The 56,732-nt window shown below is 60.9% G+C and carries 53 protein-coding genes and 1 pseudogene (2 of these 54 only partly in view); 26 read left to right on the forward strand and 28 right to left on the reverse strand.

The genetic code is table 11. The annotated features are described in order from the left end of the window. Positions 1-1,807: the 3' portion of a monovalent cation:proton antiporter-2 (CPA2) family protein gene (locus QMX89_RS04770; protein WP_134722355.1), read on the forward strand. It extends 17 nt beyond the left edge of the window; 1,807 of the gene's 1,824 nt are visible here — the last part of the coding sequence; its start codon lies beyond the left edge, outside the window; it ends in the stop codon at positions 1,805-1,807. A 30-nt stretch (positions 1,808-1,837) separates the two neighbouring features. Here QMX89_RS04770 and QMX89_RS04775 read toward each other — a convergent pair whose 3' ends face one another. Further along, positions 1,838-2,962 (reverse strand): mechanosensitive ion channel family protein, encoded by a 1,125-nt coding sequence (locus QMX89_RS04775; RefSeq protein ID WP_056842675.1) that lies wholly within the window; start codon positions 2,960-2,962, stop codon positions 1,838-1,840. Between the two features lie 77 nt (positions 2,963-3,039). Next, positions 3,040-4,062 carry a GlxA family transcriptional regulator gene (locus QMX89_RS04780; RefSeq protein ID WP_282347219.1) on the reverse strand — a complete coding sequence of 341 codons (1,023 nt, stop codon included), beginning with the start codon at positions 4,060-4,062 and terminating at the stop codon, positions 3,040-3,042. 105 nt (positions 4,063-4,167) lie between these two features. On the opposite strand from QMX89_RS04780, the gene QMX89_RS04785 reads away from it, so the two are divergent. Together QMX89_RS04785 and QMX89_RS04790 are read left to right on the forward strand one after the other, a co-directional pair. Next, the gene (locus QMX89_RS04785) at positions 4,168-4,710 is read left to right on the forward strand and encodes a DUF4946 domain-containing protein (RefSeq protein ID WP_049859631.1); all 543 of its coding nucleotides are present in this window, start codon (positions 4,168-4,170) and stop codon (positions 4,708-4,710) included. A 160-nt stretch (positions 4,711-4,870) separates the two neighbouring features. After that, positions 4,871-5,086, forward strand: a complete 216-nt coding sequence (locus tag QMX89_RS04790; RefSeq protein ID WP_043189662.1) for a molybdopterin-binding protein — start codon at positions 4,871-4,873, stop codon at positions 5,084-5,086. 164 nt (positions 5,087-5,250) lie between these two features. Here QMX89_RS04790 and copD read toward each other — a convergent pair whose 3' ends face one another. Both copD and copC read right to left on the reverse strand, forming a co-directional pair. Further along, positions 5,251-6,102, reverse strand: coding sequence for a copper homeostasis membrane protein CopD (gene copD, locus QMX89_RS04795; RefSeq protein WP_282347221.1), 852 nt, complete (start codon positions 6,100-6,102; stop codon positions 5,251-5,253). 2 nt (positions 6,103-6,104) lie between these two features. Next, positions 6,105-6,464 (reverse strand): copper homeostasis periplasmic binding protein CopC, encoded by a 360-nt coding sequence (gene copC / locus QMX89_RS04800; protein ID WP_056843409.1) that lies wholly within the window; start codon positions 6,462-6,464, stop codon positions 6,105-6,107. A gap of 167 nt (positions 6,465-6,631) precedes the next feature. Between copC and QMX89_RS04805 the strand changes: the two genes are divergently transcribed. Next, entirely contained in the window at positions 6,632-8,350 is a 1,719-nt protein-coding gene (locus tag QMX89_RS04805; protein WP_282347222.1) for a thiamine pyrophosphate-dependent enzyme, read from the forward strand. Positions 8,351-8,604: 254 nt separating this feature from the next. On the opposite strand, the gene aroQ is transcribed toward QMX89_RS04805, so the two are convergent. Beyond that, positions 8,605-9,057 (reverse strand): type II 3-dehydroquinate dehydratase, encoded by a 453-nt coding sequence (gene aroQ / locus QMX89_RS04810; RefSeq protein ID WP_056842671.1) that lies wholly within the window; start codon positions 9,055-9,057, stop codon positions 8,605-8,607. A 213-nt stretch (positions 9,058-9,270) separates the two neighbouring features. Beyond that, positions 9,271-9,612 carry a hypothetical protein gene (locus QMX89_RS04815; RefSeq protein WP_049859635.1) on the reverse strand — a complete coding sequence of 114 codons (342 nt, stop codon included), beginning with the start codon at positions 9,610-9,612 and terminating at the stop codon, positions 9,271-9,273. Positions 9,613-10,183: 571 nt separating this feature from the next. Between QMX89_RS04815 and chrA the strand changes: the two genes are divergently transcribed. From chrA to QMX89_RS04835, 4 genes are all read left to right on the forward strand, one after another. Beyond that, the gene (gene chrA, locus QMX89_RS04820) at positions 10,184-11,389 is read left to right on the forward strand and encodes a chromate efflux transporter (protein WP_017735062.1); all 1,206 of its coding nucleotides are present in this window, start codon (positions 10,184-10,186) and stop codon (positions 11,387-11,389) included. A 10-nt stretch (positions 11,390-11,399) separates the two neighbouring features. Continuing rightward, positions 11,400-11,705 carry a PadR family transcriptional regulator gene (locus QMX89_RS04825; RefSeq protein ID WP_017335982.1) on the forward strand — a complete coding sequence of 102 codons (306 nt, stop codon included), beginning with the start codon at positions 11,400-11,402 and terminating at the stop codon, positions 11,703-11,705. Positions 11,706-12,287: 582 nt separating this feature from the next. Beyond that, positions 12,288-13,775, forward strand: a complete 1,488-nt coding sequence (locus tag QMX89_RS04830) for a SulP family inorganic anion transporter (RefSeq protein ID WP_017335983.1) — start codon at positions 12,288-12,290, stop codon at positions 13,773-13,775. Positions 13,776-13,786: 11 nt separating this feature from the next. Then, positions 13,787-14,638: a universal stress protein gene (locus QMX89_RS04835; protein WP_122227551.1), complete on the forward strand. Its 852-nt coding sequence runs from the start codon at positions 13,787-13,789 to the stop codon at positions 14,636-14,638. A 102-nt stretch (positions 14,639-14,740) separates the two neighbouring features. On the opposite strand, the pseudogene QMX89_RS04840 reads toward QMX89_RS04835, so the two are convergent. From QMX89_RS04840 to QMX89_RS04850, 3 genes and pseudogenes are all read right to left on the reverse strand, one after another. Further along, a pseudogene (locus QMX89_RS04840) lies at positions 14,741-17,737 on the reverse strand (Tn3 family transposase). Between the two features lie 3 nt (positions 17,738-17,740). Further along, entirely contained in the window at positions 17,741-18,151 is a 411-nt protein-coding gene (locus tag QMX89_RS04845) for a putative toxin-antitoxin system toxin component, PIN family (protein WP_017335986.1), read from the reverse strand. Beyond that, a complete protein-coding gene (locus QMX89_RS04850; protein ID WP_017335987.1) occupies positions 18,151-18,390 on the reverse strand; it encodes a ribbon-helix-helix domain-containing protein in 240 nt (79 codons plus the stop codon). The genes QMX89_RS04845 and QMX89_RS04850 overlap by 1 nt, the downstream gene beginning before the upstream one ends. 24 nt (positions 18,391-18,414) lie before the next feature. On the opposite strand from QMX89_RS04850, the gene QMX89_RS04855 reads away from it, so the two are divergent. Together QMX89_RS04855 and QMX89_RS04860 are read left to right on the forward strand one after the other, a co-directional pair. Next, positions 18,415-19,122: a hypothetical protein gene (locus tag QMX89_RS04855; RefSeq protein WP_196740189.1), complete on the forward strand. Its 708-nt coding sequence runs from the start codon at positions 18,415-18,417 to the stop codon at positions 19,120-19,122. Positions 19,123-19,133: 11 nt separating this feature from the next. Then, positions 19,134-19,892, forward strand: a complete 759-nt coding sequence (locus tag QMX89_RS04860; protein ID WP_006473465.1) for a DUF6118 family protein — start codon at positions 19,134-19,136, stop codon at positions 19,890-19,892. 19 nt (positions 19,893-19,911) lie between these two features. Here the strand turns inward: QMX89_RS04860 and QMX89_RS04865 are convergent, their stop codons facing one another. The 5 genes from QMX89_RS04865 to QMX89_RS04885 form a co-directional block, all read right to left on the reverse strand. Continuing rightward, positions 19,912-20,478: a TetR/AcrR family transcriptional regulator gene (locus QMX89_RS04865; protein WP_008786762.1), complete on the reverse strand. Its 567-nt coding sequence runs from the start codon at positions 20,476-20,478 to the stop codon at positions 19,912-19,914. A gap of 10 nt (positions 20,479-20,488) precedes the next feature. Continuing rightward, positions 20,489-22,000: an MFS transporter gene (locus QMX89_RS04870; RefSeq protein ID WP_003830786.1), complete on the reverse strand. Its 1,512-nt coding sequence runs from the start codon at positions 21,998-22,000 to the stop codon at positions 20,489-20,491. 337 nt (positions 22,001-22,337) lie between these two features. Continuing rightward, a complete protein-coding gene (locus tag QMX89_RS04875; RefSeq protein WP_003159187.1) occupies positions 22,338-22,874 on the reverse strand; it encodes a hypothetical protein in 537 nt (178 codons plus the stop codon). Positions 22,875-22,885: 11 nt separating this feature from the next. After that, complete coding sequence (locus QMX89_RS04880) at positions 22,886-23,281, reverse strand: type II toxin-antitoxin system VapC family toxin (RefSeq protein WP_003159186.1); 396 nt, start codon at positions 23,279-23,281, stop codon at positions 22,886-22,888. Continuing rightward, positions 23,278-23,529, reverse strand: a complete 252-nt coding sequence (locus QMX89_RS04885) for an AbrB/MazE/SpoVT family DNA-binding domain-containing protein (protein WP_019334760.1) — start codon at positions 23,527-23,529, stop codon at positions 23,278-23,280. Before QMX89_RS04885 ends, QMX89_RS04880 begins: the two co-directional genes overlap by 4 nt. A 181-nt stretch (positions 23,530-23,710) precedes the next feature. Between QMX89_RS04885 and QMX89_RS04890 the strand changes: the two genes are divergently transcribed. Then, positions 23,711-24,277: a recombinase family protein gene (locus tag QMX89_RS04890; protein WP_003159185.1), complete on the forward strand. Its 567-nt coding sequence runs from the start codon at positions 23,711-23,713 to the stop codon at positions 24,275-24,277. A 129-nt stretch (positions 24,278-24,406) separates the two neighbouring features. Beyond that, positions 24,407-25,324 (forward strand): recombinase family protein, encoded by a 918-nt coding sequence (locus QMX89_RS04895; RefSeq protein WP_017335988.1) that lies wholly within the window; start codon positions 24,407-24,409, stop codon positions 25,322-25,324. 339 nt (positions 25,325-25,663) lie between these two features. Here QMX89_RS04895 and QMX89_RS04900 read toward each other — a convergent pair whose 3' ends face one another. Continuing rightward, the gene (locus QMX89_RS04900) at positions 25,664-26,806 is read right to left on the reverse strand and encodes an aminotransferase class V-fold PLP-dependent enzyme (RefSeq protein WP_282347225.1); all 1,143 of its coding nucleotides are present in this window, start codon (positions 26,804-26,806) and stop codon (positions 25,664-25,666) included. A 184-nt stretch (positions 26,807-26,990) separates the two neighbouring features. On the opposite strand from QMX89_RS04900, the gene QMX89_RS04905 reads away from it, so the two are divergent. Beyond that, complete coding sequence (locus QMX89_RS04905) at positions 26,991-27,458, forward strand: Lrp/AsnC family transcriptional regulator (protein WP_049859637.1); 468 nt, start codon at positions 26,991-26,993, stop codon at positions 27,456-27,458. Between the two features lie 76 nt (positions 27,459-27,534). On the opposite strand, the gene QMX89_RS04910 is transcribed toward QMX89_RS04905, so the two are convergent. Next, entirely contained in the window at positions 27,535-27,858 is a 324-nt protein-coding gene (locus QMX89_RS04910) for an RcnB family protein (protein WP_056842668.1), read from the reverse strand. 120 nt (positions 27,859-27,978) lie between these two features. Continuing rightward, positions 27,979-29,073 (reverse strand): site-specific integrase, encoded by a 1,095-nt coding sequence (locus QMX89_RS04915; RefSeq protein ID WP_282347226.1) that lies wholly within the window; start codon positions 29,071-29,073, stop codon positions 27,979-27,981. Between the two features lie 78 nt (positions 29,074-29,151). Here QMX89_RS04915 and QMX89_RS04920 point away from each other — a divergent pair, with 78 nt between their 5' ends. The 10 genes from QMX89_RS04920 to QMX89_RS04965 all read left to right on the forward strand — a co-directional run bounded on the left by QMX89_RS04920 (position 29,152) and on the right by QMX89_RS04965 (position 39,869). After that, a complete protein-coding gene (locus QMX89_RS04920) occupies positions 29,152-30,114 on the forward strand; it encodes a DNA-binding protein (protein ID WP_282347227.1) in 963 nt (320 codons plus the stop codon). Positions 30,115-30,305: 191 nt separating this feature from the next. Then, entirely contained in the window at positions 30,306-31,946 is a 1,641-nt protein-coding gene (locus QMX89_RS04925; RefSeq protein WP_282347229.1) for an AMP-binding protein, read from the forward strand. A gap of 15 nt (positions 31,947-31,961) precedes the next feature. After that, a complete protein-coding gene (locus tag QMX89_RS04930) occupies positions 31,962-32,723 on the forward strand; it encodes an SDR family NAD(P)-dependent oxidoreductase (RefSeq protein WP_282347230.1) in 762 nt (253 codons plus the stop codon). 15 nt (positions 32,724-32,738) lie between these two features. After that, positions 32,739-33,926 carry an acetyl-CoA C-acyltransferase gene (locus QMX89_RS04935; RefSeq protein WP_282347231.1) on the forward strand — a complete coding sequence of 396 codons (1,188 nt, stop codon included), beginning with the start codon at positions 32,739-32,741 and terminating at the stop codon, positions 33,924-33,926. 165 nt (positions 33,927-34,091) lie between these two features. After that, entirely contained in the window at positions 34,092-35,138 is a 1,047-nt protein-coding gene (locus tag QMX89_RS04940) for an AraC family transcriptional regulator (protein ID WP_282347298.1), read from the forward strand. A 146-nt stretch (positions 35,139-35,284) separates the two neighbouring features. Further along, positions 35,285-36,250: an amino acid ABC transporter permease gene (locus QMX89_RS04945; RefSeq protein ID WP_282347232.1), complete on the forward strand. Its 966-nt coding sequence runs from the start codon at positions 35,285-35,287 to the stop codon at positions 36,248-36,250. A gap of 54 nt (positions 36,251-36,304) precedes the next feature. Next, positions 36,305-37,075: an amino acid ABC transporter ATP-binding protein gene (locus tag QMX89_RS04950; RefSeq protein ID WP_282347233.1), complete on the forward strand. Its 771-nt coding sequence runs from the start codon at positions 36,305-36,307 to the stop codon at positions 37,073-37,075. 87 nt (positions 37,076-37,162) lie between these two features. After that, a complete protein-coding gene (locus tag QMX89_RS04955) occupies positions 37,163-38,002 on the forward strand; it encodes a transporter substrate-binding domain-containing protein (RefSeq protein WP_056842660.1) in 840 nt (279 codons plus the stop codon). Positions 38,003-38,072: 70 nt separating this feature from the next. Then, positions 38,073-39,371, forward strand: coding sequence for an FAD-binding oxidoreductase (locus tag QMX89_RS04960; protein ID WP_282347234.1), 1,299 nt, complete (start codon positions 38,073-38,075; stop codon positions 39,369-39,371). Between the two features lie 27 nt (positions 39,372-39,398). Continuing rightward, on the forward strand, positions 39,399-39,869 hold the full coding sequence (locus QMX89_RS04965) for an Lrp/AsnC family transcriptional regulator (RefSeq protein ID WP_049859649.1): 471 nt from the start codon (positions 39,399-39,401) through the stop codon (positions 39,867-39,869). A gap of 54 nt (positions 39,870-39,923) precedes the next feature. Here QMX89_RS04965 and QMX89_RS04970 read toward each other — a convergent pair whose 3' ends face one another. The 7 genes from QMX89_RS04970 to QMX89_RS05000 form a co-directional block, all read right to left on the reverse strand. Then, positions 39,924-41,171, reverse strand: coding sequence for an OprD family porin (locus QMX89_RS04970; protein ID WP_282347235.1), 1,248 nt, complete (start codon positions 41,169-41,171; stop codon positions 39,924-39,926). A 90-nt stretch (positions 41,172-41,261) separates the two neighbouring features. Then, positions 41,262-42,488: a M20/M25/M40 family metallo-hydrolase gene (locus QMX89_RS04975; protein WP_282347236.1), complete on the reverse strand. Its 1,227-nt coding sequence runs from the start codon at positions 42,486-42,488 to the stop codon at positions 41,262-41,264. Further along, positions 42,478-44,112, reverse strand: a complete 1,635-nt coding sequence (locus QMX89_RS04980) for an ABC transporter ATP-binding protein (RefSeq protein ID WP_282347237.1) — start codon at positions 44,110-44,112, stop codon at positions 42,478-42,480. Before QMX89_RS04980 ends, QMX89_RS04975 begins: the two co-directional genes overlap by 11 nt. Next, on the reverse strand, positions 44,109-44,942 hold the full coding sequence (locus QMX89_RS04985; RefSeq protein WP_282347239.1) for an ABC transporter permease: 834 nt from the start codon (positions 44,940-44,942) through the stop codon (positions 44,109-44,111). The genes QMX89_RS04980 and QMX89_RS04985 overlap by 4 nt, the downstream gene beginning before the upstream one ends. Further along, positions 44,935-45,882, reverse strand: coding sequence for an ABC transporter permease (locus QMX89_RS04990; RefSeq protein ID WP_282347241.1), 948 nt, complete (start codon positions 45,880-45,882; stop codon positions 44,935-44,937). The genes QMX89_RS04985 and QMX89_RS04990 overlap by 8 nt, the downstream gene beginning before the upstream one ends. Before the next feature lie 15 nt (positions 45,883-45,897). Then, on the reverse strand, positions 45,898-47,469 hold the full coding sequence (locus QMX89_RS04995) for an ABC transporter substrate-binding protein (RefSeq protein WP_282347243.1): 1,572 nt from the start codon (positions 47,467-47,469) through the stop codon (positions 45,898-45,900). A gap of 92 nt (positions 47,470-47,561) precedes the next feature. Beyond that, positions 47,562-48,845, reverse strand: coding sequence for a M20/M25/M40 family metallo-hydrolase (locus QMX89_RS05000; RefSeq protein ID WP_282347245.1), 1,284 nt, complete (start codon positions 48,843-48,845; stop codon positions 47,562-47,564). A gap of 48 nt (positions 48,846-48,893) precedes the next feature. Here QMX89_RS05000 and QMX89_RS05005 point away from each other — a divergent pair, with 48 nt between their 5' ends. After that, a complete protein-coding gene (locus QMX89_RS05005; RefSeq protein ID WP_282347246.1) occupies positions 48,894-49,685 on the forward strand; it encodes a GntR family transcriptional regulator in 792 nt (263 codons plus the stop codon). 453 nt (positions 49,686-50,138) lie between these two features. After that, on the forward strand, positions 50,139-50,297 hold the full coding sequence (locus QMX89_RS05010) for a DUF6429 family protein (RefSeq protein ID WP_282347299.1): 159 nt from the start codon (positions 50,139-50,141) through the stop codon (positions 50,295-50,297). Positions 50,298-50,992: 695 nt separating this feature from the next. On the opposite strand, the gene QMX89_RS05015 is transcribed toward QMX89_RS05010, so the two are convergent. From QMX89_RS05015 to QMX89_RS05025, 3 genes are all read right to left on the reverse strand, one after another. Continuing rightward, a complete protein-coding gene (locus QMX89_RS05015) occupies positions 50,993-52,564 on the reverse strand; it encodes a DUF4041 domain-containing protein (protein ID WP_282347248.1) in 1,572 nt (523 codons plus the stop codon). A gap of 736 nt (positions 52,565-53,300) precedes the next feature. Beyond that, positions 53,301-54,626 (reverse strand): LLM class flavin-dependent oxidoreductase, encoded by a 1,326-nt coding sequence (locus QMX89_RS05020; RefSeq protein WP_282347249.1) that lies wholly within the window; start codon positions 54,624-54,626, stop codon positions 53,301-53,303. Positions 54,627-54,678: 52 nt separating this feature from the next. Then, a complete protein-coding gene (locus tag QMX89_RS05025) occupies positions 54,679-55,635 on the reverse strand; it encodes an ABC transporter substrate-binding protein (RefSeq protein WP_282347250.1) in 957 nt (318 codons plus the stop codon). Between the two features lie 339 nt (positions 55,636-55,974). Between QMX89_RS05025 and QMX89_RS05030 the strand changes: the two genes are divergently transcribed. Further along, positions 55,975-56,613 (forward strand): hypothetical protein, encoded by a 639-nt coding sequence (locus tag QMX89_RS05030; RefSeq protein ID WP_282347251.1) that lies wholly within the window; start codon positions 55,975-55,977, stop codon positions 56,611-56,613. An 86-nt stretch (positions 56,614-56,699) separates the two neighbouring features. Here the strand turns inward: QMX89_RS05030 and QMX89_RS05035 are convergent, their stop codons facing one another. Continuing rightward, positions 56,700-56,732, reverse strand: the 3' portion of a protein-coding gene (locus tag QMX89_RS05035; protein WP_282347252.1) for an XdhC family protein. The gene runs 936 nt beyond the window's last position; the window shows 33 of its 969 coding nt (coding positions 937-969); the start codon falls outside the window, past its right edge; its stop codon occupies positions 56,700-56,702.

Genomic DNA, 56,732 nt, shown 5'->3' on the forward strand with positions numbered 1-56,732 from the left:
CATGCTACAAGCTGCCGTGGTGTTCCTGCTGGCTGCGGTGATCGCCGTGCCACTGGCAAAGCGCCTGCAACTGGGCGCGGTGCTCGGCTACCTGTTCGCCGGTGTGGTCATAGGCCCGCAGGTGCTGGGCTGGGTGGGCGATCCACAAAGTGTCAGCCACATCTCCGAACTGGGCGTGGTGCTGTTGCTGTTCATCATTGGCCTGGAACTGTCGCCCAAACGCCTGTGGGTCATGCGCAAGGCGGTGTTCGGCGTCGGTCTGGCCCAGGTGCTGTTGACCGCGGTGGTCATTGGCGCCGTGGCATTGCTGGCCTTCGGGCAGCCGTTGAACAGCGCCGTGGTCCTGGGCCTGGGGCTGGCGCTGTCATCCACGGCGTTCGGGTTGCAGAGCCTGGCCGAACGCAAGGAACTGAACAGTCCCCATGGCCGCCTGGCGTTCGCCATTCTGCTGTTCCAGGACATTGCCGCGATCCCGCTGATCGCCATGGTGCCATTGCTGGCCGGCGGAAGCGGCGATGCCGGCGAGGGCAGTACCCTGGATCACAGCCTGCGGGTACTGGGCAGCATCGCCGTGGTGGTGATCGGCGGACGCTACCTGTTGCGGCCGGTGTTTCGTATCGTCGCCCGCACCGGTTTGCAGGAGGTGTCCACCGCCACCGCCTTGCTGGTGGTGATCGGTACCGCCTGGCTGATGGAGCTGGCCGGTGTTTCCATGGCCCTGGGAGCGTTCCTCGCCGGCTTGCTGCTGGCCGACTCCGAATACCGGCACGAACTGGAATCACAGATCGAACCCTTCAAGGGGTTGCTGCTGGGCCTGTTCTTCATCAGTGTCGGCATGGGCGCCAACCTTGGCCTGTTGCTCGAAAGCCCGGCATTGGTGCTGGGCCTCACAGTCCTGCTGATCGGGATCAAGCTGCCGCTGCTGATGCTGATCGGGCGTCTGGCCGGTGGTCTGGGTCGGCTCAGCGCGGTGCGCCTGGGCATCGTGCTGGCCGCCGGTGGCGAATTCGCCTTCGTGGTGTTCAAGATCGGCCGCGAGCAGGGGCTGTTCGATGCGCGCCTGTACGACACGCTGCTGCTGACCATCACCCTGTCCATGGCGCTCACGCCCTTGCTGTTGCTGCTGTGCGCACGGCTGCTGCGGACCAAGACGCCGCCAGTGGAAGTACCCGAGGAATACCGCGAGATCGACAGCGACGCGCCCCGCGTGGTGATTGCCGGCATGGGCCGGATGGGGCAGATCGTGGCGCGTATCCTGCGTGCACAGAAGATCAGTTTCGTGGCCCTGGATACCTCGGTGGAATCCATCGAGTTCTCGCGCAGCTTTGGCCACCTGCCGGTGTTCTATGGCGACCCGTTGCGCCCCGAGATCCTGCGCGCGGCCAAGGTGGAGCAGGCCGAGTATTTCGTCATCGCCACCGACGATCCGGAAATCAACATCAAGACTGCCGAACTGGTCCACCGCCTGTACCCGCACGTGAAGATCATCGCCCGCGCGCGCAACCGCCAGCATGTGCACCGGCTGGTCGACCACGGCGCGCAGGCGGTTCGCGAAACCTATTACTCAAGCCTGGAGATCACACGGCGCACATTGGTGGGGCTGGGGCTGAGCCAATCCCAAGCCGATGCGCGGATCAACCGCTTCAAACGTCACGATGAACAGGTGCTGCAGGCCCAGCACGCGATCTACGACGATGAGGCCAAGGTCATGCAGACCGCCCAGGAAGCGCGGGCCGAGCTGGCGCGGCTGTTCGAGTCCGATCGCCAGGACGAAAAAGCGGCGGCGAAGGATGTTCCACGCCGCTGACGCTCAGCGTTGAAAAGCCGCCGGTGAACCTTAGACCGGCGGCTGGCGAACCACGTCGCTCGGGCCTTCTTCGTTGGCCGGGTGCAGGGTGCGCGTCGACATCTCGGCGCGCAGCTGCGGCAGGCATTCGGGGTAGCGGTTGTTGACGAAGGTGATCAAGCGCTCGCGTACATAGCAGCGAGCGTCCCAGTTGCGCGACGAATCCACCGAGCTCAACAGAATACGCAGTTGCATCGCCTTGTCGCTGGTGTCCGTGACCTGCAGCACCTCGACGCGGCCGTCCCACAGGTGCGGGATTTCCTCGCACAGGCGCCGGGTTTCGGCGCGCAGTGCTTCCAGCGGCACCGAATAGTCTACCCAGAGAAATACCGAGCCGATGATGCTCGACGTGCTGCGAGTCCAGTTCTGGAAGGGCTTTTCGATGAAGTATTGCAGCGGCACCACCATGCGCCGTTCATCCCAGATTTTCACCACCACATAGGTGCCGGTAATTTCCTCGATGCGCCCCCATTCGCCCTCGACAATGACCACGTCATCGATGCGGATCGGCTGGGAAATGGCGATCTGCAAACCGGCGATCAGGTTGCCCAGCACCGGCTTGGCGGCAAAGCCGGCGGCCAGTCCCGCGAGGCCAGCGGACGCCAAGAGGCTGGTGCCGATCTGCCGCACGGCCGGGAAGGTCATCAGGATCAAGGCAATGCCGAAGATCAGCACCAGCACGTTCAGACACTGCACCAGCACCCGCACCTGGGTCTGGATCCGCCGCGCCGCCAGGTTGTCCTCGATGTCCAGCGGATGCTTGATGGTCATGGTGGTGGCTACGGCCTTGACGCAACGCAGGCCCAGCCAGGTCAGGCAGGCGGTCACCAGCATGCCGTTGAGGTGGCGCACGGTGTTGATCATCAGCAGGTCGTCGGGCGCCGAGGTCCACACCGCCTGCAGGCTCATCAGCGGCATCAGCCACAACGTCGGCTGCTCGGCCCGCAGAATGAGCTGCCGGGCCAGGACGAATGACTTCGATACGCGGCGCAGGATGATCAGGCCGACCCAGCGGATCAGCAGAACGACACATACCGCCAGGATCGCGGCAATCAGCGTGCTCAGCCAGGGCAGCGGCACGCGGGCGAGCAAGGAGTCGGGAAGGGCGTATTCCATGGGTCGAAGGCTCGCGTGTGGCATGAACTGAAGTCGACCGGCAGATGCCGCTACGGTTCCCCGTCACCCGCAGCCGATCAGTCTGCCAAGCGGGTTTCACGCGATGGCGAGTGGCCGAAATAGCCGCTGTAGCACTTGCTGAAATGGCTGACGGAAACGAACCCGCAGGCGATCGCCACCTCCATGATCGACAGCTGTGAATGCTGCAGCAGCCGCCGTGCTTCGGTGACCCGCAGTTCCATGTAGTAGCGATGGGGGGAAGTGCCGAGCTGGTCCTGAAACAATCGGTCAATCTGGCGCCGCGAGCGGCCAACGAACTCGGCCAGCTGGTCGAGCGACAGCGGTTCCTCCAGATTGCTCTCCATCAGGTCGATGATGTTGCGCAGCGGCTGGCTGAGCTTGCCATTGGCCTGCGCGCCGCTGCGGCGAAAGCGCAGTCCTTCGAAGGCGAGGATATGCTCGACCCCGTCGGCCAGCGTGTCGCCGCGCTGGGCGCGGATCAGCGCCATCATCATGCTGAAGCCGCCGTTGGGGCTGGCGGCGGTGAAGCGGTCACGGTCGATGACCTGGCTGGCCGGAGTGACGGTGATCTGCGGGCTGAGTTCGGCCAGCGAGGCGCGGTTCTCCGGGTGCACCGCGCAGCGATAGCCATCGAGCAGGCCCGCCTGACCCAGAAACCAGGCACCGTTCCACAGACCACCCAGGGCGATGCCGCGTCTAGCACAGTCGCCAAGTACGCGATTGAGCAACACGGAGGCGCGCAGCGGGGTGCGAAAACCCCCACAGATGATCAGCATATCCAGTTCGTCATGCACGCCGGGCATCAACGGTGCATCCGGCTGCAGCAGGATACCCAGGTCACTGATGACCTGCCCGGGCGCCAGCCCGTAGGAACGAATGGCATAGGCGCTCGAGCTGATCAGGTTGGCCGTGACCAGGGTGTCGAGGCTGGCGGTGAAGGCCGCGAGGGAGAAATGCTCCAGCAACACGAACCCCACGCGCAGGCTGGCCTGGGTGCCGTCGCGCAGGCGCTCGTTGGCCGAAGCCAGGTACAGCAGGTTCTTGCTTTGCCCGGCGCCGCTGAAGATCCGTTGGGTCATTGACACCTGCTCCCTGAATGGCCATCGATCGCTGCGGATATTACCGTAGTGCTGCGCCCGCGGGTCTGCGAGACTGATGGCCCTTTTGCCGTGGAGGAAACTGCAATGCCTTATCTGCGACACGCCCACTGCCTGCTGTTGTGCTGGCTGATCGGCGCACCGGCCTGGGCCGACGACAGCGTGATCGTCTGGCCGGCCGACTGGGACGTGCAGATCCTGCCTGACGCGTCCGACGCCCAGGGCCAGCCCAGCGGCAGCCGCCAGCGCGCGACCAAGACGGACGCCAATGGCGACCCCTTGATGATTGTGGAAATGACCCGTGGCGCCCTGGCCCAGGACCATGCCGTCAACCTGGAAGCGGTGTTGCTGGAAATGCGCAAGGCGATCCAGATCAATTTTTCTCGCTCCGGCTACCAGAGCGTGTGCACCAAGGTGAAATCGACGACGCTGGGCAACCTGCCGGCGGCGCAGACCACCTGCAAGGTCACCCGCAACGGCACGCTGGCCATCACGCAGACCCTCGTTGCGGCGGTGCAGCCTGGCATGGCCTACGGCTTCAGCTATGCCGGCTCGGCAGTGGGTTATCCGCAGCTGGAAGCCGAAGTGATGGGGATTCGTCAGGGTCTACGCTTTGCCAAGTCCGAATAAGCGTACGAGCTAACGCCTGTATCGCACACGGGCATCCAGGGTGGCATATCTCCAAAAGACATATAAAAAGCATTATTTATTCTTTTTAAATATTCGGCCGAAGGTGCAGTCTCTACCTCACGCACTGCGGTGCGACCGAATGTCTAACGAGGATGACTGCATGACCATCAAAGCGATCAACGTACGCAACCAGTTCAAAGGCACCGTGAAGGAAATCATCGAAGGCCCGGTGGTCTCGGAAATCGACGTGCAGACGCCAGCCGGCATCGTGACGTCGGTCATCACCACCCGCTCGGTGCACGAGCTGGAATTGCAGATCGGCAGCGAAGTCATCGCCTTCGTGAAATCCACCGAAGTGTCCATCGCCAAACTGTAACAATTCCCCCGCATACTGATTCGGTCCCCACGTTTGACCACGTGGTGTCTTGTCACGTTTGAAGCCGAAAGCATCTTGAGGGTCGTGCTCTTGCAGGGGAGCACGGCCCTTTTTTTATTCCCCGCAGGTTTTGTGCGCCGCAGGTCGAATACGCCGCAGGTGACTCACCCCAGCGGCGTCGGCGCCAGAGTGCCGAGCAGGGCGACAGCCGCCACCGCGCCCAGGCCGCAGGCCCATTCAAGGGTGACCGTGCGCTTGAACGATTGCACGTCCAGCGGACCACGAGCCAGTTGCCGGCGGTGCCACACAGCCAGGCCGAGCATGGCCAGCACCAACGCCAGCTTGACGGCCAGGACCGTGGCGAACCCGGACGCACCTGGCACCGGCAGGAAGGAGCCGGTCAACGCACGGGTGTTGATCAGCCCGGTCACCAGCAACCCCGCCACCAGCACACACCCCACGCCACTGAAGCGACCCAGCACCACGCGCAGATCCTGATCGCCGGGGCGTGCAAGCACGAACATCAACAGCATCAGGCCGCCCAGCCACGCGCCGACACATAGCAGGTGGATCAACTGGTTGATCACCAGCCAGGTGCCCGCCGAGCCTTCGAACATCGCTGCATGACCGACCGGTGCTAGCGTGGCCAGGGCCAATGCACTCAGGGGGCGGGCCACCACCTGAAGTTTTGGATGAGGGATTCGCAGGCACACCAGGACCGCCACACAGGCGAACAGGTGCAGGGTCCAGACCTTGCCGAAAAAGGTTTCACTTAGGACCCGGCGCACCAGCGCCATGTCCAGCGAACCGCCCATCTCGAAGGCCACGGCGAACAGCCAGGCGACACCGCTGATCAGCGCGAGCGCTGTCAGCAGGCACACCAGGGGATCGATCAGGTTGCGCAGCCGACCTTTTTGGGCGGGCTGATCGAGCAGCAGCGGGCGGAACATGCAGGCGCCGAACACCAGCATCAGGCTGGTGAAATGCAGGAAGCGCAGAACGATCAACACACTCATGCTCAAGGACTCACGGTGAAGCGGTACTCGCCGGCGCTTTTGTGTGTGTCCACCGACACCACCTGCCAGTGCACCGTGTACTGCCCGGCCGCCAAAGGCGCGGTAGGCTTGACCACCAGGGTCTTGCGATCGTCGACGGCGCTGGCCAAGGGTTGCAAGGCGACCGGTTCACCGCCTGCGGCCGTCAGCGTGACCTTGCTGAAGCCCACTTCGATGGCTTCGGAAAAGCCCAGGCTCACTTGCGCCGGCGCAGCGACGGAAGCATCGGCGGCGGGCACCGGATGGGTCAGATGGGCATGGGCCATGGCCAGGGGGGAAACAAGCACGAGGAGGGCGGCGCTGAGCAACTTGCGGGCAGACATGGCGAGGGCCTTGAACAGTGAAAAAGGCCGCCAATAAAGCATGATCCGCACCGTTGGGCAACGCCGCCCGGTTTCGACGCGCCACGGCATGGCGAGGCGCCAGTCGGGCTGAACTCCCCAGGCCGGCTCCAGCCTAAGCTGCATGACTCACTGACCAGGAGGCCTTCATGGCCAGCAAGAAAGTAGCCGACATCGTGATCCAGACCCTGCAGGAAGCAGGTGTGCGCAACTGCTACGGCATCGTCGGCGACACGCTGAATCACGTGACCGATGCGATTTCGCGCAGCGAGATCGAATGGGTGCACGTCCGCCATGAAGAAGCGGCCGCATTCGCCGCTGGCGCCGAGTCGTTCATCAGCGGTCGCCTGACGGCCTGCGCCGGATCGTGCGGGCCTGGCGGCTTGCACTTCATCAACGGCATCTTCGAAGCCCAGCGCAACCACGCGCCCATGGTGCTGATCGCCAGCCAGATCGTAACCAGCGAACTGGGCATGGACTTTCCCCAGGAAGTAGACTTCAAAGCCATCTACGGCAGTTGCACGGTGTTCTGCGAGCAGGTGTACACCCCGGAGCAGGCACGCCGGGTGACCACGCTGGCTGCGCAGACCGCGCTCAATGAAGGCGGCGTGGCGGTGATCATCCTGCCGTCGGACATCAGCTCCGCCGAGGTCAAGAACGATCGTCCTTTCAGCGTCCATCAGCCGCGTCCGGTGTTGCAACCCAGCCTGGATGAGTTGAACGAAATCGCCGACATGCTAGGCAAGGGCAAGAAGGTCGCCATCTATGCCGGCTTTGGTTGCGAGGGCGCCCACGACGAACTGATCGAACTGGCCCAGCGCCTGAAAGCGCCCATCGCTCACACCTCGCGTGCCAAGGACTTTGTCGAGTACGACAATCCCTACAACATGGGCATGACGGGCGTGTTCGGGGTCGAGTCCGGCTACCACGCCATGATGGAGTGCGACACCTTGCTGTTGCTGGGTGCCGACTTCGCCTGGGGCCAGTTCTATCCGCAGAATGCCAAGATCATTCAGGTGGATCGCAAGGGCGCCCATCTGGGACGTCGTCATCCCATCGATCTGGGCGTGGTCGGTGACGTATTGCCCACCCTGAAGGCGCTGCTGCCCTTGCTGGCCGAGCGTACCGAGCACAGCTTTCTGGAAGACTGCCTCAAGGTGCGTCAGAAGACTCTCAAGACCCTGGCCCACGATCAGCGTCATACCGACGGGCATCTGATCCATCCGCAGTACCTGACCCACCTGCTGGACAAGCATGCCAGCGAAGATGCGCTGTTCACCGCCGACGGCGGTTCGCCCATGGTCTGGGTGCTGCGCCATATCAACACCAACGGCCAACGTCGCACGCTCACCAGCCTGCGCCACGGCACCATGGCCAATGCCATGCCACAGGCGCTGGGCCTGCAGAAGGCCTACCCGCAGCGCCAGGTCATATCATTGTCTGGCGACGGAGGCCTGGCCATGCTGCTGGGCGACCTGCTCACGGCAGTGCAGGAGAAGTTGCCCATCAAGGTCGTGGTGTTCAACAACAGTTCGCTGAACTTCGTCCAGATCGAGCAAAAGGTCGAAGGCTTGCTGGACAACTTCACTGACCTGCACAACCCCGATTTCGCCAAGTTGGCCGAGGTGATGGGCTTCTACGGCGAACAGGTGTCGGACGGCGCAAGTCTGGAGCAGGCCGTGCAGCGCTTTCTGAGTCATCCCGGCCCGGCGTTGCTGGACGTCAAGGTCAACCCGGAAGAACTGGTGATGCCGCCCAAGATCGAGCTTTCGCAAGTCTCGAACATGGCCCTGTATTCAGCCAAGGCCATGCTCAGCGGGCGCGCCGATGACGTGGCGCACATGCTGGTGGACAACTTCATCAAGTAAGCGCGGTGGCAAGCAGTACAGACCAGGCCGTTGCGGCGAACGCAGCGGCCTTTTTGTTCTCGGGCTATTTGTTTTCCTTGCTCTCCTTATGGATCAGGTACATCACGTAGCCGAACGAGCCGAGCGTAGCGGTGATGATGGTCAACATGATCACACCGTCCATAACACACCTCCAGAACATGAAATTTCGTTCAGGTGACTATGGACGTTCCGAGCAAGGTAAAACAGATCCAGAAGGCGCTGAAAAAACCGGATCAGATGGCGGGCTTGGCGTTCAGCAATTTGGCGAAGTGACTGATCGCCAGTTTGTAGCCGTGGGTGCCGAAACCGGCAATGACGCCGACCGCCACTTTCGAGACGAAGGAGTGGTGACGGAACTCTTCACGGCGGTGGACGTTGGAGATATGCACTTCCAGAACCGGTACTTCGCACGCGATCAACGCATCGTGAATGGCGATCGAGGTGTGGGTCCACGCACCTGGGTTGATGACGATGCCGGCCACGCGCTGGCGGGCCTGATGGATCCAGTCGATCATTTGCCCTTCGTGGTTGGTCTGTCGACATTCGATGCTCAGACCCAATTCCTGGCCGCTCTGCACCGCCATGGCTTCTACATCGGCCAGGGTTTCGTGGCCGTACACGGCAGGCTCACGCAAGCCCAGCATGTTCAGGTTGGGGCCATTGAGTACGAGGATGATCTGGGACATGGGGCTTCCTGGTCGGAGGTGATGGGGCCATGGGGCAGGGCGGGTGCACCGTGGCATCGAGACCGGAAGAATACCCAAAAAAACGGTAAAAAAGGATGGATGTGAAAACGGGTGGCCTGGGCGGATGCGGTAATACGCATCTTGGCCTAGCCACCCGCTTCGATCACGGCAACGCAGAAGGCTCGAACACGATGCGCTCGAGCCGCCGCAGAATCAGTTACCGCTGCTGCCACCCGCGCCGCTGCCTGCGCCTTTGCCGGAGCTGGCGCCATTGCCAGTACCGCTGCCTACAGCACCGCTACCGCTGCTGTTGCCGGTACCATTGCTGAAGGTGCCCGAGCCATTCGGGGTGCCGGAGGTGGTGGTGCCGCTGCTGCTGTTGGCGTCGTTGGTACGACCACTGCCCATCTGGTTGCCCGTGCGGGTGTCAGTGCTGGTGGTTGGCGACGAAGGGCTGATTTCCTTGCCTGGAGGCACCGAACCGGCCAACGCATACATACTGGTGGCAGACAGCAGGCCGACGAGGGCAAAGCGAGTAATCGTGCGAGTGACCATGGTATTTCTCCGTTATAGGAATCGGTACGCAGATTTGGGCAGCGAATGGCCATGATCGGTGCCGCAATTCCGACGAACGGTAGCGCCCAAGATCCCCCTGCTTACACCCGGTGCGGCCTGACGCGGCTCGCGCCGCTGCTACAGGGGCCCGCGGCCGGTGTAGGGGTTTGGGGAGCAATGGAACCAAAAACCAACGTAAGCCCGACTAGCTCCGTTCAGAGCCCTCTTCCCAGGCATCCGACTCGATAAAACCATTGCGCAACTTGACCACCCATTGGCGCCGTTATTGACCAGCCGGCTGCATTCTTGACCAGTTATTTGCATTCGGAGTGACCAGGAGGGGGGCAATAGAGAAAACGGAAAAAATCGTACGCTAAGGCCAAGCGTGTTTTGCTAATGAACTGTGCTAGCAGACAAAACCAGCGGCTAGCACAACATCGATTACTTGCATTGCGACACCCAGTACGAATTGCACGGTACTCCAGTCGTTTTGGGCAGCTATAAAATCGAATTTCGTTATCGAAGTTCGATTATTATGGATTAATCTGTGGAAAATCAGGTAGGCCAACGCATGACTAATACCTCCACCGATGACCGCAGCCCATGGTCGGTTTTTCTTATTTTTCTACGACTTGGATTGACCTCCTTCGGCGGCCCCATCGTGCACTTAGGCTATTTCCGTGACGAGTTCGTCACACGACGGCGCTGGTTGTCTGAACGCAGCTATGCTGATTTAGTGGCGCTGTGCCAATTTCTTCCAGGCCCAGCAAGCAGCCAGGTCGGCATAGCGTTGGGGCTATCACGGGCTGGATATAGCGGGGCGCTGGCTGCTTGGACAGGCTTTACGCTGCCTTCGGCCGTAGCTTTAATCCTGTTCGCGCTGGGCATTTCCAACTATGGGGATTCCGTTTCGCCGGGCGCGTTGCATGGCCTAAAAGTGGTGGCCGTTGCCGTAGTCGCCCAAGCGGTATGGGGCATGGCGCGCAACCTGTGTACGGATGGGCTGAGAGTCACAATAATGGCGATTGCCGCCTGTGCTGTCCTGCTCGTACCGTCCGCGTGGGGGCAGGTTGGTGTGATTGCTGCCGCAGGCATCATAGGCCGACTATTGTTCAAGCCAGCACATACTGTTGAGCACGACCCACTACCTATCACGGTCAGTCACCGGGCCGGCGCACTTTGGCTATCGTTATTTTTTGCCCTGCTGATTGGCCTACCGATCTTGGCAAAATTGCTGCCAAGTCCAACGATGGTGGTAGTGGACGCCTTCTATCGTGTGGGGTCACTAGTGTTCGGTGGTGGCCACGTTGTGTTGCCGCTGCTGCAAGCCGAAGTGGTGTCCTCCGGCTGGGTCAGTAATGAATCCTTCCTCGCGGGGTACGGGGCGGCTCAAGCGGTGCCCGGCCCATTGTTCACATTCGCCGCGTTCCTTGGTGCTTCGATGAGCACCGCTCCCTCTGGCTGGGTCGGCGGTATTGTGTGCCTACTGGCTATCTTCGCACCCTCTTTTCTGCTGGTTGTGGGAGCCATGCCATTTTGGGAGCGCCTGCGTCGCAATACAGGCATGCAAGCCGCGCTGGCTGGGGTCAATGCGGCGGTGGTTGGCCTGCTGCTGGCCGCGTTCTATCACCCTGTATGGACTAGCGCCATATTTCAGCCGCAAGACTTTGTCTTGGCCCTGGTCGCCCTTGTCGCACTGATGTTCTGGAAGCTCCCGCCGTGGCTAGTTGTCGTCGGCAGCGGTGCAGCGGGTTGGCTGTTGAGTATCGCGCTGTGAGGCACGAAAAATGACAGATAAAGACCTGTACGGCGGGTTGATCCGCCTGCACATACTTCACCATGCAGCCGAGAAGCCCGTCTTCGGACTGGGAATCATCGAAGAACTGCAACGACACGGCTACGAGCTGAGCGCCGGGACGGTATACCCAATGCTGCACGGGCTGGAAAAGAAGGGCTATTTGACCTCACGCCACGAACGCACCGGGCGACGTGAACGGCGTGTCTATGAGATCACTGAGCAAGGCCAAGTTGCGCTGGTCGAGGCACGTGCAAAGGTTAAGGAACTGTTCGGCGAGTTGATCGAAGGTTGCTGAGTTTACGGCTTCAACTCGGCGTCAGGCGGTTCACTGGCACCGCGTCAGACTAGGGCCGCTTTCTGCATTTTCTGACGCCAAGGCGTCAATCTCTATGGCCTCAACCTGACAGGCCGAATGCTTAGCGTACGATTTTTTCCGATTTCTCTATCGACCCCAGGAGGATCTGAATTGATCTCTCCACCATGTGTACACTGCCTGACAGCGGAGTTCGTCGCGGTTTAATCTAGAAAGACTTGCCCTAGGGAGATCAGCACGGCTGGAAGAACTGACCCAAACGAGGCAGCAGGTCGCATTTGACGATATCTTCACTGTATACTTTATCGCTCAGCCATACCTCTTGAGCTACAGGAACACCAGCATGACTGTACTCCAAACGATCTACTGGCAGCCTACGCCGCCTTAGCGCTACGCCCCCTCGCAACATCTCGCTTCCGCTAGTTTCGCTCGCGGTCGCGTACTGCTGTATGCCCGGTTTTTACACCCAAGGCACACAGCCAAATAATCCTCACAACTTGAATTCGTATCGACGCGCTCGCCATCTGCCTGGTGTGCGTGTGGTGCATTGCCTTGGATATTCTGATGCTGCAATCGCTCAAACAAACGTGGTTTTCCAACGTCCGTGGAGACGTGCTCGCGGGGATCGTGGTCGCGCTCGCGCTGATCCCGGAGGCCATTGCTTTCTCTATCATTGCCGGCGTCGACCCCAAGGTCGGTCTCTACGCCTCCTTCTGTATCTGTGCTGTCATCGCCTTCGTCGGCGGTCGACCCGGCATGATCTCGGCAGCTACCGGTGCGATGGCACTGCTGATGGTCACCCTGGTAAAAGATCACGGGCTTCAGTATTTGCTGGCAGCCACCTTGCTCTGCGGGGTGCTTCAAATCCTCGCTGGATACCTGAAACTGGGCTCTCTGATGCGCTTTGTTTCGCGCTCGGTAGTCACAGGCTTTGTGAATGCATTGGCGATTCTGATTTTCATGGCGCAGTTACCTGAATTGACCAACGTGACCTGGCACGTTTACGCCATGACCGTAGTGGGCCTCGGAATAATCTATCTGTTTCCGTATGTACCGAAGATCGGCAAGCTGATTCCCTCGCCGCTGGTGTGCATCCTGGCCCTGACGGCCATTGCTATTTACCTCGGTCTGGATATCCGCACTGTGGGTGACATGGGCGAACTGCCGGACACGCTGCCGATTTTCCTGTGGCCTGAAGTCCCGCTGAACGTTGAAACTCTGCGCATCATCTTCCCGTACTCAGCCGCTTTGGCCGTAGTAGGTCTGCTTGAGTCCATGATGACCGCGACCATCGTCGACGATTTGACCGATACCACCAGCAACAAAAACCGTGAATGCAAGGGTCAAGGCATTGCCAACATCGCTGCCGGGATGCTCGGCGGTATGGCAGGCTGCGCCATGATCGGCCAGTCGATCATCAACGTGAAATCCGGTGGACGTACCCGTCTCTCCACATTGTGCGCGGGCATTTTCTTGCTGCTGATGGTCGTTTTCCTCGGCGAATGGCTCTCCAAGATCCCGATGGCTGCATTGGTTGCTGTGATGATCATGGTATCCATCGGCACCTTTAGCTGGGATTCCTTGCGCAATCTGAAAGAGCACCCACTGTCGACCAACCTCGTCATGGTCGCGACCGTTGTGGTGGTCGTGGCAACGCATAATCTGGCTTACGGCGTGTTGGTCGGCGTACTGCTGGCTTCGTTGTTCTTTGCGAACAAGGTCGGACATTACCTCGATATCAAGAGCAGTCTTGAAGAGACGGAGTCGCATCGGACTTACCGCGTGGTAGGCCAGGTGTTCTTCAGCTCGGCAGACAAGTTCACCGAAGTTTTTGACTTCAAGGAAGCGCTCAACAAGGTCACCATCGATCTGACACAGGCGCATTTCTGGGATATCACCGCCGTCGCCGCGCTGGATAAAGTGGTAATCAAGTTCCGTCGCGAGGGCGCCGAGGTTGAAGTGCTGGGTCTAAATGAGGCCAGCGCCACAATCGTTGACCGCTTTGGCGTGCATGACAAACCTGGCGCCATCGACAAGCTCATGAGCCACTAAGGAGATCGACAATGACCCACGTAATGGCATGTATTGATAACTCACAATCCTCATTGGCGGTCTGCGACTACGCAGCATGGGCGTCGCAGCGACTCAACGTGCCTCTTACCTTGCTTCACGTATTGGATGAAGAGAAATACCCAGCAGCAGCTGACCTAAGTGGAAATATTGGTCTCGGCAGTCGAGAGCATCTGCTGGAGGAGCTGGCTACATTGGATGCCCAACGCGCCAGACTCGCTCTGGAACAGGGCCAACACATGCTGGAAAAGGCCAGGGAGCGAACGGTCATTTCCGGCGCTGCGTTTCCTGAGCTGAAGCAGCGCCACGGACACTTGGTAGAAAGTCTGAGCGACCTTCAGGAGGATATTCGACTGTTGGTGATAGGAAGAGTGGGTGAAGACAACTCACGCAACGCGCACAGCCTTGGCAGCCAGATAGAAGCTGTAGTGCGAACAATTCACCGGCCTATCCTGATCACAGCCAACAGCTATAAAAAGCCCGAAAAGGTGATGCTCGCATTTGCCGGCAGCTCCACAGCCTACAAAACCATCCAAATGTTTGCCGCCAGTTCGCTTTGCAAAGACTTGCCCATTCATCTTGTTACGGTCGGTGCAGATTCGGTGAGCAATCATGAGGCACTGGGAAAAGCACAAAGCATGCTTCTCTCGGCTGGCTTCCTAGTCCAAGCTGAAATCAGACAAGGTGAGGTGGAGTCGGCTCTGCACGATTATCAGACAGAGCACGGCATTGATCTGCTGGTCATGGGTGCCTATGGGCATTCACTCATCAGGCAGTTTTTGGTAGGAAGCACGACTACGACGATGCTTCGAACAGCCACCATGCCTGTATTGCTGCTGCGCTGAGATAACTCTCTAAGCCACAGTGTTTCTACTTATTGAGAAATGCTGTGGTCAATCCCATCTAAGCTATCTGACAACATAGCCCACTGAGTTCGACCTGCGCACCTAAATATCGTCGTCTGGATTACGCAGTGGCCGTAGCTCACCTCGGGCGACCTCTTCTGGTACCGCGAAGGAGTACCGTCCCAACATATTGATGTGCTCGAAGATCAGCGGCGACAAACGAGCCAGGTCTTCGTCCTGTACCGGGTAGCCGTGCTGCTTTAACCGCTCCACGGCAGCCGTCATGTAGAGGGTATTCCATAGCACAATGATATTTACCACCAGGCCCAGGGCACCGAGTTGATCCTCCTGGCCTTCTCGGTAGCGCTGGCGAAGCTCGCCTCGTTTGCCATGGAACACGGCGCGAGCCAGGCTGTGTCGGCCTTCGCCGCGATTCAGTTGGGTCAGGGTGGCGCGGCGCTTGGACTCATCATCAATGTAGGTCAACGTATGCAGGGTTTTCTCGATCCGTCCGAACTCTGCCAACGCCTGGGCCAGACGGGTCGGACGATCTCCCGTTTGTAGGGTGCGCATGATGCCTGTCGCCGGCACTCGGCCAAGTTTGAGTGAGCCAGCCAAACGCAACAGGTCATCCCAGTGCTCGGCGATCAGGTCGAGCTTGACTGACTGGCGAGCAAGTCCGTTGAGCTTGCCGTAATCCGCGTCCGGGCGGGTGCGCCAGAAGCGGGTACCGCCGACATCAGCCAGGCGCGGGCAGAAGTGATAACCGAGCAGACGGAATAACCCGAACACCACATCGCTGTAAGCACCGGTATCGGTCATGATTTGTGTGGGCTGCAATTCGGTCTGTTGTTCCAGCACAACCGCGAGCAATACTAGGCTGTCGCGCAGGGTGCCGGGCACCGTAATGGCGTTAAGACCGGAAAACTGGTCGGAGATCAGGTTGTACCAGGTGACGCCCCGGCCGGTACCGAAATACTTCGGGTTAGGGCCGGCATGTACGGTACGCACAGGTACGACAAAACGCATGCCATCGGCGGAGGCCACCTCGCCGCCGCCCCAGACCTGAGCCAGCTCCAGTTGACTCTGCGCAGCCACCAAAATGGCATTGGCTGCCGACAGGGTATCGTCACGGAGATAGTTCTGGCTCACCCAGGACAGCCGGTCACGGCGCAGCGCTTGGTTGTCGTTGCGAGTCAAGGGCTCCAGGCCGGTGTTACAGGCTCCTCCCAAGAGCACTGCGCACAAACTCGTCACCAAGTTGTCGGCCCGCGCATTGCGTTCGGACACATGGGTGAAGGCTTCAGTGAAGCCGGTACGAGCGGCGATTTCTAACAGGATTTCCGGCAAATCGACACGCGGCATCAAGTCGGCCACGGCTGCACGCAGTTGCAGCAACGAGTTGGGCTCTTCCAGCTTCTCCAGCGCTCCGAGGGACAGCTCGGTTTTGCCCTCTGTATTCTCACTCAACTGGATCGCAGGATTGTCGGGCAGGCGAGCGGCGACTGCGTACCAAGTCGCATCCAGCTCGGCAGACAAGGCGTCCAAGGTGGTTTTTCATAGAACTTCTGGTGGGCCTAATGAGCGACAGATGATCGGTCGCGCCGACAGCCATTCTGCACCATCGAGCAGACCGATACGCGGGTCGGCATAGCGCCAACTGGGTGCAACAAAGACATCGCGGCGGCGTAGGGCCGTGCGTAGTGCATCAAGCGTGCAGAAGACATAGGCGCCCATGTCGAGGGAGCCATCTTCGCGAGTGATGTGGTTCTGCCAAGCCTTGGCCACGATCTCCTGCGGCACGTCATCCTCCGGCTTCCTGCGAGGCAAGTTCAGTTGCAACCAGTCCAAACTAGCCGCCACACCCTTACCCGCCGGGCTGAAGCCGAAGCGAATATGTTTCAATAAGTCAGGAAGGAAACGGCGCACGCTGCGGTAGCGCTCCTCCAGAGCGAGGTAAAACACATCGTTGGCCGGACGGATCAACGCATTGACCTCTTCCAGGGCTTTCTCCAGCGTGACACGTGGCAGGTCGTTGAACAGCCGGGCACGGACATTGTCATCGCTGATCGAGCTATCCAGCACGACCTTGCACGCAGCGGCGAGCATTGCCGCCGAGCGATCCAGGTCTTTTAGACTACGCAACCGAGCCTTCTTGTCAGCCTTCTCTGCGTTGTTGAAGATATCACGCAGTAGCGCTTCCAGAACTTCCAGAGCATCGTCGTGCGCACTGGCTTCCAAGGAAACCGCGAATGCCACCAACGTCGCCAACCGGCGCGACGCCGGCAGTCGATTGATGGCCGTGACCTTCGCGGTGTTGGCAAAGCGAGCCAGGGCGGCAATGCGGCTGGGAGGGATATGCGCAGCTGCCGGTAAGGCGATACCCAACCCGCGTACATCATCCAGCCGACGCAGCGCCCGAACCAGTGCAGGGCCACTGACCATCACCGGGCCGGAGCGTAGTTGATCCAGTCGGGAACTACGGTTGCCTTCGGCCACCAGAAGCAAGTCTTGTAGGTGCTGTCTTTGCTCCTCGGTCACGCTGCGGCCCAAGGTGTACCAGAGGCGTTCTTCAACCCGGCTACGCAGTTGGGCAATGAAGCGCTCTAACTGGGAAATTCCGGGCAATAGGACTTTCTGTGTGAGCAGCCATGAGGTAGCTCGTTCGAACAGCACGCCAGGACGATCAGTACCAGTCCAGCAAAGGGCATACAGCCATCGGCTCAAACGAAAGCCGATGCCTGGGTCAGTAAAGTGGCGATAGCCATAGCGCTCTTGAATATCGGCCGCATGTATCCAGCGACGATGATCGCTATAACGTACAAGACAGTCAGGGTCGGCGATTGCCAATTGCCGACAAAGCACAAGCAGGACTTCCACCGGCACAGCCGTGGGTTTGTCCGGCAAAACACCGACGAAGCGAACGGTAGTCAGCAGAACGGCATAGCCCAAGCGGTTATGGTTGCCCCGTAGTACCTGGACGGCTTCACGGTCTTCATCGCTCAGGTGGAAGTAGCGCTCCAGTTCATCACGGCTGGGCGCATCGATGTAGCGACCAAAGCCGTCGCGTTGCTCCTGAGTCAGAAAACCAACCGGCATCGATCACAGTACCTCGGCGCAGAACACGGCGGGGGTGACAATCCGCGTGCGTTCGATATGTCCGCGCTGCAAGAGGCCTGCGCGTCGATCACCGGTTACTAGGTAGTCCGCATTGCCCGCCAAAGCCATGGCCAGCAGAAAAGAGTCATCCGGATCATCGGCTTCAACCTCAATGGTCAACCGCTCCAATACCACGGCGCGTTGCAGGTTATTGATCATGGCCCCCACTTTGGCAGGCTGAAGGATGGCCTGAAGCTTGGGGTAACGACTGGCGCGACGAATTTCGTCGAGCTGTGCCCGTGAAGTCACCACCTCGAAGCGAGCTGAACGCCAGGCCCGATAGATCGCATCAGGAGACCCATGCGGTGAGATCAGCGCACTGAACAGAATGTTGGTATCCAATACAACCCGCATCAGCGCTTACGCGCCCAGTCGAGCGCTTCTTCAACCGCTTCGGTCAGTTCGGCCTCACTCAGATGGGCATTGGAAACCTTGGCCTGTTCGGCGCTCAGCTCCAGGATGTGTGCCCGCACCGCTTCTTCGATGAAGCGCGACAGGTCGCCCTTACGGCCACCGCCTTGGCTGGCCAGAAACATGCGAAGCGATTGGTCGGTGTCGGTGGAGACGGCGACGTTCCAGCGAGTGGTATTCATGACTTTTTCCAATGTTAGGTGTTTATGTGTTTATACACTCGATCCTCACTGCGCCGCAACGGTTCGATAAAACCCTCGTTTTATAGAACTTTAACGGAAGACCTGCCCTGTCGTTTTCAGAAGGCGCCTGCGCCCGACCGGCTGGCCGAGCGGGCGCGGGGGCAGTCGCCGCTTGAGGCCGCCGTTGACCGCTATTCGCGGGCCTATCAGTCGATCGACCAGCACCGGCGCGAGGGCTTGCCGGTCCTCGACATGCAGCGGCAGGAAATAGGCGATGCCGGCCGGCAGCTCGACCAGGTGCAGGGCGGCATGAAAGATTTGCTGCGCTCGACGTTGCAAAACGACCCGGCGACGGTGCGCGCCATGACCGAGCTTTCCGGCCGGGAGCGTGTCGCGCAGGTTATCGACGGGATGAAGCGCGAAAACGCGGCGCTGCAAGACCCGAATATCAGGGCCGAGCGGTTCGTTGAACGCTGGCAGGAGCTACAGGGCCAGCGCCGGGAGCTTCGCGGCTGGCAGCACGACGATGCCCGCGCCAAGGTCGAAAGCCAGATGAACGGCATGACCAAGAGCCTTGAGCGTGACCCGCAGGTAGATTCCATCCTGCGCAATCGCCGTCAGGAACTCGGAATCGGGCAGCAGCAGCGCCGGGGGCAGAGCATCGCCCACGAGCTGCAAGAGGAAATGTCACGCAGCCGGCAACTTAGCCGGGGCATCGGTTTGGGAAGGTAGGCACGGAGAATATGGCGGAGCTGGACGACGACAGGGAAGGAATCGAGCCGGAAGCACTGGACGAGGACGCCGGCGACCCGGCCGCCGCGTTCGACGCGCTCCGGCGCACGATCGAGACGCAGGGCGCGCAGATCGGCGCGGAAATGACCGTGATGCGGCGCGGGCTGGAAGCGGCTTTCGACCAGCTCGAAAAGATCGAGCCGGCGCAGGACTACAAGCCCCAGCTCGCCCAGCTCGTGCAGGCGCTCGACAATGTTGCGGAGCGGCTGCACGGCGTAGAGCAATCGCCTATTCTCCGGCAGGGTGCGACACACTATGCGGCGCTCCTCGAGCGCAGCGGCGAGGCCCTGATACGCACCGCCGCGCAGCAGCTCGAGCGGCAGGCGTCCGACCTCGAGCGCGCCGGCCGGAACCTCGCCGCTCATACGAAAAGCGCCTACGACCGGAAAAGTCAGGATTTCCGCATATGGATGGCCGGCCTTGTCGGGCTGTTCGTCGGCATATTCCTGATTTTGCTGTTGCCGCGTTTCCTGCCCTTCTCGGCCGACACCCATGTTGCGGCGACCGTCATAGGTCAGGACCGATGGAACGCCGGCGTCACCATGATGCGGGTGGCCGATCCCCGAAGCTGGCGCGGCGTGGCCGATTCCTCGCAGCTCGTGCGCGACAATGCCGAGGCGATCGGGCAATGCGCCGAGGCCGCGCGCACGGCCGGTTCAGATCAGCAATGCACCATCACCGTGAAAGCGCCGGCAGCACCGGCGCAGTAGGGTTGTGGGGGGACACCAGTTATTTCGGGAGGTTTTCTTCCGCCTCAACAGGTCCGGCGGCCATCGCGACGAGGCGCGCCGCGATACGCTTGCGCAGTTGCTCGGGGAGCGGGCGCGACGACAGCGCCTCGTGAATCCACAGCCCATCGGCGGCAAGGCGCGAAATGAACCTGTCCAACTCGGCAGCGTCGTTTCCAATCGGCGCAGGAGGTGCCCAGCGGTCGATGACCTGTTGCCACAGATCGCCAAGCTGCCGATTGTCGGAGCTTTCCAGCATGAGCAGTAGTTCGACCCGCCGGGCAGCTCTTGCGCAGGTGTTGATGTAGGCGGCGTGTCGTTCGGCGTCTGTCGCCCTGTCCGAGGTGTTGCCGGCGCTCGCTTCCAGCTCCTGTTCCCATGAGCGAGTCAGATGCTCATGGGTGGCGAGGATCAGGGCTTCGCGCGACGGGAAATGATACAGAAGGCCGGCGCGTGTCATGCCGGTTTCGAGCGCTACGGCGTCGAGGGTGACGGCGGTGAGGCCGTCACGCTCGATGATGCTCACAATGGCTTCAAGCACTTCGAGGCGCTTGCTGGCTCTCGCCATGTCGGCTTCCTTAGTGTTGTGTGGGATAGGCTGACGATTGCGAGCCGGGACCGTAGCGCCGCAACAGGATGCCGGTGATCAGGGCACCCACGGCCAGAACACCCGCCGCCACGTACATGACGACCGTATAGGCGTGGTCGAATGCGATTCCTGCCGCTTGACGCACGACAACACCATCGGCCCCCGCCTCGTTGGCAAAGACCAGCGCCGACGCCATGCTGTCGCGGGCCGCTTCCGAGGTTCCGGCGGGGAACACGACGTTGACCGTATAGAGGTAGGCCAAAAGACTTCCGAGAATTGTGACAGCGAACAGACTGCCAAACTCGTAGGACACTTCCTCGACCGACGACGCCATGCCGGCGCGATGCACAGGCACATTGCCCACAATAGCCGTTGATGCCACCGACATTGTTGCACCTACGCCGGCACCGGTCAGCGCCAGACCGGCGATCAGCCAGCCAAGGCCATGAGTGATGCCCCATGTCGCAAGCAGGACCGCCAGCGATCCCGCCGCAAGCCCGCCAGCTATAAGGATACGTAGGCCAATACGATGCAGGAATGCACCACCGAGCAGCGCAGTCGGCAATGATCCGAGCGCCGCCGCCGAAACCAGCATCCCGGCTTCCAGCGGCGTGAAGCCCGCAACGAGCTGGAAGCGTTGCGTCGTAGCAAGCTCAACACCGCCGATGGCGAACAGGGAGAACGCGGCCGCTAGAACGCCCGATGTGAACGCGGCATTGCGGAAGATCGAGAAGTCGAGCAGCGGGAACGGCAGGCGCAGTTGCCGGCGGACGAACAGCGCTCCGGCGAGGATGGCAACCAGCAGCGAAATAGCGGGGACGGCCCACGACTGCCCGGCATGGGCAGATTCCTTGATCGCGATCACAAAAGCCGACAGCGCCACCAATGCCTGAAACGACGACACCACGTCCCAAGGCTTGGTCGCATCGCCGGCCACCTTCGGCGCAACGATCAGCGCCGAAATGAAGGCAGCGACCACTACCGGCACATTGATGAGGAACACCGACCCCCACCAGAAATGGCCGAGCAGAAAACCGCCGATGATCGGTCCGAGCGCAGCGCCGACGACCGACAACGACCCCCAGATCGCAATGGCGATGTTGCGTTCCCGGTCATCCTCGAAGGTGACGCGGATGAGGGCGAGTGTCGCGGGCATCATCGCCGCCGCGCCGACCGCCAGAAAGGCCCGCGCCCCGATCAGGATTTCCGCTGTAGGCGAATAGGCCGCCACAATCGACGCGACACCGAACAGCACGAGGCCGATGAGGAACATGCGCCGGTGACCGATCCTGTCACCCAGCGTCCCGGTGCCGAGCAGCAGGCCGGCCATGACGAGGGGGTATGCGTTGATGATCCACAACCCTTGCGTTGCCGTCGCGCCAAGCTCGCGCGTCAGGGTAGGCAGGGCCGTGTAGAGGACCGAATTGTCCAGAACGATAAGCAGGAGACCGGCGGCGACGGTCACCAGAAGAACCCAGCGGTTCGAGTGGGCGGCAGGCATGATAGCACCATTCAGTGAGAGTAGCCAAACTTTACAGACAAGTTAGTAAAGTATCAAGCGCCTGCCCGTGAGGAACTTCAGACAATGGCCGACAGCGGGGCTTCGCATTCCGGGGCGCGATCAATTTGTCGCGAAATTCCTGATTTTTGCGACAAAATCGCCGTGTCGTTTTCAGAAGGCGACTGCACCAGTTCACTGGGCTGGCCGCCGTGTGTGCATAGAACTTCTGACCGGGAACGGTCAGAAGTTCTATGCACGAAGCGCCGCGAGAGATCGGAATTGCTCAGAACTCTTGTGCACGGCGCGACAAAGCCGGAACCGCCGAAAATTCCGGCGATCAACCGGCAAGCTGCTTGATGCGCTCGGCCAGGCGGCCGAAAGCCTCGTTCACGTATTCCAGCACCTTGGGTTCTGCGCCCTGCGTGCGCAGCGAGTCTTTGAAGGCTTCCAGGTCGGACAGCCATTGCCGATGCAGGCGGCCCAGCTCGTCGAGCTGAGGCCGGAAGTCTTGGAGACTGCCGCTCGCACGAAACGCCTGGTAGCCACGCTCAAGCGTGGCCGCCGTGGTCAGCAGTTGCGCGCCCATTTGCTTGTGCTGTTCGGAGAACTCGGCCATGCCGTCATAGGGCCGCGAAGCCTTGCGGCGCTCGGCTTCGGATGCCTCTTCCATGATGCGGGCGTAGCGGTAGAACCCTGGGAACTCGCGGGACAGCGCCATGAGCTGCTGATCGGATGTGCCGACCCAAATCCTGTGCAGGTCAGGCCCGTACCCCATCATGCGATTGATGATGGCATGGGCCTCGCTGACACCCTGGGCGGCAAGCTGCTGCATGTGTTGGTCGATCTTCGCGGCCAGTCGGCGGAATTCGTTCATGCTCATGTCCGTCACAAAAGGCGCGTTGATTGCCCTTGCGCCGTGAGAAGTGCCACCGCCTTCTTATCGAAGGAAACGAAGGTTTCCCCGCCAAGCCAGTTGCCTTCGTAGGCAATGACGCCATCGGCAAAGTCTCCGCCCGCGTCGAGCACCAGCAAGCCAGCCTCCACGGCAGGCCGGTTCACTTCCACATTCGCGGCGGCCAGTAGTGCCCGGATCGCGCTGGCCGCGTCGGCTTGCTGGAAGCCGTAGACACGCAGCAGCACCCAAACAAATTCGCATAGGCACGGCAGCGCGACCGCGATCAACTCGGCGTCGGTCAAGACTGCGGCGGCAACGTCCGCTTGTGCGGGATCGTCACGCACAACCGCACGCACAAGGACGTTGGTATCGACTGCGACCTTCATTGCTTACCTGCCCAGCCTTGCGCCGCCGCCTCGTTGATTTCTTCGATGGTGGCAACCTTCTGCGTCTTGCCCGCGAGCAGGCCGACAAAGTTGGCTATCGTCCCTGCGGGCCGTGCCGCCTTGAGCACGCCCCGACCGTCTGGCAACAAGTCCAGCTCGATCTTGTCGCCTGGCCTGATGCCGAGGTGTTGCAGTACGTCCTTCCGAAACGTCACTTGTCCCCGTGCGGTAACGGTCAATGTGGTCATGGTGGTTTGCCCTCGCAATCAAGGTTGATGCTTCACATAGTAATGCAAAAATGCCTTACCGTCAATGTCCGTCAAACGATCATTAGTCGGCCATGCCGGACACTGTCCAGCAAAGTTATTGCACAACGGGTTGTCGGACATTAAGATAGGCGGACGGAATGACGGACAAGAGAGGCGGCAAATGGCACTGATCGGCTATGCGCGGGTATCGACGGCGGAACAGGACACCGCCTTGCAGACGGATGCGCTACGCAAGGCAGGCTGCGAGCGCGTTTTCGAGGACACGGCTTCCGGGGCCAAGGCCGACCGCCCCGGCTTGGCTGATGCGCTGGCCTACCTGCGCGACGGCGACGTGCTGGCCGTCTGGCGGCTGGATCGGCTCGGGCGCTCTATGCCGCACCTAATCGAAACGATAGGCGCGCTGGAAGCGCGAGGCGTCGGCTTCCGTTCTCTGACGGAAGCCATCGACACCACCACGCCAGGCGGGCGGCTCATCTTCCACGTGTTCGGCGCGCTGGGCCAGTTCGAGCGCGACTTGATCCGCGAGCGCACCAAGGCCGGGTTGACTGCCGCCGCCGCTCGTGGGAGGAAGGGCGGGCGAAAGCCGGTTGTCACCGCCGACAAGTTGCAGCGAGCGCGGGAGCACATCGCCAACGGGCTTAATGTCCGAGAGGCCGCTACACGGCTCAAGGTGAGCAAGACGGCCCTGTACACCGCGCTGCAATCCACCAGTGCAGCCGACTCCTGATATTCCGTGCAGTCGTCTTCTGAAAATGACATGCCCAGCTCCGAGTTAGCCCATATTATGGTTTTAAATACTGGTATCGTTAATCAAGGTTCTATTTTCAATTTCTCTGTTGAGTAAACGGTACTTTTGATGAAAATTGGCTATGCGCGGGTGAGTACTCGGGATCAGAACGCCGACCTCCAGATCGATGCTCTGACAAAGGCAGGGTGCGAGCGGATCTATCAAGACGTTGCCAGCGGCTCAAAAAGCGCACGTCCGGAACTGGACAAATTATTGGTTCATGTACGGGCCGGTGATGCTGTGGTGATTTGGAAGCTGGATCGTCTAGGGCGCTCGCTCAAGCACCTGGTCGAACTGGTCGGTGAATTGGCCGCTCGTAACGTTGGCCTGCAAAGTCTGAATGACCCCATCGATACCACCCACGCGCAAGGCCGCTTTGTGTTCAACCTGTTCGCTTCATTGGCAGAGTTCGAACGTGAGTTGATTCGTGAGCGCACACAGGCAGGCTTGTCCGCTGCACGGTCACGTGGTCGAGTCGGTGGCCGCCCGAAGGGGCTGCCCGCTCAGGCGGAAGCGACCGCTATGGCCGCAGAAACGCTGTACCGAGAGGGTCGGTTAAGTGTGAGCGCCATTGGCAAGAAACTGCACATTTCCAAAAGCACGCTTTACCGCTACCTCCGGCATCGCGGCATAACGATCGGCGTACCCGCAAAAATCACCCAGCATCTCAACATCACGGTCCCACCGGCAGTGGACAATGCCGAACGGATCGCGACGGTCATATTGCGCCTGGCCGTCGAGAACAACAGCAAGTTCGTGCGTGGTAAAAAACGGGCACTGGAGAATATCGAGCGTTACTGCCTGGAACCTTACGGCATGAAGCTGCTTGAGTCGGGCAACTACGCGCTGAGCATTCCCTATCGCAACGATGAGGCACTGGATAAGACGGTACATGATCTGCTGACCGAGATCAGCCAAGAGGCCGAGATGCGTAATTGCTTTATCGAGGCAGATGCCTGGGAAGAGGGCTCTGAGCGGAGGTGGTAGGGCTTATGTTGGTTTTTGGTTCCATTGCTCCCCAAACCCCGTGTAGCAGCGGCGCAAGCCGCGTCAACGGTATACGCGGTCCCGCTGTATGAACGCGTTGAAGCCGAACCAAGCGCACGCGGTCGCTGTAGCAGCGACGCAAGCCGCGTCAACGGTATACGCGGTCCCGCTGTATGAACGCGTTGAAGCCGAACCAGGCGCACGCGGCCGCTGTAGCAGCGGCGCGAGCCGCGTCGGCGGTGTGTGCGGTGTGCTTGAATGAACGCGGTGAGGCCGGACGCGGCTTGCGCCGCTGCTACAGAAATTGCGAGGCCTTGATGAATGCATGCGATCCGGGGATCACCAGAATGGGGCGGGGGCTTGGAGGGCGTCGTTGATGACGGCGATGGCTCGGTCGACATCGTCCTGCGTGCTGTAGCGACCCAGACTCACCCGCAAGCTGCTCAGCGCCTGAGCCTGGCTCAAACCCAGTGCCAACAACACGTGCGACGCGGCGGCACTTGCCGAATTACAGGCTGAGGTCGAAGAGACCGCGATACGTCCGGCCACCGCTTGCATGGAAAAGACCGGGCTGTTGATGCAGACGTTGAGCGTGTGGGGAATCCGATCCTCGGCGCACCCGTTGAGCGATACGCCTGGCAGCGCCAGCAATCCTTCGCGTAATCGTCGGGCCAGTGCCTGGATTTGCCGGTTATCGCTCTGCATCTGCGCGCTGGCCTGGGCGAATGCTGCGCCCATGCCGACGATCTGATGCGTCGGCAGCGTGCCCGAACGCAGACCCTGTTCATGGCCACCCCCATGCATTTGTGCGCGCAGTACCGGGCGAGCGCGTGGCCCGACATAGAGGGCGCCAATCCCTTTGGGTCCATACAACTTGTGTGCAGACAAGGACAACAGATCTATGCCTGCCTGAGCCAGGTCGATCTCGACCTTGCCAGCCGCCTGGGCGGCATCCACATGCAGCAGCGCGCCGTGCGCCTGTACCATTCGTGCGATCTCGACAACGTCGGTCAGTGTGCCCAGCTCGTTATTGACCCACATCAGCGACACCAGACGCGTATTGGGTCGCAGTGCCGATGCCACGGCCTGTGGTTGAATCAGCCCGCGTTCGTCGGGGCTGAGCCAGGTGACCTCGCAGCCGGCCGCCTGTTGCTCGTGCGCGGTGTCGATGACCGCCTTGTGTTCCAGCACGCTGGTGATGATGTGATCGCCGGGACGGGTACAGCCCTTGATCGCTAGGTTGTTGGACTCGGTAGCGCCCGAAGTCCAGACGATATCCTCGCCCGGAGCATTGATCAGTTCGCCCACTTGCCGCCGCGCCAGTTCAACGGCCTGGCGCGCTTGTTGGCCGTAGGCGTGGGCGCTGGAGGCGGGGTTGCCATAGACGGCATCGCGCCCCATACAGGCCAGCATGGCGCTGATGACATGATCGTCGATGGGCGTGGTGGCGGCGTAATCCAGGTATACGGGGAGGGTAGGCATAGCGTCTCGACCAGTGCTGATTTCGTACGGCTTATGCTAGCGATGGACGGGGTGAAAAAATTTGATATCTGTACGGATCATCCGGATGAATGCGAAAAAAGCTTGCGCGGATTGGCGGTATAAGAGAAAAATTTTCCGGCATACTTGTAGCCACCCGTACAGACCCACTCAGGCTCGCATTTTCATGGACAAGTTCGACATGGCCATCCTCGACATCCTGCAAGCAGACTGCACCCGTCCGCTGGCTGACATCGCCGAGCAGATCGGCCTGGGCGGCACTGCCTGCTGGCGTCGCATCCAGAAGCTCGAACAGCAGGGGGTCATCACCCAACGCGTCGCGTTGCTCGATGCACGCGAGTTGAATGTTGCCGTAACGGTATTTGCCGAGCTGCGCACGCAACGGCACAACGCGCAATGGCTGGAGGATTTTCACAGGGTCATCGAGGCATTGCCCGAAGTGGTGGAGTGCTATCGAATGGCGGGGGATACGGACTACATGCTGCGTATTGTGGTACCGGACATCGCCGGCTATGACGCGGTGTACAAACGGTTGATTCAGGTGGAGGGCATTTCCGACATCAGCTCGACCTTCGCGATGGAGCGCATCAAGTCGACCACGGTCTTGCCGCTGCAATACGCCAAGCGGCCGTAGGTGCGATCATTGGGCGCGAACTAAGTACCCAAGCAAACGGCCCCAGCCTGGAGTTACCCAAGCCGGGGCCAAAAACTCACTTCTTGACCGAAGACTTGTCGATCATCTCGACGATGGTGCCGTTAGGAATGTTCACGCGCACGTACTTGTCCTTGATCTCGACCCACTGCTCGTTCTCGTCGGGCTGCTTCAAGCCATGCTTGGCTGGATCGATCGCCAGTTCCTTGCGCTTGTAGGAGTCGGGCACTTTGTCGCCCTCTTTGATTTCATGATCACCATTGCCTGGACGGTCCAAGGTGACGCTTTCTTCCTTGGCGCCGGTTTCGGCTGCGAAGGCAGGTACGCTCAAGGCGCAAAGGGCAGCGAGGGCGAGGCGAGGCAGCAGCTTGGAAGTGGTCATAATGATTATCCTGGATGTTCGAATAGGGCGACGCGGTACGCGCAAGCGTCAGCGGCGACAGACTATTGACCGGCGCTGATGACTTTGTTTCCGTCCATCTTTCAACAACCTGCCAAGAACTCATTCCTCATCCTTGCTTTTCAACAGTTGCGTGGCGGTGCTGTTGAGCAACGATCCGGCCTGGAAGTAGCCCATGACCGTCGCCACACTGCGGTGCTCGGTCATCGCCATCACCTCACCCAGCGGCACACCCTGCCGGCCCGCTTCGGTCACGAAACCCGAGCGCAGGCTGTGGGCGGCCCAGTCCCCCTCCAGACCTGCAAGCTGAGCCCGACGCTTGACGATACGCGCCACCTGATCGCCGCCCAGGCCTTGGCTTGCCACCTTGTCGCCGCGGTATAGGCGACGGAACAGCGGGCCCGTGGTCGCCGGCGCGGCAGCCAGCCACGCCGCCAACGCATGAGCCGCTGGCCCGCGCAGGGGTTTCTCTCGTCGCGTACCGGCGGTGTCGGTCTTGGTGGCGCCGAGGCTGTAGACCCAGGTGTCGGCATCCAGACGCCGCACATCACCCACCTGTAGGCCGATCACTTCGGAACGGCGCCGACCACCGCCACTCCAGGCCAACAGCAGCAGGGCGCGATCGCGGGTGCCGCGCAGGCCGTCGGTGCAGGTTGCCAGCATGGCCTGCAGCGGCTCCAGGGCCATGGCCGTTTTCTTGCGCACGGTTACGCCCTGGCGCACTTGGGCTTTCTGCGCGTTGCGCAACAGGGTCTTGAGCGCTGGCGACTCGGTCGGACTGTCCCAGCCCTTCACCCGATGCCACTTGCCCAGCACTGCCAGACGATGCTGCACGGTGCTGTAGGCCAGGGCACCCAGCCGTGACTTGGCACCGGCCTCGACCAGAGCGGCGTCGGTGGCTTCGGGCAGCAGGTGATTCCAGGTGCCGTCCTCCAGCGGCCGGGCCAGATGGTCCAGGACGAATTGAACCGCCACCGCCGCGGGCAGTGCAGCATCACCCAGCACCTGGTCGTAACGCAGCTTCAGCCACGCGGACCAGTACGCCAGGGCACTGCGATAGCTGCGTACCGTATTCGCTGCAGTGCCCGCAGCAACAAAAGCCTGGGCCGCACGAGCGGTGCTTTCCGCCAATGAATATAGGTCCAGAGGGTTTGCATCAACCGCTGAGATGTCATATGTATTATTCATTACGTTCAACGTATTATATTATAGATATCTAGTTTATAAGGTCGGATAATCTTTTATTATCATACCTAATTCAACGGAGAGCGGGCCATGGCAGTAGGCGTACCGGAAAATGACGTATTTGCCGCGGCAGATGCCGTGCTGGCCCGAGGAGAGCGGCCAACGGTGGAGCGTGTGCGCCTGGAGCTGGGGCGCGGCAGCCCGGCCAGGGTCGGCGCCTTGCTGGATCAGTGGTGGGAGCGCCTGGCCGAGCGGCTGCGCGGGGAAACCCGGCTGCCGGGGCTGCCGGCTGAAGTGGCCCAAGCGTTCGTTGCGATCTGGCAGCAGGCAACGACGCTGGCTCAAGGTGTTGTCGAACACTCGTTGGCGGCCCAGCGTGAGCAGCTGACGGCAGAATACGAGCGGGTCGCGGAGGTCGAGGAACAAGCCCGCCGCGACGCTGCCCAGGCTCGCCGCCAGGTGGCCGAGGCAGAAACGGCCCGCGGCAACGCCGAGACCCGCCTGGCCGATCTGGAAAAACTCCTGGCCCAGCGTCAGGAACAGATCGATGACTTGCAGCAGCAGCGCGTCGAGCTACAGGGGGCGCGCAACGAGTTGCAGGCCGATCTGGCGGCCCTTCAACAAGCGCTCCGTGAGCAACAGCAGCAGGCCGAGCACAATCGCCTGGCTCAGGAGGCCTACGTGCGGGGCGTCGAAGAGCGCTCGCACCGTGAGGTCGACCGCGCCCGCGAAGACCTCAAGGCGCGCAACCTCGAGGCCCGTGAGCAACACAAGCAACTCGAAGCATTGCAGAAGCGTTTGGAGCACGCGCAAATCGCACTTGGCGAAGCGCAACTACAGGCGGCGGCCCGCGAAGCGCGCTCGGCATTGGCGGTGGAGCAGGGCGAACATGCGCGACAGCAGCTCGAAGCCCAGCTTCAGGCCGCGCAAGCAGGGCAGGCGTCAGCATTGCAAACCGCCGCCGCCCAGCAGGCACGCGCCGAGACTCTGGACGCCCAGTTGGCCCTGCTGCGCCTGCCGCCGCGCAAGACGCGGAGTCGGAAGACGGAATGAGGGGGGCTTCCAGCAAACGTGTAACCGGAGAATGCGGGCTCAAAAATGTCCGCACTGGCTAAACCGCTCAAACGGTTTGAGCGCTGAAAACATTGTCGCGAAAGCACGGGCGGATCACTATCGGCCAGTGCCTTCAAGGTCACAACGATCTCACAACACCCAGATCCCATAACAACAAGCAGGGTCATGTGATGCGCGATTATTTCACTACCGCTCAGGCGTTCGATTACCCGCAAACTGCCGCGCAGGATCTGCACGGCACCCTCGATCAGCTCAATGCCTGTGTCGAATGCTGCGACCGCCACGTAGGCGAACAGGCAGTGGCCCTGTATTGCGAGTCGCAGCAGGGCGTCGCCACGCAGTACACCTTCGAGCAGCTGCAGACCCATGCAGCGCAGTTCGGCAATTTCCTGCGCAGTCAGGGCGTCAAACCGGGCGATCGCGTCGCCGGGCTGATGCCACGGACCGTGGAGCTGCTGATCGCGATACTGGGTACCTGGCGCATCGGCGCGGTCTATCAGCCGCTGTTCACCGCGTTCGGTCCCAAGGCCATCGAGCAACGTCTGCATTGCTCGGGGGCCAATTGGGTGGTAACCGACCTGCACAATCGCCCCAAGCTCGACGAACTCGATCACCGTCCCAACGTGATGACCGTGGGCTGCACCACTGCGGGCACCGGCGAACACGACTTCTGGACGGCACTGCCAGGGCAGAGCCGCGACTGCGAGCCCGTGATGCTCGATGGCAATGCGCCTTTCATGCTGATGTGCACGTCCGGCACCACCGGGCCGGCAAAACCGCTGGAAGTACCGCTGCGCGCATTGCTGGCGTTCAAAGGCTATCTGCGCGATTCCGTCCAACTGCGCAGCGACGATCGGTTCTGGAACCTGGCCGATCCGGGTTGGGCCTATGGGCTCTACTATGCCGTGGCCGGCCCGTTGGCCTTGGGTCATGCCACCTTGTTCTACGACGGCGGCTTTACGGTCGATAGCACGTGCCGAGTGATCGACAAGTACGCGATCACCAACCTCGCCGGGTCGCCAACGGCCTATCGCATGCTGATCGCTGCTGGTGATCGCTTCGCGGCCGGGGTGCGCGGGCGACTGCGCATTGCCAGCAGCGCCGGAGAGCCGCTCAATCCGCAGGTGATCCGCTGGTTCGCCGAACAGCTGGGCGTTGTGGTCCACGATCACTATGGCCAGACCGAGCTAGGCATGGTGCTGTGCAACCACCACGACCTCGATCATCCCGTGCACGAAGGCTCGGCCGGTTTTGCCGTGCCTGGCCATCGCATCGTGGTGCTCGACGCCGACCTGCATGAACTGGAGGCCGGTCAACCCGGGGTGCTGGCGGTAGACCGCGACCGGTCGCCGCTGTGCTGGTTCGGCGGCTACCTGGGGATGCCGACCAAGGCGTTCAAAGGCAAGTATTACCTGAGCGGCGACACCGTCGAGCTCAATGCCGACGGCAGCATCAGTTTCGTGGGGCGCAACGACGATGTCATCACCACCTCAGGTTACCGGGTAGGGCCCTTCGATGTGGAAAGCGCCTTGATCGAGCATCCGGCGGTGGTCGAGGCCGCCGTGGTGGGCAAGCCCGACCCGGAACGCACCGAAGTCATCAAGGCCTTCGTGGTGCTGCAGGCGGGTTTCGAGGCAGGCCCCGAGCTGGCCGAAACCCTTCGCCTGCACGTGCGTCAGCGGCTCGCGGCCCATGCCTACCCGCGCGAGATCGAATTCGTCGAGCAGCTACCCAAGACCCCCAGCGGCAAGTTGCAGCGCTTCATCCTGCGCAATCAGGAAATTGCCAAGCAGCAGGCGCCCAGCGCCTGACGAGGAGACCGTTTCATGCACATCCAAGACAAGGTTTTCATGGTCAGTGGCGCTGCGTCCGGGCTCGGTGCCGCCACCGCGCGGATGCTGGCCCGTGCAGGCGCACGCCTGATGCTGGTTGACCTCAACGCCGAGGCGCTCAAGGCGCAGGCCAGTGAACTGGAAGCCGGCTACGCGGTAGCCGACATCACTCAGGCCGATGCTGCCCAGGCCGCCGTAGACATGGCCATGAGCAGCTTTGGCGAACTGCACGGGCTGGTCAATTGCGCCGGCGTGGTGGCCGGCGAGAAGATCCTCGGCAAGCAGGGCGCTCACGGGCTGGACAGTTTCAGCCGCATCATCAATATCAATCTGGTCGGCACATTCAACCTGCTGCGCCTGGCCGCCGAGGCCATTGCCAAAAGCACCGCGAACGCCGAAGGCGAACGCGGCGTGATCATCAACACCGCCTCGGTGGCCGCCTTCGACGGTCAGGTCGGCCAGGCCGCTTATGCCGCATCCAAGGGCGCGGTGGCGAGCTTGACCTTGCCGGCGGCACGGGAGCTGGCGCGCTACGGCATTCGGGTGATGACCATCGCGCCGGGCATCTTCGAAACCCCGATGATGGCCGGGATGAGCGATGACGTGCGCGCGGCGCTCAGCGCCGACGTGCCCTTTCCGCCGCGCTTGGGCAAGCCGGAGGAATATGCCGCTCTGGTGCGCCATATCATCGAAAACAGCATGCTCAATGGCGAAGTGATCCGTCTCGACGGCGCCCTGCGCATGGCGGCCAGGTAATAAGGAAAACTACAGATGAATGAAGATCCGATCGTTATCGTCAGTGCCGTGCGCACACCCATGGGTGGCTTTCAGGGCGACCTGCGCAGCCTGACCGCGCCCCAGCTGGGCGCTGCGGCCATTGCGGCTGCCGTCGAGCGCGCCGGTATCGATGCCGGCAGCGTCGACCAGGTCCTGTTCGGCTGCGTGCTGCCGGCCGGGCTGGGCCAGGCACCGGCGCGCCAGGCGGCACTGGGCGCCGGACTGTCCCATGCCACGACCTGCACCACCCTGAACAAGATGTGCGGGTCGGGCATGCAAGCCATGCTTTTGGGCCAAGACGCCTTGCTCGCAGGCAGCGCTCGGGTGGTAGTGGTCGGGGGCATGGAGAGCATGTCCAACGCGCCCTACCTGCTGGATCGCGCCCGTGATGGCTATCGCATGGGCCATGGTCGGGTACTCGACCACATGTTCCTCGATGGCCTGGAAGATGCCTACGAACCCGGTCGCCTGATGGGCACCTTTGCCGAGGACTGCGCCCAGGCGCACGGTTTCAGCCGTCAGACGCAGGACGAATTCGCCCTGGCCTCGCTGACCCGCGCCCGCCAGGCCATCAGCGACGGTAGTTTCACCTCGCAGATCGTGCCGGTGCAGGTCATCCGCAACAAGCAGCCCCAGATGATCAGCGATGACGAGCAGCCGCCCAAGGCCAATCCGGACAAGATCCCCACGCTGAAACCGGCCTTTCGTGAGGGCGGCAGCGTGACAGCGGCGAATTCCAGCTCGATTTCCGATGGCGCCGCGGCCTTGCTGTTGATGCGCCGCAGCGAAGCCCAGGCTCGCGGACTTGCGCCGCTGGCGGTCATTCACGGGCATGCCGCCTTCGCCGATGCACCGCACCTGTTCCCGGTGGCGCCCATTGGTGCCATTCGCAAGCTGGTGGAAAACACCGGCTGGGCGCTGGAAGACGTCGACCTGTTCGAGATCAATGAGGCCTTCGCCGTGGTCACCCTGGCCGCCATGCAGGCCCTCGACCTGCCGGCAAGCAAGGTCAACGTCAATGGCGGAGCCTGCGCACTGGGTCACCCCATCGGCGCGTCCGGGGCGCGCATCGTGGTGACGTTGCTGGCGGCATTGCGGCAACGCAACCTGCGCCGCGGCATCGCCGCCATCTGTATCGGCGGCGGCGAAGCCACGGCCATCGCGGTCGAATGCCTCTATTGAGGAGGCCTGTGGTCAGGGTGCTTGCTCGGAGCCAACGGATGGATTAGAAATGACGACCGCAGGGGCGGGGCAATGATTGCTCCGCAGCCTATTCGGTCCGTTTCGCGCAGAAGCGGTGAGCGAGGATGAGTGAGCCTGACCCGAACACCGCTCGACAGCCCGTCGATGCGCGACACGATCTCGATCCACCTTGTGCGTGAAGCCGTACGCGACAGCCACGTCGACCTGGAGCCAATCCTTCAGGCGGCGGGCATCGATGACCGGCTGCTGCTGGACGATCAGGCCCGGGTCCCGGTTCAGCGTTACGCCCGGCTCTGGCGGCAACTGGCCAGGGCGCTGGATGACGAATTTTTCGCCATGGATGCGCGGCCATTACGCCGTGGCAGCTTCGCTTTCCTGTGCCAGGCCTGCCGGCAACAGCCGACCGTGGGCGCCGCGCTCAAGCTGGCCCTCGGGTTTCTTGCACTGATGCTCAGCGACTACGACGGCCGTCTGGCGACCCAGCAATCGCTCGCGGAAATCGTCCTACGCGAGCGCAGCGCTGACCCCAAACGCGCATTTTCCTGTTTCACCTACTGGATGATCGTTCACGGTATCGCCTGCTGGCTGGCTGGCCGGCGTATCCCGATCCTGGCCATGGAGCTGCGCGGCCCTGCGCCTCGATACGTCGGTGATTACCAGGTGATGTTCTCGCCCAACCTGCGCTTCGAGCGGCCACGCACGCGGTTGATCTTCGCCGCCGAACACCTCGACATTCCCGTACGGCGCAGCGCAACGGAGCTGCGTCGTTTCCTGGCCCGCGCCCCGGCGAACATCCTGGTGCGCTACCGCGATCCCGACAGCCTCGGCTGGCGCATCCGCCAACACCTGCGCAACCTGCCGGCTGCCGATTTTCCAGCCATTGACGCGATGGCGGCCCACTGCGGTGTTTCGGTGGCCACGCTGCGCCGGCACCTGACCGAGGAGGGCGCCGGCTATCAGGCCCTCAAGGACAGCGTGCGCCGCGAGCGTGCCGTGCTGTGGCTGGCTGAACCCCAGGCAACGTTCGAAGACATTGCCGAGCGCCTGGGCTTCGCCGATGCCAGCTCCTTCTACAAGGCGTTTCGCAAGTGGACCGGAGCCAGTCCCGGGCATTACCGCAGTCTGATTCTCGATGCGGACGATCCACAATTCACCAAGACGTGCGTGATGCCGCAACAGACGATCCGCTAACGATCATCCGCCGGTATGTTCTTGCATTTGTCAGGGTAAAGCCGGCAAATCCGCTTAATTTATCGTTGAATGGACCCATAACGCAGGGTGCCGTCCGGCGTTTTGCGCGCCCATAATGAAAACACAACAACAAAGGTGTCCATGCCATGTTCAAGGACCACATCGTCAAGCCCCGCGCCACCGACAGTCCGGTGTTCATGGGCACAGTAGCCGCCGTGTGCTTCGCGGTGACGCTGTTCGCCGGCCTCGGCGAGAGTGGCCTGGCCCGGCTGATGGCACCCATACTGCTGGATGTGCAGGCGCCCCTGGCAAGGGACGTGGCCGTGGCGGTCACCTTCACCCTGACGCTGGTCCTCAACCTGTTCGTGCTCGGTCGCTTCCCCTTGCGAGCGCAGATCGTCACTGTGTGGTGCGAACTGCTGCTGATGTTCCTGCTGTTCTTCGACACCTTTGACCTTTCATATTCATTCATCGCCACCAAGGTCGGCTTCATGATTACCCAAGGGGTATTCACGACCGTGTATGTGTCGGCGATCTCCATCACCATCGCTTTCGTGCTTGCCCTGCTGGGTGCGACCGCACGCCTGTCGTCCAACGGCTTCGCCATCGCGATCGCCAGCTTTTACACCTCGTTTTTTCGTGGTGTGCCGCTGCTGATCCAGATCTACCTCATCTACCTGGGCATTCCGCAACTGGGCTATGTGGTGGCCGCGGTGCCTGCGGGTATTTTGGCCCTGTCGCTGTGCTATGGCGCCTACATGACCGAGATCTTCCGTGCTGGCATCAGCAGCATTCCCCGAGGGCAATGGGAAGCGTCGCGAGCCATAGGCCTGTCGCCGCTGCAGACCATGATGCGGGTGATTTTGCCGCAGTCCATGCGGCTGATCATCCCGCCCACCGGGAACCAGTTCATTTCGATGCTCAAGGACAGTTCGCTGGTGTCGGTGATAGGCGTCTGGGAGTTGATGTTCCTGGCGCGTACCCAAGGCCGCGCGGAGTTTCGCCATTTGGAAATGTTGATCACTGCGGCGGTGCTGTACTGGCTGCTGTCGATTGTTCTGGAAACGGTCCAGGCCCGCCTGGAAAAGCACTTCAACCGTGCCCATCGCTGAGTCGGGCCAGTGCTTGATATGAAAAGGGCGCCCGCTATGAACCTGGAGCTTGCCATGAATCGATCGACCGTCCCTGCTGCGTCCCCCCGTTCAGCCGCTGTTCGGGTGCGTCGGCTGAACAAGTGGTATGGCGAGTTTCATGTGCTAAAGGAGATTGATCTGCACATTGCCAGCGGTGAGATCGTGGTGATCTGCGGGCCGTCGGGCTCCGGCAAGTCCACGCTGATCCGCTGCCTGAACCTGCTGGAAGACTTCCAGCAAGGTGAGGTGATTATCGGCGATACCCCGCTGACCCGCGGCGCGGCGTGCGTGGCGGGCATACGCCGCCAGGTCGGCATGGTCTTTCAGCAGTTCAACCTGTTTCCGCACCTGAGCGTACTACACAACCTCATGCTCGGGCCGCGCCTGGTCAGCCGACTCAGCGATGCCGAAGCCCGCGCTCTGGCCCATGAGTACCTGGAACGGGTACGTATCGGCAACCAGGCCGACAAGTACCCCGGCCAGCTGTCCGGCGGCCAGCAGCAACGCGTGGCCATTGCACGGGCGCTGTGCATGCGCCCGCGGATCATGCTCTTCGATGAACCGACTTCGGCGCTGGATCCGGAAATGGTCAAGGAGGTGCTCGACGTGATGGGCGAACTGGCCGAAGACGGGATCACTATGCTCTGCGTTACCCATGAAATGGGCTTCGCCCGGCGCGTTGCCGACCGGATCATCTTCATGGACCAGGGCCGCATCGTCGAGGAGGCTTCGCCGCAGGCTTTTTTTGACAACCCGCAACACGAGCGTGCCCGCGAGTTTCTCTCGCAGATTCTCAGCCACTGAGTGATCCGTCAGGGCCGGACATGGCTTCAAACGCTGTATACGCCACAACAACGCCAACTGCGTATCGCTGTTCTCTGGAGGTTCACCATGATGTCGCTGACTCGCTTGTTCACCGCTGTCGCACTGGCTGGTGTTTTCACGACCGGGGCCGGAGTTGCCTGGGCCGGCGCCACCCTGGATCGAATCAACTCGACCAAGGTCATGAAAGTGGCCACGGCAGCCAATTGGCCACCGCAGTCATTTCTCGGGCCGGACAATGCCCTGCAGGGTTTCGATATCGACGTGGCCACCGAGATCGGCAAGCGACTCGGTAGCAAGGTCGCGTTCGTCACGCCCGAGTACGGCATCATCACCGCCGGGCGTTGGTCGAACCGCTGGGACATCTCCGTCGGCTCCATGACTCCGACCCGCGAGCGCGGCCGGGTTCTGGATTTCCCTGCGGTCTATTACTACACCCCGTATGTATTCGCCGTGCACAAGGCCGCGGCCGGTACCAAGACCGCAGACCTCAACGGCAAGATCATCGGCGTCGAGGCCGGGACCACGTCGGAGGACTACATCAATCGTCGACTGACCATCGATGCGCCCGACGTGCCGTCCTTTACCTATGACGTGGAGCCTGGCGAAGTGAAAACCTACGGCGACAGCATGGGCCCGCTGGATGACCTGCGCATGGGCAACGGTGTGCGTCTGAACGCGACCCTGTCGGCCCTGCCGACCATCACCGCTGCCATCAAGAACGGCTACCCGATCGTTCAGGTCGAGGGTAAGCCGGCCTACTACGAGCCGCTGGCGATCGCCGTTGACAAGGGCGATGACGCCTTCAACGGGGCGCTGACCAGAATCGTCGAAGAGATGAAAGCCGACGGTACCCTCAAGCAGTTGTCCGAAAAATGGTACGGCGCCGACCTCACCAAGGTGCAGTGAACCAATCCCCTGCGCGTGCCCCTTGGCCCGGCACGCGCAAGGTAGACGCCCGACGAAGGACGAGGTCTTCATGTTCAGCTATATCGACAACTATTACACCGCGACCATGCGCGCGGCCCCCGTGCGGCCGCCGCTCGCTGGCCAAGTCAGCGTCGATGTGTGCATCGTGGGCGGTGGCCTGGCGGGGCTGAGCACGGCATGGGAGCTGGTGTCGCGTGGCAAGTCCGTGGTCGTGCTGGAAGCGGCGCGGGTCGCCTGGGGGGCGTCGGGTCGCAATGGCGGGTTCGTGCTGCAGGGTTGGTCCGAAGGCCTGTCGGCCATCGAGCAGCGCTGCGGCAAAGACACCGCTGCGGCCTTGTTCAGACTGTCCCTGGAGGGCGTAAACAGTGTGCGCGAGACCATTGCCCAGTACCAGTTGCCCGGCTGCGCGCCCAGTCGGGGCAAGCTGAGTGTCAGCCGCTTCGACAATGCCGACAGCCTCAAGCGCTTCAGCGAGCGCATGGACCGCGATTTCGGCTTTACCCTCGACTACCTCGACCGCGATACCTTGCGCACCCTGCTTAACACCGAGCGTTATTACCAGGGGCTGCGTGATACCCACGGTTTCCATTTCCACCCACTGAACTACTGCCTTGGCCTGGCAGAGTTGATCGAGCATAAGGGCGGGATGATTCACGAGCAGTGCGCCATGCTCGAAGTCGTCAGCCGGGCAGGGCGCTCGCAGGTATCGACCGCCCACGGCAGTGTCGATTGCACTGACGTGGTGTACTGCTGCGGCGGCTACGGCGGCCCTGAGTTCGGCAAACTGCACCGCGCCTTCCTGCCGATTGCCACCTACGTGGTCCTCACCGAGCCGCTGGGCGCGGGCCTGCAGCAGGCGGTGCGCACTTCAGAAGCCGTCGGTGATTCCCGCCGTGCCTCGGACTATTACCGTATCGTCGACGGCGACCGGCTGTTGTGGGGCGGCCACATCACTACCCACAACCTGCAGGACGAACAGCGCCTGGCACAACTGCTCACTGCCGACATCCTCGCCGTCTACCCGCAGTTGCAAGGGCTGAAGATCGACAAGGCCTGGTCTGGACTGATGGGCTATGCGCGGCACAAAATGCCCCACATCGGCCCAATCGGCCCAGGGCTGTGGTCCTGTGCTTCGTTCGGGGGGCACGGTATGAACACCGCGCCAGCAGGCGGACGGGTGATCGCCGAGGCCATCTGCGGCGAATCGGATCGCTACCGCCTGTTCGATCGCTATGGTCTGCAATGGAATGGTGGCCCATTCGGCCCACCGGCGGCGCAATTGGTGTATACCGGTTTGAAGATGATGGACAGATTCCAGGAACGACACGCCGGCGCTGGGCCGCGCTAACGCCTCCTCACGCAAGGTCGATACGGCATGGAAGCACACTCACCCCGTACATTGTTCAACCTGACCGAGAACGATCGCCAGTTGCTGGCGCTACTACAGGCCAACGCTCGCGAGCCGACCGCGTCGCTGGCACGCAAGCTGGGCGTGTCGCGCTCCTCGGTGCAGGAGCGCATCCAGCGGCTGGAGAAAGCCGGCATCATCACCGGCTACAGCGTGCGCATCGACCACGACCGGATACAGCCGACCATCAACTGCTTCACCATGACTTCGTGCACCAACAAAAGCTACACCGATGTCATGACGACGCTGCGCAAGATCGACGCGGTGCAGGCCGTGTACGCGGTGTCTGGGGAGTCGGACTTCATCATTCACCTGGCCACCGGGACCCTGGGCGAACTTAATGCCGAGCTGACCCGGATCAACATGATCAAGGGCGTGGCGCACACCGCGTCGCATATCGTGATGGAGACTAAGTTCAGTCGTCGGTTGAGTGTGTAGCAGGGGCAAAAGCCCGGCGAGAGGTTTCACCGGGCGGAGTGCCGGCAGAGTCACCTACAGATTGATCGGGTATTGCGTGATGAACCGAACGTCATCCAGATCGCCGCTGAACGAGTTGCGGTAGGCGGCCTGACGCAGGCGGAAGGTCAGGTTTTTCAGAGGACCGCTCTGCACCGTGTAGGCTGCTTCCAGATCACGTTCCCATTCGGTCTGGCCGCTCGCGCCGTTGGCCAGGGTGATGTTGTCGCCACGCAGGTAGCGGGCGAACACATCCAGCCCCGGCACCCCAAGGCCGGCGAAGTTGAAGTCATAGCGTGCCTGCCACGAACGTTCGTCCTCGCGGGTGAATTCGGCGTACTGCACGTAGTTGGCCATGTAGTTGGTATTGCCGCCGTCGGTGTAGAAGACGTAACCGCCTTTGCCGGTGATGGCCTGATAGGCCAGCGTCAGTTTGTGCGTGCCGTAGCTGTAGGCGGTCTTGAGGCTGAACGAATTGCTGTCGATATCCCCGCCGCGCTCGGCGCCGGTGCTCTTCTGGTTGTAGAAGCGGAAGTCGGCGGAAAATGCCTGCTGGTCATCGATGGGTTTGACCCAGCTCAACCCCGCGTATTTCTTCTTCCACAGATCCTGCACGTCCGAGGCATACAGCGCGCCGGTCAAGGCCGGGGTGAAGTTGTAGGTGGCGCCATAGACGTCTGCACGGGTCATGCCGCCGGCATTGTGGCCACTTTGCGCGTACGTGCTGAGCGAAGTGAGGTGGGCGACATCGATGCGCAGGTTGTCGATTTCCTTGCTGCTCAGATAAAACCCTTCGGTCGTCTCGGGCAACAGGCGACTATCACCGGTCGAGTAAACCGGCAGGTTAAGGGTCATTTCGCCGTATTTGAGTACCGTGTTCGAGACCTTAAGTTTTACCGCAGCCGCAGCGCGGGAATAGTCGTCCTCGGCCCGATCGACCCCTGGCGTGTGCCGGCCATTGCTGGGCAGCAGGCCGGTACCGATGCGGTCCGAGCTGCTGTCGAGTTTCATGCCGTAGAGGCCTATGGCGTCGATACCGAGGCCCAGGGTGCCTGGGGTGAAGCCAGAGGTGAAGGTGCCGATGAAGCCCTGGGCCCATTCAGCGCGATAGCTCTGCGCGTTCGGGCCGGTGTTGTGGAAATCCCGGTTCAAGTAGAAGTTGCGCGCCATGACCTGCGTGCTGCTGTCTTTGAAAAACGGGTTGTCGAGCACGTCGTCGGCAAAAGCCGTAGGGGAAATGGCCGCGCACAGTGTCGCACTGCCAAGCATTAAAGCTGACCGCATGGTATTGACCCTTGTCGAGAATAATCAGCAGATGGCGAAGTCTTGAAGCAAGATTATTGTTATGGGGCGTCCATGCCCTGCAGCGGTGAATCAGTTGCTTTCGGCCACTTCGCAGATGCTCAGAATGGCCAGGATGTAGACGCGGACCATGTCCAGGTAATCGCGCTTGTGAACACGCTCGTCGGGCATGGTGTTGAACTTGCCACCGGGCCCGCAGACCACGCCCTGCATGCCCAGGCGCTGATAGAAATGCGCGGCATCGGTGCCGAAGTACGCCGGCGGGGTGATGATTCCGGTGGGCTGCGGTTCACCGCGCACCCGCTGATAGGCGGCGTTCACGGCCTTGACGATGGGCGAGTCGAGGGATACTTCGAAGGGCGGCATCAGCGGCTGGTTGTCGCTGTCGTTGATCAGCTTGGCTTGCAGGCCCGGAAACTGTTCGCACAGGCGATCGAGCAGTCCTTGCAGGTCGGCGAGCACCGACTCGACGGTCTGCCCAGGGGTGTAGCGGGCCGAGCCGCGCAAGCGCAGGAAATCGGCGACCTGCGGCGGACGCCATTCTTCGAGGTCGCGACCCAGGGCGCCGTGGACCACACCGATGTGGCCGCGGTTGACCTTCTCGTGTTCCGGCGTGCGGGCGCCGCTGAAGGTAATGCCGTTGATCTGCGGAATGAGCTGCACCGCCGCAGTGATGACGTCCACCGCTTCTTCGCGCTTGGACAGATGGCGGGTGTCGCCGGTCAGCTCGATGACGAACATCAGCGAGCCCACGTGCAGGGTCACCGCCTGCAGGTCGGTCGGTTCGCAGTTGATGAAGTAGTCGGCTTTCACGCCTTGTTCGATCGCCGCGATGGTGCCGATCCCGCCTTGCAGCTCGCCGACCACATAGGTCAGGATCACGTCGCCCTTGAGCTTGACCCCGGCGTCTATCAAGGTTTTCAGCGCGCAGAAGTAGGCGGCATCACCGGCCTTCATGTTGGAGACGCCGATGCCATAGATGAACTCGTCATCGACCTTGCCGGCCCACGGGTCCACGGTCCAGCCTTCGGTGACCGGGTTGGTGTCCAGATGGCCATTGAACAACAGGCTGTGGCCACCACCGCCCTGACCCTTGAGCGTGCCAATGGCATTGAGGCGTTCGCCGGGTACCGGCATCAGCTCGCTGTGCAGCCCCAGCTCGCTCATCTGCCCAGCCATGTATTCGGCCAGCCGACGCTCCTCGGCAGTGGCGCTGTAGCTCTTGTGCTGCACCATGCGCGCAAGAAAGTCGAGGCAGTAGGCCTCATCGATGCTGTGGATCAGCGCATCAGGCGTCATCGAGTTGCTCCATTTCGGTGAGGGGCTGCGGCACTGCCTGGAGCAGGGCACGGGTGTAGGGGTGCCGGGACTGTTCGGCCATGTCCTGCGCGGGCAGGATTTCCAGCAGATCGCCGCGGTACATCACGGCGATGCGGTGAGCGATCTGGCGGATCAGGTTCAGGTCATGGGTGATGAACAGGTAGGCGGTGCCATGCTTGCGGCGCAGCTCCAGCAACAACTCGATCACCGTGGCCTGCACCGACACGTCCAGCGCGGCGGTGATCTCGTCGCAGATCACCAGCTCAGGTCGCGCCGCGAACGCGCGGGCGATCGCCACCCGCTGTTTCTGGCCGCCGGACAGGGCGTGTGGATAGCGATCGGCGAAATCCTCGGGCAGGCGCACCTCACGCAGCAGTCGGGCGACGGCCTGGCGCTCGGTTTCTCCCTCGGGCAGGCCATAGAGCCGCAGCGGGCGAGCGAGAATCTGGCCGATGGTCTGACGCGGATTGAGCGAGGCATCCGGGTGCTGAAAGATGATCTGCACCTTGCGCCGGTAGTCACGGCTCATGTCGGCGGCGCCACGAATGTCGACGCCCTCGAACTGCACCTTTCCGGTGAATGGGGTCAGACCGGTCAAAGCCTTGGCCAAGGTCGACTTGCCCGAACCGGATTCGCCGATGATGCCGAGGATCTCGCCACGCGCCATGCTCAGGGTCATGTCCCGGGCAGCCAGGGAAGGCTTGGCGGCACGTCGCAACAGACCGTCGAGCAAACCAGGACGACCGTAACGCACGCTGAGTCCGTTGACGTGCAGCAGCGGCAGACTCGGCGCAACGGTTTCGCTTAGCAGACGCTTATCCGCAGCCGGCACGGCGGCGACCAGTCGTTGCGTGTACGCATCGCTGGGCGCGCTGAAGATCCGCGCACCGGCCGCCTGTTCAACGATGCGCCCCTGATTCAGGACGCAGACCCGATCCGCCACCCGCGATACCAGGGCCAGGTCGTGGGAAATGTACAGCGAGGCCACGCCGGTTTCCTCGCGCAGACGCCGGAACAGCTGCAGGATCTGTGCAGAGCTGATCACGTCCAGCGCCGTGGTTGGCTCGTCGAAGATCAGGCATTGCGGGCGACAGGCGAACGCCGTGGCGATGAGCACGCGCTGTTTTTCACCGCCGGAGGCTTCGTGGGGAAAGCGCTTCATCATTGCCGCCGGGTCTTTGAGATCGACATCGGCGAGCAGTTGCTCACCCAGGGCCCAGGCGTCCCGATAGCTCAGGTCGCGATGGCGGGTCAGCACTTCCACTACCTGTTCGCCCAGACTCAAAGTCGGGTTGAGCGACGCGCTCGGGTCCTGGAAGATCATTCCCAGGCGTCCGCCGCGTAACTGCTCGACCTGGCGTTGCGGCATCTGCAGCAGGTCTTCACCCTGCAGAATGATGCTGCCACCCACGTCGCGAGCGTTGCTCGCCAGGTAGCGCATGATGGCAAAGCCCAGGGTGGTCTTGCCCGAACCGGATTCGCCGACCAGGCCCACGACTTCACCGGCACCGACCTGGAAGTCGATGTTCTGCAAGACGTGGAGCGGGCCGCCTGGCAGCTGATAGTCGAGGCTGTAGTCAGCCACTTGCAACACGGCAGTCATTGGCGGTGCCCCTTGGGATTGAGGGCATCGCGCAAGCCATCGCCCAGCAGATTGAAACCAATCGCGATGATGGCGATGGCCAGGCCGGGCATGAGCATCATCCACGGCGCCTGAAAGAAATACCGTCTGGCCTCGGCCACCATCAGCCCCCATTCCGGCTGCGGCGGTTGCGCACCCAGCCCAAGGAAACTGAGGGTGGCAAACAACATGATGGCAAAGGCGACGCGGATGGTGGCCTCGACAATGATCGGCGCAACGATATTGGGCAGCATTTCCCGCACCACGATGTAGGCAGTGGATTCGCAGCGGGCAATGGCAGCGCTGACGTAGTCCTGACGGCGGGCGGCGAGGGCGACGCTGCGCGCGATCCGTGCCATGCCAGGGACGAAGGCGATGGTGATCGCCAGCACGGCGTTGAGGTCGCTTTTGCCCAGGGTGCTGACGATCAACAGCGCGAACAGCAGGCTGGGGATCGACATCACCGCGTCCAGCGTGCGCATCAGCGCCTCGTCGATACGCCCGCCCAAGTACCCGCTGGCCGTGCCCAGCAATGCGCCCAGCAGCATCGCCATCGCGGTGGCCAGCACCGACAGCGAAATGGTCGCGCGGGCTCCGATGAGCAGGCGGCTGAAAATGTCGCGCCCCAGCTGATCGGTGCCCAGCCAGTGCACCAAGCTGGGTGCCTTGTACCGGGCCAAAATGGAAATCGCTTCCGGGTCGTAAGGGGCCAGCGCCGGCCCGGCGCAGACCAGCACGATTGCCAGCAGCAGGACCAGGCTGCCCACCAGACCCTGCGGCGAGCTCAGCAGTCGGTAGATGATGTCACGCATATTGAATCCGCCGATCAAGGTAGGCATAGGTCAGGTCAGCGATGAAGTTGACCACGCAATAGGTTGCGGCGAGGATCAGCACACCGCCCTGAATGGCCGGCAGATCGCGGGCCGCGACCGCCACCAGCAGCTCCCGGCCGATGCCTGGAATGTTGAAGATTTCTTCCACCACGACGATGCCGCCCAGCAGATAGCCCACGTCCAGCGCGACGATGGTGATGGTCGGCAGCAGGCCGTTGCGCAGCGCATGACGCAACAGCACGCGGCGCCGCGACAGTCCCTTGAGCCGTGCCGCACGGATGTAGTCGGTCTCGAGCACGTCGATCATCTCGGAGCGCACCATCCGCGACACGTGAGCGACCATGATCATCGACACCGTGAGCGTCGGCAGGATCAGGTGCCGCAGGCCCTCGCCGAAGTTTTCCGAGAGCGGCACGTAACCGGTGGCCGGCAGCAGTTGCCAGACATCGGCGAACAACAGCACCAACAGGGTTGCCGTGACGAACTCGGGCAGCGACACGCCGATGTAGGAGAACAGAGCAATGATCAGGTCCACCGGTCGCCCGCGCCGTACCGCGGCGAGAATGCCCAGCGGAATGGCCACGGCCAGCATCAGCAACAGGGAACATCCTGCCAGCAACAACGAGCGGCCGAGCGCGTTCAGCAACGAACCCAGCACCGGTTGGCCGTTGCGCATCGACAGGCCCAGATCGCCTTGCAGCACGGCCATCAGCCAGTGGCCGAATTGCAGCCACGCCGGTTGGTCCAGCCCGAGCTTGGCGCGCAGGGCGGCGAGCGCTTCAGGCGTGGCGTTCTGGCCCAGCAGCGTCACTGCGGCATCGGCCGGCAACAACTGGGTGATGGCGAACACCAGCAACGAAACGATCAGCAGGGTATAGACGACCAGAAGCAAACGCTTGGTCAGGTAGGCAGCAGTCACAGGATTACCCTCGATTCATCCGCGCTTCGGGGCGCCTTCATCCAACCAGGCCTGATCCAGGCGAAACACCGCGCCGCGAGGGTGCAATCGATAGCCTTGAACATAGTTGCGCTGGGCCGCCAGCACATCGAAAAAGGTCGGAATCAGCGACGGCACCTGTTCATGCATCAGGCGCTGGGCCGTGCCGTACAACGCCGCACGCTTGACCGGATCGTCCGTGCCCCGTGCAGCGGCCACGGCGGCATCGAATTCGCTGTTGTTCCAGCGCGTTTCGTTCCAGGCAGCGTCCGAGGTGTAGAGCAGAGAAAACACCGCGTCGGCCGAAGGTTGCATGTTGTAGAAACCGACGTAGAAATTGCCTTTCTTCCAGACCTGGTCCAGGTAGGTACTGTTGGCCATGGTCTCGACCTTGATATTGAACCCGGCTGGCTTGGCCATTTCCCGTACGGCAATGCCCAACTGGGTACGCGTAGAGGGCTTATCGGAGGCAACCAAGGTGATGTCCAGGCCATCGGAAAAGCCGGCGTCGGCCAACAGTTGCCTGGCCTTGGCGATATCGGCCTGACGCAGTTCGATATCGGCGTGGTAACGGTAAGCGGCATTGAGCGGTGTATCGTTGCCCGGCGTACCAAAGCCTTCCGCCACGAAGTCCACCAGTGCCGCCCGATCGACACAGAGCGACAGCGCCTGGCGTACCCGCACGTCGTTGAACGGCTTCTGGTCGCAGGCCATGTTGATGTTGAGGAACTGCCCGGAAGGTGCACGCAGTCCGGTCACGCCACTGGCTTGGCCAAGGCGGCTGAACTCGGTGGCCTGGGCTGACAGCATGAGATCGATGTCGCCGGACATCAGCGCAGAACTTTCTGCAGTCGGATCGGGGTAGACACGGATCTCGACGCGGTCCAGAAACGGACGCTCGGGGTCATGGAACTGTTCGTTGCGAGTGACCACGACCAGCCGCTCGGGCTCGAACGAGGCCAGCTTGAACGGCCCTGTGCCCACGGCTTCGCGCGTCAGGCGGGCCATATCCCCCTGGACGATCGCCGCGGGCACGATCTTCGCGTCCGGGTAGGCCAGGCTGATGGGAAGGTCTGCGTAGGGCATGGTGGTGGTCAGCTTGACGTGCAGCTCGTCGATCGCTTCCACGGACTTGATCGGGCCGATGTTGCGCAGGCCGGGCGACGCGGTCTTGGGATCGAGGATCGCCTGCAGGCTGGCCACGACATCCCTGGATGTGCAGCGGCTGCCGTCGTGGAAAAGCAGGTTGTCCCGCAGGCTGAAGGTCCACTCGGTCAGCGCTTCGTTGTGGCTCCAGGACGTGGCCAGATCGGGCTCGGCCTGCATGTCGTGACTCAGGCGTGTAAGCCCGTTGTAGAGCAGTTCGCTGAGCAGGTACTCGGGATTGACCCGAGCCAGCAGCGGATTGAGCATGCCCACCGCCTGGTCGACGCTGATGCGCAACGTACCGCCCTTGCGCGCGGCGCCGGCGGCCCACAATGTGCTGGAGAACGGCAGCATGGCAGCGCCGGTGACGATGGCCGTAGTTGCAAGAAAGCGGCGACGGTTGAGCCGGAAAACGGTAGTCATGGCGATACTTCACTTAGCAAAGAGATTGTGGGGCAGCTAGGTAAAAAGTGCCGATGACCGATCTTGATGCCAGTCTTCGGTGGTCGCTTGGGTTAGCCTGTTGCGGCGGTCCCAGGGGTGAAGTCTGCAGCCAGGTAGACCAGGATCGACTTGGCCAAGGCGACCAGATCTTCGCGGGTCGTGTATTCGTCGCTGGCATGAATGCGACTGTGCGGGCGAATTAGGCCACCCAACAAAATCTCCTGGATACCGGCCTGTTGCACCCAGCCCATATCCGAGCTGCTGCTGGAGCCATAGCACTGGAACTGCTCGGCGGTGAAACCGAAACCCACGCCCAGTGCGGCTTGCCAGCGCGGCCAATGGGGACCGGTCGGGTCCGCAACCGGCGCAAGATGGCCGATCACTTCAGCTTCCACCGCAAGTGCCGCGCTTGCGGCCATGGCGGTGTCGATGCAATGGTGCAGTTCTGCCAGCACCTGATCGAAGGGTTCTTGCGGAGCGTAGCGACGGTTGATCAGCACCTCGAACTGCGCTGGAACGGTAGAGCCTTTGCTACCGCCATGGGCCGCGGCCAAGGTCATGCGCGAAATCAGAGGTGCACCGTTGTAATGGGGCGGCGCCGGCATCGGCCATGCCCGCTGTTCCACCTGCTGCTTGAGTGCGTACAAGGCGTTTAGCAGCGGCAGGCTTTCCTCGATGGCATTGATGGCATCGACCGGTTCACCGGAGTGCGAAGAGCGGCCCTTGACCGTGATCTTCAGGTCGACACTGCCAAAGCACCCAGCCCAGATCCTCGGCGCGGCACCGCCGTTGAAACTCAGGATATGGCCCTCGACCAGTCGTTGTTCGGCCAGGTAGCGAATACCCGGATAAAGACCGCCTTCCTCATCAGTGCACAGCAGCAGGGAAGGGCAGTAGCGCAGCGGCAGGTCGAAACGTGCCGCCGCACGCAAGGCACTCAAGGTGGCGGCAATGCTGCCTTTCATATCGGCCGTGCCGCGCCCGATCAGCTTGCCGTCAGCTTCGGTCAGCTGCAGAGGAGGGTGGTTCCAGCCGTCACCGGCCGGCACTGTGTCGACATGGAAATACAGGCTGCAGACCTCTTGGTCTCCAGGATGTCGGGCAATCAGATTGATGCGTTCGCCATGAGCCTCGCCGCTGCGGGTCTGCCACAGCGCATCGGGCACCGAGACCCGTGTCGCCTCCAAGCCAAGCGGCGCAGTCAGGGTTTCCATCAAGTCGGCGAAGGCGCCGTAGCCTGCGCCCGGCGGGAAGCAGGTATCGACCGCGATCATGCGTTGCAGATCGTCGATCAGCCCATCATGATCCGTCTCGATCGATTCGAGTGCCTGCTCAAGTGCCGTATTCATCGTCATTTTGAGTCTCGCCGTATTTCTATATAGTTTATAGTTAAACACCACCGCATGGCCCGTCAAGGAAAAACGATGACCAACAGCAATGCACCGGCTGCCGACGCCAGCTTTGCCCGACTGGGCGAACAGGACAGCGCACCTCTTTATGAAGTGGTGAAGCGGCGCGTCTCAGAGGCGATCCTGCTAGGGGAGTGGGCGAGTGGCACGGTGATCCCCAGTGAGAACGCGTTGGCCGCAGACTTCGGCGTATCGGTAGGCACCGTGCGCCGCGCACTGGCCGAACTGGTGACAGAAGGCATGCTGATGCGCCGCCGCAAGACCGGCACCGTCGTCACCGGATGGGCGCCGCTGCACAACCTGCGCTATTTCTTCCAGTACTTCCGGCTGCACAACAAGGAAGGCGCACTGCTGAAATCCAGCACCTCCTTGCTCGACTACCAGACGGGCAAGGCCACGGCGGAGGAGGCCGACAAACTGCTCATCGATCCTGCCAGTCCCGTTTACCGTCTGCATCGACTGCGCACCATCGGCGGCGTTGCCGCCATGCACGAACATTTCACGGTAGTGGCAAGCAAGGTCCCGGACTTCCCTGGGCCGGAAGCCTTTCCCGAACTCTTGTATCGCCACTTGCTCGAACACTACGGCATACGCGTAGCGGCGGTGCGCGAACAGCTGACCGCCGGCCTGGCCACGGCAGAGGACTGCAAGCTGCTGAAGCTGGAGGCGCCTCATGCCGTGATGATCATCGACGCCATATCGTTCGACCAGACGGCAGCGCCGGTGATGATCACGCACCAGCGCGCGAGTACGGAGCACTTCATGTATGTGAACGAGATTCGGTGATCAAAGCGTTGAAGGAAAGCGTGCTGTGCGTGTGACTTCAGGGCGGGCGGGTGGAGCTCGTGGAAGGACTTAACTAGTAACTCTACTAAATGCTTATTTAGTAGAGTTATCGTGTTTTTCGGAGAGTTTTGAGCGGTAATAGGGGATTTTAGCTTCACTTTAAGAGCGTCACTCACGCGTTGACTAGGTACGCTTGATTCATGTCGTCACGCTGTAAGTTTTGCTTGTGGAACCGCGTATTGATTGATGGCTACGCTGTGCTGATTGAGAAATACGAGCTCTGCCGCCGTGAATGGCTCGCCAGCACCGCAGAACCCGATCTCCAGTCAATGTGGCATGGGTAGGTAGCGACATGGAATACGACGACAACTGGTTGAAGATGCCGTGCTTGCGCTGTTGGCAACCTACAGCTCCGATACAGGCAATGCATGGAAAGGGTTCGACTTCGAAATCATGAACCGACTGCATGCGCACGGGTTAATTAGTGATCCGGTCAACAAGAACAAATCTGTCTGGGTGACAGATGAAGGACTGGCCCGAGGTCGACAGATAGCCGACCGCTTGTTCGGTATGAGAACTCCAACGGACCGGAGATCTGAATCCGATAGCTGACCGCATACTCCCTAATAGGTTGGACAGGTTTGTGGATTAATCGGGTTTTGAGTTATCGGAGATCTCGCCCAGATTTACGATCGCCGAAGGCGTGATAACACCTGGTATGCCCAAGTCATGATTGACTGGCCAGCCAACGGGCAGCTTTAGCGCTGCGGCTGCAAGACGTGAATCTTGACGAGGATGATTAACAGCTTTCGAAACGTACTTGACGCTACGCAGGTCCCAAGCGCTTGACGTGGGATGGACAGAGGCTGAGCAGATGCTCCCACGAATCGATGGGCACAGCGGGCGATGAGTACTCGAGTGTTGATGATGCGTATGAGAGTGAGGTTACCGGAGGACCAGGATCGTCTGGTACAGCAACGAAGCCTGGAGACCGGGGGCAACCCTGCCATGCGGATCGCGTATCATAACGTTACGCATAATGTATATTATGTTAAATTAAATGCCATGCTAGATATTCCCATCAGCACCTAGCCGCTTTCACCCACCTATAATACTCCTGCCTTCGGCCTCACGGCCTGCGCGCTCAGTCACAGCCGTGCTGCGAATGATGACCTTCTACTAGCGCCATGAGTGCTTATGCTACAGCAGCCTGCACGCGCAGCTGGGTTGATTAGAAAACTGAAGATAGAAACTCGGCAATGTACACGAAGGTACGAATACCCGCCTTGTGGAGTCTGAACGCTTGCTCACACAGCCTCCAACGCAGCCTCTTCTTCGTGTGCAATGGTTTCTTCGACTGCCAACTGATGTCGCGTCCACTCAGCAGCGATCGCTGGATTTTCACGAATCTGCTCTTCGATCCGCAGGGTTTCGCGATATTCGAGTGCCTGCGCAACCATCGTCCACTGAGTTTCGACATTTAGTGATTCAAGCTCTTTGCGAATCGACGGTAGGTCAATTCGGAAGAACTCCTTGCGAGGATTCACTTTGTTGACCTGCTCCCTTAGGAAATGGCGATGCAGCTGCTTTTCCAAGCCTGGCGCATCATCACTGAAAATCATCGCGTGTATATCAAACTCAAATGGGACGCTGGCGTCGCCAAGCTCACGAACACGATCTAGTGGTTCGAGACGGCGAGTCATACCAATCTTGAATATCTCCTCTCCGAACGATCCTGTATTGGAGATCACATACACGTGGCCTGCCCGCGTTTGCTGGGCCATCGACAGAGCGCGTTTGTTTTTCTCTTCAGCTGCTTTCAGTTGGTCTTGGAGCGAAGCTAGGCGAGCTTCAAACTTGGCGCGTTCTGCAGCGTTAGCTGCGGCTACCTGCTCTTGGGCCTTTTCCAAAGCACTACGCAGTGTCGTTTCTTCCTTGGCAGCGTCTTTAATGGCACGTTCGTATTCACGACGGGCCTTCTCTTCTTCGCGCATTTGTTCGCGTAGCTGTCGCTGCTCTTCGCGCTCCTGATCCTTCAAAAGCCTGGCGGTCACTCCCCAACGCAACTCTTCAAGGCGTGCTCTGAGGTACTCATCATTCACTCGGGCATTTCGGAAAGGAGCGCCCAACTGGTTGACCACTGCGGCTGCGTCGAGGATTTCCTGCTCAAGCTTGCCGTGGTTGTCTGATTTGGAGCGAGACAGAATGGAGTCAACTTTGCCGTTAAAGGCATCAGCCACAAATCGAATTGCAGTTTCACGGCGATTCGCTTCGGCGTAATCACAGCTAGCCGCCCTGCCCGTCTTCACCAAAACCTTGGTAAGTTCGCGGGCTTCTTTGAGCTTCTGCCCAGCCTCAATGAATCCGAACTCCTCAGCTAGGTCGTCCAAGAGGTGGTAGGTAGGGACAATGTAAGCATCACCATAGCCTTCGATGATGTTCTTCATGGCCTTGGCAGCATTGGCATACTGCTTCGCTTTACCCATAGCCTCCATAGCATCGCCGGCGATCTCCTGAGCACGCTCGTTCGCGGTTGCTACAATTTTGTCGGCGTCAGCGATAGCTTTAGCCAAGCGAGTCTCGGCCTGATCGACTCGGGACTGGGCAAGCTGAAGCAGGCGGTTACGCTCAGAGCTCGCTGTAGTTGAAAGCCGTGCGGCCTCTGCCTCAACATCAACGATATCTTTGAAGCGTTCAAGCTCCCGGGTTCGTAGCTGAAGCTGTTTCCGAAGTTCGCTGACCTCGTCCTCAGTTTTGTCGAGGTCGTTTTTCCTCGCATTAAGCTCAAGAGTCAGTTGAGCTACCTTGCCATTGGCTTTGGTGCTTCTAATCAAAAGCACGACTGTGGCTATGCCTGCAATGAGGGCAATGAGTTCCATGTGAGATCGTCCCTTCTATAGGAACAAGTGTTCCTACAGCACTACGTTGGTTGAGGGTATGGTTTATTCAAAGGGGGGCGACAAATAACCTATTGAACGCCTAGTGATCACCAGCGCGCTCGGGCAGCTTCTTAGGGCTGAGCACCTTGGATTTCCCCAAGTCTTATTTGGTAACCCTGGCCAAGCTACGTAACGGTTTCAGTCTCAACCGTTTGAACGATCTGGCCTTTTGCACTCTTGGTGACCGGGATGCTTTCGCTATAGGCAGTTTGTACATAACCAGAGATGGCTGTGATGGACAGCAGGACAAGTCGAGCGCTGAATTTCATCTTGGATTCCGTTTCCAAAGTTAAGTGGCTCAGCATACAAGCGAGCATGGCCAATCGCCAGATCGCTCGTAGCGGCTGGCAATTATTAGTGCGATACGATCAGCGAAGGGTATCAGGAAATCACTCCTTCACAAGCCTCCAAACGTAACAACCCTTCATTCGCTGCAGCATCCGTCGTCACCACCAGGCGAATGTATGGCGGTGATGATCAGCTCAGATTTGAGCGCCTCAGCTAGCTAGCTACTCTGGCCTATGCTTGCTGCGGTCCCCAATGCGCCCCTGACAAACGCCTTGTTGTAGTGGTCAACCAACCCCGGACACGGCGTTAAGTTTTTCCTCGCCACCCGCAGGCGCCAAGCCTAGATTGAAATAATGCGGCCGGCGCCATTTTTTGCCGCTCCACCAAGTCAGGCTGTTCGACCAAACCCCGGAATCCCCAACCCCAAACTCTCCCGCAGCGTCGTCCCCTCGTAAGCCGTGCGGTACACCCCCCGCTCTTGCAGCAACGGAATAACCTCCTGAGTGAAGCGCTTGAACTGCGATGGGTGCCCAATGTAGATATTGAACCCATCCACCGCCCGCGCCTCGAACCAGTCCGCCATCTTTCGAGCGACCGTTTCTGCTGATCCCACGAATGCACCCGGCCGCAACTGCCGACCGAACTCCACGGCTTGGCGCAGCGTGAATCCTTTTTCTTGTGCTTGATCGGCGATCCGCTTGGCGGCCGTGAAGAAGCTGCTGCGCGCGGCTTCGAGGCTTTCCTGGGGGAAAGGCGCGTCAAGATCGTACTGGCTGAAGTCGTGCCAGCCGAAGTTGCGGCCGAACTCCTTGAGTGCAAGCTCGAAGCTGTGGTCGACCTCATGGTAGTGCCGCTCGATTTCACGCGCTTGGTCGTCGGTGTCGCCTACATGGATTTCAGCGCCTGGCATGACCAACAGCTGCTCGGGATCTCGCCCCAGGCGCTCCGCCCTCCCCTTGATATCGCGATAGAACGCCTGGCCCTGCTCGATGCTGGCTGCGTGGGTGAACACCACATCGGCGGTGGCGGCACCGAGGTCACGGCCCTGCTCGGAATCGCCCGCCTGGAATATGACGGGCTGCCCCTGCGGGGAGCGCTGGATGTTCAACGGGCCGACCACGGAAAAATGTTCACCCGTATGGTTGAGCGCATGCAGTTTGCTTGCGTCGAGAAACTGCCCAGTCTGCCGATCCCGTACGAAGGCATCTTCCTCGTAGGAATTCCACAGTCCCTGGACGACCCGCACATGCTCTGCAGCCCGGCTGTATCGGGTGTCGTAGTCGAAATGTTCGTCCCGGCTGTAATTTCCTGCGGTGCCTGCGTCGCCACTGGTGACCACGTTCCACCCTGCTCGCCCTTTGCTGATCAGGTCGAGCGACGCGAGTCGACGCGCGACGTTGTAAGGCGAGTTGTAGGAAGTGGTGAGCGTGCCCACCAAGCCCAGATGTCGGGTGGTGACCGCGAGCGCGGATAGAAGCGTCAGGGGTTCCAGCCGATTGAGATAGTGCGAGGGAGAGCCTGGCGTGATGAACTGGCTGTCGACGATGAACATCAGGTCAAACAGCGCGGCCTCAGCCTGCTGCGCGATGTCGATGTACCAGTCGACGTTCACACTGGCGTCAACCGGCAACTCGGGGTCGAGCCAGAGGTTGTGCCGCCCCGGGCCGCCGCAGCCCATTGTCAGGGCACCGAGTTTGAGCTTTCGTGACGTCATGTTGATCGTGTTCCTTGTGAGCAGGTAAAAGCCTTGAATGCTGTCAGCCGATTCAGGGCTGAGCCTTTGCCATAGGGGGCTGGAGCGACGCTGCGAAGGAGTCGTCGAACAGACTCGCCGCAGGGTAGGCCTTGACCAGGCCCAGGCTGGCGAAAAAGTCCACGGTCTTCTGGGCCTGGATGGGGGCTTGTGGGCTCAGCGGCTCGATGGTGGTTCGCGCACGGGCAAACCAGGCTCGTGAGATGTCGGCGTTCGCGCGGGTGCGCTTTGACCAGGCGTCGGCATAGGCGTCCGTGTTGGCAGGATTTTGCAGTGTCCAGTCGCGAGCCTTCTTCAATCGCTGCAGGAAATCGCTGATCAGTGCACGCTTGGGATCGATGACTTTGGCGTTGGCGGCAATGAAACTTTGCGCAGGAATCAGCCCGTCTGCCGTCGCCAGGATGCGCGCGCCCTGCCTTTCCTGCTGGGTGACGTAAGGTTCCCAGGTGGCGATCACGTCCACTGAGCCGCCATCCAAAGCATGAGAGGCGTCCAGGGCGCTGAGATAGCGAAGGTCAAGCGAGTCTCTCGGAACGCCCGCCTTGTCCAGCGCAGTGAATAACAACTGCTGGCTCCAGGATCCTTTCCAGATTGCGGCGCGCTTGCCTTTGAGGTCTTCGATACTGCGTATCGGTGAGTCCTTGCTTACCAGAATGGCAACGCCATCGAGGCTCTGCCGACCTACCGCAATCACCTTGATCGGCGCACCCAGGGCGCCCAGAAACAGAGCAGGCGCGTCACCGAGCAAGCCGATATCCAGACTGCCGACGTTCAGGGCCTCTGCAACGGGCGACCCTGCAGTGAACTGTTTCCACTCAAGGGTGTAAGGCAGGTCATTCAGCACGCCTGCCGCTTCCATGACAGCTTGTGCGTTATAGCTCTGGTCTCCCACTACCAGCGTCTGTGCGCTCGCCGAAAGGCAGAGCAAGGACGTGGCTACTCCGATCGCCAGTTTCTTCAGGTAACGCACGGTTGTCTCCAGAGCCCATTCAGGACGGTGAGGATCGATCCGCGGGTACGGTCTCGGGGAATTTAGGATGTGGTCAGCAGCGAGGCTGTCAGTGCTTCGAGAGGATAATTCCTATGGACGCCGCGACAAGATAGAGACGCACGGGCGAGAGGTGAAATACCCAATGCGCATAATCCTATTACCAAAGATGCGTTGTGCGCATTTTCGGGCGAAAGCGAGAGAGGCTTGATAGAGAAGACAGGACGGCATCATTCCCTTGCTGGCCATGCCGATCAACTTATGAACATCTGACAAAGTCGAGATAGAATCTCGCAGTCAATACAGGGAAGCAGCGAACACATGGACGTCATTCAGCAGCTACAACCACTGCTCAACAGCAGTTACAGCATTTTGGTTGCGGCCGCAGCCACGCTGGCAGTGCTTGTGAAGATTTTGTCTCACATCAACAAGGCAATGGACTGGCACGATAAGCACTTCGTCCGAAAACGCTTGTCCCGCCTCAGAGACATTCGATCGGGTGCGACCAACACGAGGCTCATTCGATATCTGGATGACGCTACGGAGCTTGAGCTGTTTCGAATCGCCTCCGGCGTCAGCACTAGCCGCTCGAAGATGGAGTACCTACTCGAGCTGGATGAAACTGGGCGGTGGAGCCGCATGCAGCTTCAAAGCCTTTCAAAATTTGTAGCACTGCAACCTGATAGCAAGACTCCGGTTTTGTCAGTGACATCCTTGGATAAATTGAGCGCCTGGACGAGTGGTATCAGTACACTTCTCATCCTGTTCTTAGGGGCCTGGTGCCTGAATATCTTGGTTCGCACCGGTTCGCCGATCTTAGGGATTTCAGGGCTATTGCTGTTTGGATTGGCAATTCTGCTCGCAAGGTATTTGGCGACCGACTGTATCGACTACCTTATCGTGACACGGGCGCAGCGATACCTGAACTTGCAAGCCCAGATGACGGAGACTGATCAGTGATCATTGCCCGATCAGAGAACCACTGGGTTGCGAGTGCCGCTGAAAAGCCCTGATACCGCCCGATTTCCAGGCATCGCACTCAACACTCACAGCGCGCCTCGACCCACCCCATTACCCAC

It is taken from the genome of Pseudomonas sp. PS01301, from assembly GCF_029960215.1.
Taxonomy (GTDB): domain Bacteria; phylum Pseudomonadota; class Gammaproteobacteria; order Pseudomonadales; family Pseudomonadaceae; genus Aquipseudomonas; species Aquipseudomonas coleopterorum.

Excerpts from the sequence above, each read along its gene's own strand:
- QMX89_RS04945 (WP_282347232.1), top strand. The coding sequence starts at position 35,285 with ATGTTCAAGGACCACATCGTCAAGCCCCGCGCCACCGACAGTCCGGTG.
- QMX89_RS04905 (WP_049859637.1), top strand. The coding sequence starts at position 26,991 with ATGGACAAGTTCGACATGGCCATCCTCGACATCCTGCAAGCAGACTGC.
- QMX89_RS04980 (WP_282347237.1), bottom strand. The coding sequence starts at position 44,112 with ATGACTGCCGTGTTGCAAGTGGCTGACTACAGCCTCGACTATCAGCTG.
- QMX89_RS04995 (WP_282347243.1), bottom strand. The coding sequence starts at position 47,469 with ATGACTACCGTTTTCCGGCTCAACCGTCGCCGCTTTCTTGCAACTACG.
- QMX89_RS05020 (WP_282347249.1), bottom strand. The coding sequence starts at position 54,626 with ATGACGTCACGAAAGCTCAAACTCGGTGCCCTGACAATGGGCTGCGGC.
- QMX89_RS04965 (WP_049859649.1), top strand. The coding sequence starts at position 39,399 with ATGGAAGCACACTCACCCCGTACATTGTTCAACCTGACCGAGAACGAT.
- QMX89_RS04970 (WP_282347235.1), bottom strand. The coding sequence starts at position 41,171 with ATGCGGTCAGCTTTAATGCTTGGCAGTGCGACACTGTGCGCGGCCATT.
- QMX89_RS04985 (WP_282347239.1), bottom strand. The coding sequence starts at position 44,942 with ATGCGTGACATCATCTACCGACTGCTGAGCTCGCCGCAGGGTCTGGTG.
- QMX89_RS05010 (WP_282347299.1), top strand. The coding sequence starts at position 50,139 with ATGAACCGACTGCATGCGCACGGGTTAATTAGTGATCCGGTCAACAAG.
- QMX89_RS04920 (WP_282347227.1), top strand. The coding sequence starts at position 29,152 with ATGGCAGTAGGCGTACCGGAAAATGACGTATTTGCCGCGGCAGATGCC.
- copD (WP_282347221.1), bottom strand. The coding sequence starts at position 6,102 with ATGAGTGTGTTGATCGTTCTGCGCTTCCTGCATTTCACCAGCCTGATG.
- QMX89_RS04925 (WP_282347229.1), top strand. The coding sequence starts at position 30,306 with ATGCGCGATTATTTCACTACCGCTCAGGCGTTCGATTACCCGCAAACT.
- QMX89_RS04830 (WP_017335983.1), top strand. The coding sequence starts at position 12,288 with ATGCTGCAATCGCTCAAACAAACGTGGTTTTCCAACGTCCGTGGAGAC.
- QMX89_RS04875 (WP_003159187.1), bottom strand. The coding sequence starts at position 22,874 with ATGAACGAATTCCGCCGACTGGCCGCGAAGATCGACCAACACATGCAG.
- QMX89_RS04975 (WP_282347236.1), bottom strand. The coding sequence starts at position 42,488 with ATGACGCCTGATGCGCTGATCCACAGCATCGATGAGGCCTACTGCCTC.
- QMX89_RS04815 (WP_049859635.1), bottom strand. The coding sequence starts at position 9,612 with ATGGTCACTCGCACGATTACTCGCTTTGCCCTCGTCGGCCTGCTGTCT.
- QMX89_RS04895 (WP_017335988.1), top strand. The coding sequence starts at position 24,407 with ATGAAAATTGGCTATGCGCGGGTGAGTACTCGGGATCAGAACGCCGAC.
- QMX89_RS05030 (WP_282347251.1), top strand. The coding sequence starts at position 55,975 with ATGGACGTCATTCAGCAGCTACAACCACTGCTCAACAGCAGTTACAGC.
- QMX89_RS04890 (WP_003159185.1), top strand. The coding sequence starts at position 23,711 with ATGGCACTGATCGGCTATGCGCGGGTATCGACGGCGGAACAGGACACC.
- QMX89_RS04930 (WP_282347230.1), top strand. The coding sequence starts at position 31,962 with ATGCACATCCAAGACAAGGTTTTCATGGTCAGTGGCGCTGCGTCCGGG.
- QMX89_RS04885 (WP_019334760.1), bottom strand. The coding sequence starts at position 23,529 with ATGACCACATTGACCGTTACCGCACGGGGACAAGTGACGTTTCGGAAG.
- QMX89_RS04960 (WP_282347234.1), top strand. The coding sequence starts at position 38,073 with ATGTTCAGCTATATCGACAACTATTACACCGCGACCATGCGCGCGGCC.
- QMX89_RS04860 (WP_006473465.1), top strand. The coding sequence starts at position 19,134 with ATGGCGGAGCTGGACGACGACAGGGAAGGAATCGAGCCGGAAGCACTG.
- QMX89_RS04780 (WP_282347219.1), bottom strand. The coding sequence starts at position 4,062 with ATGACCCAACGGATCTTCAGCGGCGCCGGGCAAAGCAAGAACCTGCTG.
- QMX89_RS04845 (WP_017335986.1), bottom strand. The coding sequence starts at position 18,151 with ATGCGGGTTGTATTGGATACCAACATTCTGTTCAGTGCGCTGATCTCA.
- QMX89_RS04785 (WP_049859631.1), top strand. The coding sequence starts at position 4,168 with ATGCCTTATCTGCGACACGCCCACTGCCTGCTGTTGTGCTGGCTGATC.
- QMX89_RS04850 (WP_017335987.1), bottom strand. The coding sequence starts at position 18,390 with ATGAATACCACTCGCTGGAACGTCGCCGTCTCCACCGACACCGACCAA.
- QMX89_RS04775 (WP_056842675.1), bottom strand. The coding sequence starts at position 2,962 with ATGGAATACGCCCTTCCCGACTCCTTGCTCGCCCGCGTGCCGCTGCCC.
- QMX89_RS04835 (WP_122227551.1), top strand. The coding sequence starts at position 13,787 with ATGACCCACGTAATGGCATGTATTGATAACTCACAATCCTCATTGGCG.
- aroQ (WP_056842671.1), bottom strand. The coding sequence starts at position 9,057 with ATGTCCCAGATCATCCTCGTACTCAATGGCCCCAACCTGAACATGCTG.
- QMX89_RS04940 (WP_282347298.1), top strand. The coding sequence starts at position 34,092 with ATGCGCGACACGATCTCGATCCACCTTGTGCGTGAAGCCGTACGCGAC.
- QMX89_RS04880 (WP_003159186.1), bottom strand. The coding sequence starts at position 23,281 with ATGAAGGTCGCAGTCGATACCAACGTCCTTGTGCGTGCGGTTGTGCGT.
- QMX89_RS04900 (WP_282347225.1), bottom strand. The coding sequence starts at position 26,806 with ATGCCTACCCTCCCCGTATACCTGGATTACGCCGCCACCACGCCCATC.
- copC (WP_056843409.1), bottom strand. The coding sequence starts at position 6,464 with ATGTCTGCCCGCAAGTTGCTCAGCGCCGCCCTCCTCGTGCTTGTTTCC.
- QMX89_RS04910 (WP_056842668.1), bottom strand. The coding sequence starts at position 27,858 with ATGACCACTTCCAAGCTGCTGCCTCGCCTCGCCCTCGCTGCCCTTTGC.
- QMX89_RS04790 (WP_043189662.1), top strand. The coding sequence starts at position 4,871 with ATGACCATCAAAGCGATCAACGTACGCAACCAGTTCAAAGGCACCGTG.
- QMX89_RS04870 (WP_003830786.1), bottom strand. The coding sequence starts at position 22,000 with ATGCCTGCCGCCCACTCGAACCGCTGGGTTCTTCTGGTGACCGTCGCC.
- QMX89_RS04855 (WP_196740189.1), top strand. The coding sequence starts at position 18,415 with ATGTGTTTATACACTCGATCCTCACTGCGCCGCAACGGTTCGATAAAA.
- QMX89_RS04955 (WP_056842660.1), top strand. The coding sequence starts at position 37,163 with ATGATGTCGCTGACTCGCTTGTTCACCGCTGTCGCACTGGCTGGTGTT.
- chrA (WP_017735062.1), top strand. The coding sequence starts at position 10,184 with ATGACTAATACCTCCACCGATGACCGCAGCCCATGGTCGGTTTTTCTT.
- QMX89_RS05015 (WP_282347248.1), bottom strand. The coding sequence starts at position 52,564 with ATGGAACTCATTGCCCTCATTGCAGGCATAGCCACAGTCGTGCTTTTG.
- QMX89_RS05005 (WP_282347246.1), top strand. The coding sequence starts at position 48,894 with ATGGCCCGTCAAGGAAAAACGATGACCAACAGCAATGCACCGGCTGCC.
- QMX89_RS04805 (WP_282347222.1), top strand. The coding sequence starts at position 6,632 with ATGGCCAGCAAGAAAGTAGCCGACATCGTGATCCAGACCCTGCAGGAA.
- QMX89_RS04935 (WP_282347231.1), top strand. The coding sequence starts at position 32,739 with ATGAATGAAGATCCGATCGTTATCGTCAGTGCCGTGCGCACACCCATG.
- QMX89_RS04865 (WP_008786762.1), bottom strand. The coding sequence starts at position 20,478 with ATGGCGAGAGCCAGCAAGCGCCTCGAAGTGCTTGAAGCCATTGTGAGC.
- QMX89_RS04825 (WP_017335982.1), top strand. The coding sequence starts at position 11,400 with ATGACAGATAAAGACCTGTACGGCGGGTTGATCCGCCTGCACATACTT.
- QMX89_RS05000 (WP_282347245.1), bottom strand. The coding sequence starts at position 48,845 with ATGACGATGAATACGGCACTTGAGCAGGCACTCGAATCGATCGAGACG.
- QMX89_RS04950 (WP_282347233.1), top strand. The coding sequence starts at position 36,305 with ATGAATCGATCGACCGTCCCTGCTGCGTCCCCCCGTTCAGCCGCTGTT.